Source organism: Rahnella sp. PAMC25617 (assembly GCF_050606005.1).
In the GTDB taxonomy this organism is placed as follows: Bacteria; Pseudomonadota; Gammaproteobacteria; order Enterobacterales; family Enterobacteriaceae; genus Rahnella; species Rahnella variigena.
In genome coordinates this window covers 1-45,365 of the sequence record NZ_JBOCUM010000004.1, presented here as the reverse complement: position 1 = coordinate 45,365, position 45,365 = coordinate 1, and the positions used below count along the sequence as shown (strand labels likewise).

39 protein-coding genes and 1 rRNA gene are annotated in these 45,365 nt (G+C 51.0%); 20 read left to right on the top strand and 20 right to left on the bottom strand.

Going from position 1 to position 45,365, the window contains the following annotated elements:
- The first annotated feature begins 96 nt into the window (after positions 1-96).
- Positions 97-212, top strand: a 5S ribosomal RNA gene (gene rrf, locus ACM615_RS04910).
- Positions 213-294: 82 nt separating this feature from the next.
- Here rrf and mobB read toward each other — a convergent pair.
- Both mobB and mobA read right to left on the bottom strand, forming a co-directional pair.
- Complete coding sequence (gene mobB, locus ACM615_RS04905) at positions 295-825, bottom strand: molybdopterin-guanine dinucleotide biosynthesis protein MobB (RefSeq protein ID WP_132967249.1); 531 nt, start codon at positions 823-825, stop codon at positions 295-297.
- On the bottom strand, positions 822-1,409 hold the full coding sequence (mobA, locus tag ACM615_RS04900; RefSeq protein ID WP_132967247.1) for a molybdenum cofactor guanylyltransferase MobA: 588 nt from the start codon (positions 1,407-1,409) through the stop codon (positions 822-824). The genes mobB and mobA overlap by 4 nt, the downstream gene beginning before the upstream one ends.
- Positions 1,410-1,561: 152 nt before the next feature.
- Between mobA and ACM615_RS04895 the strand changes: the two genes are divergently transcribed.
- The 4 genes from ACM615_RS04895 to polA all read left to right on the top strand — a co-directional run bounded on the left by ACM615_RS04895 (position 1,562) and on the right by polA (position 6,772).
- Positions 1,562-1,831, top strand: coding sequence for a YihD family protein (locus ACM615_RS04895; RefSeq protein WP_112289281.1), 270 nt, complete (start codon positions 1,562-1,564; stop codon positions 1,829-1,831).
- Positions 1,832-1,923: 92 nt separating this feature from the next.
- Positions 1,924-2,910 (top strand): serine/threonine protein kinase, encoded by a 987-nt coding sequence (locus ACM615_RS04890; RefSeq protein ID WP_431011528.1) that lies wholly within the window; start codon positions 1,924-1,926, stop codon positions 2,908-2,910.
- Between the two features lie 46 nt (positions 2,911-2,956).
- Positions 2,957-3,580 (top strand): thiol:disulfide interchange protein DsbA, encoded by a 624-nt coding sequence (gene dsbA / locus ACM615_RS04885; protein WP_112289283.1) that lies wholly within the window; start codon positions 2,957-2,959, stop codon positions 3,578-3,580.
- A gap of 387 nt (positions 3,581-3,967) precedes the next feature.
- Positions 3,968-6,772 carry a DNA polymerase I gene (gene polA / locus ACM615_RS04880; protein WP_159282548.1) on the top strand — a complete coding sequence of 935 codons (2,805 nt, stop codon included), beginning with the start codon at positions 3,968-3,970 and terminating at the stop codon, positions 6,770-6,772.
- 382 nt (positions 6,773-7,154) lie between these two features.
- On the opposite strand, the gene yihA is transcribed toward polA, so the two are convergent.
- Positions 7,155-7,805, bottom strand: a complete 651-nt coding sequence (gene yihA, locus ACM615_RS04875) for a ribosome biogenesis GTP-binding protein YihA/YsxC (RefSeq protein WP_112289285.1) — start codon at positions 7,803-7,805, stop codon at positions 7,155-7,157.
- Positions 7,806-8,384: 579 nt separating this feature from the next.
- On the opposite strand from yihA, the gene yihI reads away from it, so the two are divergent.
- Positions 8,385-8,936 carry a Der GTPase-activating protein YihI gene (gene yihI, locus ACM615_RS04870; RefSeq protein WP_112289286.1) on the top strand — a complete coding sequence of 184 codons (552 nt, stop codon included), beginning with the start codon at positions 8,385-8,387 and terminating at the stop codon, positions 8,934-8,936.
- Between the two features lie 187 nt (positions 8,937-9,123).
- A complete protein-coding gene (hemN, locus tag ACM615_RS04865; RefSeq protein WP_113877654.1) occupies positions 9,124-10,497 on the top strand; it encodes an oxygen-independent coproporphyrinogen III oxidase in 1,374 nt (457 codons plus the stop codon).
- 77 nt (positions 10,498-10,574) lie between these two features.
- On the opposite strand, the gene glnG is transcribed toward hemN, so the two are convergent.
- The 3 genes from glnG to glnA all read right to left on the bottom strand — a co-directional run bounded on the left by glnG (position 10,575) and on the right by glnA (position 14,721).
- Complete coding sequence (gene glnG / locus ACM615_RS04860; protein ID WP_095924078.1) at positions 10,575-11,987, bottom strand: nitrogen regulation protein NR(I); 1,413 nt, start codon at positions 11,985-11,987, stop codon at positions 10,575-10,577.
- 7 nt (positions 11,988-11,994) lie between these two features.
- Positions 11,995-13,044 (bottom strand): nitrogen regulation protein NR(II), encoded by a 1,050-nt coding sequence (gene glnL / locus ACM615_RS04855; protein ID WP_112289289.1) that lies wholly within the window; start codon positions 13,042-13,044, stop codon positions 11,995-11,997.
- A 267-nt stretch (positions 13,045-13,311) separates the two neighbouring features.
- Complete coding sequence (gene glnA / locus ACM615_RS04850) at positions 13,312-14,721, bottom strand: glutamate--ammonia ligase (protein WP_013577652.1); 1,410 nt, start codon at positions 14,719-14,721, stop codon at positions 13,312-13,314.
- Positions 14,722-15,178: 457 nt separating this feature from the next.
- On the opposite strand from glnA, the gene typA reads away from it, so the two are divergent.
- The 5 genes from typA to fabY all read left to right on the top strand — a co-directional run bounded on the left by typA (position 15,179) and on the right by fabY (position 20,056).
- Positions 15,179-17,002 (top strand): ribosome-dependent GTPase TypA, encoded by a 1,824-nt coding sequence (gene typA, locus ACM615_RS04845; RefSeq protein ID WP_112289290.1) that lies wholly within the window; start codon positions 15,179-15,181, stop codon positions 17,000-17,002.
- Positions 17,003-17,165: 163 nt separating this feature from the next.
- Positions 17,166-17,753 carry a glucose-1-phosphatase gene (gene yihX, locus ACM615_RS04840; RefSeq protein WP_113877652.1) on the top strand — a complete coding sequence of 196 codons (588 nt, stop codon included), beginning with the start codon at positions 17,166-17,168 and terminating at the stop codon, positions 17,751-17,753.
- A gap of 11 nt (positions 17,754-17,764) precedes the next feature.
- Positions 17,765-18,634, top strand: a complete 870-nt coding sequence (locus ACM615_RS04835; protein ID WP_112289292.1) for a virulence factor BrkB family protein — start codon at positions 17,765-17,767, stop codon at positions 18,632-18,634.
- Positions 18,635-18,652: 18 nt separating this feature from the next.
- Complete coding sequence (dtd, locus tag ACM615_RS04830; RefSeq protein ID WP_112289293.1) at positions 18,653-19,090, top strand: D-aminoacyl-tRNA deacylase; 438 nt, start codon at positions 18,653-18,655, stop codon at positions 19,088-19,090.
- A 33-nt stretch (positions 19,091-19,123) separates the two neighbouring features.
- Entirely contained in the window at positions 19,124-20,056 is a 933-nt protein-coding gene (gene fabY, locus ACM615_RS04825) for a fatty acid biosynthesis protein FabY (protein ID WP_112289294.1), read from the top strand.
- A gap of 69 nt (positions 20,057-20,125) precedes the next feature.
- Here fabY and ACM615_RS04820 read toward each other — a convergent pair whose 3' ends face one another.
- Both ACM615_RS04820 and ACM615_RS04815 read right to left on the bottom strand, forming a co-directional pair.
- Positions 20,126-21,820, bottom strand: a complete 1,695-nt coding sequence (locus ACM615_RS04820) for an AsmA family protein (RefSeq protein ID WP_431011527.1) — start codon at positions 21,818-21,820, stop codon at positions 20,126-20,128.
- A gap of 154 nt (positions 21,821-21,974) precedes the next feature.
- The gene (locus ACM615_RS04815) at positions 21,975-23,366 is read right to left on the bottom strand and encodes a nucleobase:cation symporter-2 family protein (RefSeq protein ID WP_113877650.1); all 1,392 of its coding nucleotides are present in this window, start codon (positions 23,364-23,366) and stop codon (positions 21,975-21,977) included.
- A 240-nt stretch (positions 23,367-23,606) separates the two neighbouring features.
- Between ACM615_RS04815 and gltS the strand changes: the two genes are divergently transcribed.
- Entirely contained in the window at positions 23,607-24,818 is a 1,212-nt protein-coding gene (gene gltS, locus ACM615_RS04810; protein ID WP_113877649.1) for a sodium/glutamate symporter, read from the top strand.
- A gap of 55 nt (positions 24,819-24,873) precedes the next feature.
- On the opposite strand, the gene ACM615_RS04805 is transcribed toward gltS, so the two are convergent.
- From ACM615_RS04805 to gmk, 6 genes are all read right to left on the bottom strand, one after another.
- Positions 24,874-26,193, bottom strand: coding sequence for a PTS sugar transporter subunit IIC (locus ACM615_RS04805; RefSeq protein ID WP_113877648.1), 1,320 nt, complete (start codon positions 26,191-26,193; stop codon positions 24,874-24,876).
- Positions 26,194-26,423: 230 nt separating this feature from the next.
- Positions 26,424-28,505 (bottom strand): ATP-dependent DNA helicase RecG, encoded by a 2,082-nt coding sequence (gene recG / locus ACM615_RS04800; RefSeq protein ID WP_113877647.1) that lies wholly within the window; start codon positions 28,503-28,505, stop codon positions 26,424-26,426.
- Positions 28,502-29,200 (bottom strand): tRNA (guanosine(18)-2'-O)-methyltransferase TrmH, encoded by a 699-nt coding sequence (gene trmH, locus ACM615_RS04795; protein WP_112289299.1) that lies wholly within the window; start codon positions 29,198-29,200, stop codon positions 28,502-28,504. The genes recG and trmH overlap by 4 nt, the downstream gene beginning before the upstream one ends.
- Before the next feature lie 5 nt (positions 29,201-29,205).
- Positions 29,206-31,314 carry a bifunctional GTP diphosphokinase/guanosine-3',5'-bis pyrophosphate 3'-pyrophosphohydrolase gene (gene spoT / locus ACM615_RS04790; protein ID WP_112289300.1) on the bottom strand — a complete coding sequence of 703 codons (2,109 nt, stop codon included), beginning with the start codon at positions 31,312-31,314 and terminating at the stop codon, positions 29,206-29,208.
- A gap of 19 nt (positions 31,315-31,333) precedes the next feature.
- Positions 31,334-31,609: a DNA-directed RNA polymerase subunit omega gene (gene rpoZ, locus ACM615_RS04785; protein WP_015699238.1), complete on the bottom strand. Its 276-nt coding sequence runs from the start codon at positions 31,607-31,609 to the stop codon at positions 31,334-31,336.
- A 54-nt stretch (positions 31,610-31,663) separates the two neighbouring features.
- The gene (gmk, locus tag ACM615_RS04780; RefSeq protein ID WP_129637801.1) at positions 31,664-32,287 is read right to left on the bottom strand and encodes a guanylate kinase; all 624 of its coding nucleotides are present in this window, start codon (positions 32,285-32,287) and stop codon (positions 31,664-31,666) included.
- Positions 32,288-32,565: 278 nt separating this feature from the next.
- Between gmk and ligB the strand changes: the two genes are divergently transcribed.
- Entirely contained in the window at positions 32,566-34,260 is a 1,695-nt protein-coding gene (gene ligB / locus ACM615_RS04775; RefSeq protein ID WP_431011526.1) for an NAD-dependent DNA ligase LigB, read from the top strand.
- A gap of 15 nt (positions 34,261-34,275) precedes the next feature.
- Here the strand turns inward: ligB and ACM615_RS04770 are convergent, their stop codons facing one another.
- A complete protein-coding gene (locus ACM615_RS04770) occupies positions 34,276-34,893 on the bottom strand; it encodes a trimeric intracellular cation channel family protein (protein ID WP_112289302.1) in 618 nt (205 codons plus the stop codon).
- 342 nt (positions 34,894-35,235) lie between these two features.
- On the opposite strand from ACM615_RS04770, the gene ACM615_RS04765 reads away from it, so the two are divergent.
- The gene (locus ACM615_RS04765) at positions 35,236-35,856 is read left to right on the top strand and encodes a TetR/AcrR family transcriptional regulator (protein ID WP_112289303.1); all 621 of its coding nucleotides are present in this window, start codon (positions 35,236-35,238) and stop codon (positions 35,854-35,856) included.
- Positions 35,857-35,998: 142 nt separating this feature from the next.
- A complete protein-coding gene (fabF, locus tag ACM615_RS04760) occupies positions 35,999-37,273 on the top strand; it encodes a beta-ketoacyl-ACP synthase II (protein WP_112289304.1) in 1,275 nt (424 codons plus the stop codon).
- A gap of 91 nt (positions 37,274-37,364) precedes the next feature.
- On the opposite strand, the gene dinD is transcribed toward fabF, so the two are convergent.
- Complete coding sequence (gene dinD, locus ACM615_RS04755; RefSeq protein ID WP_132967236.1) at positions 37,365-38,189, bottom strand: DNA damage-inducible protein D; 825 nt, start codon at positions 38,187-38,189, stop codon at positions 37,365-37,367.
- 156 nt (positions 38,190-38,345) lie between these two features.
- Entirely contained in the window at positions 38,346-39,209 is an 864-nt protein-coding gene (locus tag ACM615_RS04750) for a YicC/YloC family endoribonuclease (protein ID WP_112289305.1), read from the bottom strand.
- Between the two features lie 126 nt (positions 39,210-39,335).
- Between ACM615_RS04750 and rph the strand changes: the two genes are divergently transcribed.
- From rph to ACM615_RS04730, 4 genes are all read left to right on the top strand, one after another.
- A complete protein-coding gene (gene rph, locus ACM615_RS04745) occupies positions 39,336-40,052 on the top strand; it encodes a ribonuclease PH (protein WP_013577632.1) in 717 nt (238 codons plus the stop codon).
- A gap of 83 nt (positions 40,053-40,135) precedes the next feature.
- Positions 40,136-40,777 carry an orotate phosphoribosyltransferase gene (gene pyrE / locus ACM615_RS04740; RefSeq protein WP_113877644.1) on the top strand — a complete coding sequence of 214 codons (642 nt, stop codon included), beginning with the start codon at positions 40,136-40,138 and terminating at the stop codon, positions 40,775-40,777.
- 32 nt (positions 40,778-40,809) lie between these two features.
- Positions 40,810-43,017 carry a DUF2157 domain-containing protein gene (locus tag ACM615_RS04735; protein ID WP_431011525.1) on the top strand — a complete coding sequence of 736 codons (2,208 nt, stop codon included), beginning with the start codon at positions 40,810-40,812 and terminating at the stop codon, positions 43,015-43,017.
- On the top strand, positions 43,004-43,540 hold the full coding sequence (locus ACM615_RS04730; protein WP_112289308.1) for a GDYXXLXY domain-containing protein: 537 nt from the start codon (positions 43,004-43,006) through the stop codon (positions 43,538-43,540). The genes ACM615_RS04735 and ACM615_RS04730 overlap by 14 nt, the downstream gene beginning before the upstream one ends.
- Before the next feature lie 63 nt (positions 43,541-43,603).
- Here the strand turns inward: ACM615_RS04730 and slmA are convergent, their stop codons facing one another.
- The 3 genes from slmA to ACM615_RS04715 all read right to left on the bottom strand — a co-directional run.
- Entirely contained in the window at positions 43,604-44,200 is a 597-nt protein-coding gene (gene slmA / locus ACM615_RS04725) for a nucleoid occlusion factor SlmA (RefSeq protein ID WP_013577628.1), read from the bottom strand.
- Positions 44,201-44,371: 171 nt separating this feature from the next.
- Entirely contained in the window at positions 44,372-44,830 is a 459-nt protein-coding gene (gene dut / locus ACM615_RS04720; protein ID WP_015699226.1) for a dUTP diphosphatase, read from the bottom strand.
- A partial coding sequence (locus ACM615_RS04715) for a phosphopantothenoylcysteine decarboxylase (protein WP_431011524.1) occupies positions 44,808-45,365 on the bottom strand: 558 nt, incomplete at its 5' end. The genes dut and ACM615_RS04715, both read right to left, overlap by 23 nt.

Below are 45,365 nucleotides of genomic sequence, written 5' to 3'. Positions count from 1 at the left end.
TTCCACTTATTTTCAGCTGACTGTTCCGAGATTGGTTCGTATGGCGTAGTGTGTGAGAAATCATGGCATGATGCGGTATGGATGAAACAGAATTTGCCTGGCGGCAGTAGCGCGGTGGTCCCACCTGACCCCATGCCGAACTCAGAAGTGAAACGCCGTAGCGCCGATGGTAGTGTGGGGTCTCCCCATGCGAGAGTAGGGAACTGCCAGGCATCAAATAAGTGGAAAGCCCTGTACTAACGTACAGGGCTTTTTGCTATGGGGAATTTGGGGAAATAAAAGAGGGCAGAACCTCTAGTTCTGCTGACTTTCCAACCACTGAATAACAAAATCCCCCACTTTATCTACCTCATTTATATTCAGAATGCTGATAGCCTGTGAAACCGGCGCGAACAGATCATTAGTTGCGACTGCAACAACGTGAATATCAATCAGACTCTCCAGTGACTTTCCCGTTTCTTTCCTGTGCAGCACGATTTTATCGATATCTTCATGTTTAAATCCCTCAACCAAAATCATATCAAGATTATTACTGTCGAAACGTGTTGCCAGATACCCAAGACAGAGCTCGTCATGTCTGGGTGTTTCAGTCATCAGCGCCCACCGGCTATTGCTGGCAACCATTGTCTGGTCTGCGCCAGCTTTACGTAGCTCGAAGCTGTCCTTCCCTGGCGTATCTACATCTACATCATGATGGGTATGCTTTATCAGACCGGTCCGGATACCACGCTGACGAAGCCAGGGGATGAGCTGTTTCAGCAGTGTTGTTTTTCCTGTACCGCTATAAGCGACGATCCCAAGTAATGGGATTGGTTGGTTTATCATCTTGAATGATCCTGGTTGCGGGTTTTCCAAAGCGCCACATCTTCAGGCGTATTAAGATTGAAAAACGCAGCAGACTCACTGAACAGCACCGAGTTTGCTCCGATATTATCAAGGAAAATCATGAGCTTCCTGTCGCCGTTTTCAAGATACGACGTCAGTGCCGGGATCAGACTCCGGTTTAACAGGCAAAGCGTTGGATGCTCACGCTCCGGATCACGCACATAAGCTGCTTTCTGCCCTGATAGCCCGGCAAATAATCTTTCACTAAGGTCGATGGGAAAATCTGGCACGTCGCAGGGAACGAAGAGTATCCATTCGGTTTTACTCACTGATAACGCAGCAAGCATACCGGCGAGTGGCCCCGAGAAATCCTGTTTGAGGTCCGGGACGGTCTGGTTATTTCTGCCATAGCGTTCAGAACTCCTATTACAGCTGATCAGAATTTCTCCTACTTGGGGATGTAATCTTTGGGCGATATGTTCAAATAAAGGCTGACCATTAATATCAATCAGCCCTTTCTCTTCGCCCATCCTGCTCGACCGACCGCCTGCTAAAATAACGCCAGTGATGTTACTGCGATCCATAATATCCGCCTTTCAGAACCTCATTATTACCGTCATTGTAACGCCTTAATTTATACCGGGCAGGTTAAACTTTTTTACAGTGAGCTTGTACTTTCCCTGACGAAATAACCCTGTTATTTTTAAGGTCTGAAAACAAGTGGAGAAGGATTATCATGAAAGAACATCGCGTAAACGAGCTGATCGAACTGCTGCATCCGGCATGGAAAGAGGATTGCGATCTGAACCTGATGGAGTTCATCCAGAAGCTGGCCACAGAATGTGGATACCAGGGGACATTAGGCGAACTCAGTGATGACACATTGATTTATCACCTGAAAATGCGTGGTACTGACAGCACGACTGAAATCCCGGGTTTAAAGAAAGACTATGAGGATGACTTTAAAACTGCACTTTTACGTGCCCGTGGCGTGATTAAGGATTGATGTAAACTTATGTGAACTTCATGCGAACCGCCAAAAATAGATGATACTATTTCCCATTGTCATTTTTCTGTGCGGCCAATCCGAATGAAGTTATGAACAATTCAGCTTTTAATTTTCAGGCATTGTCGCCGGATCTTATCCTTGATGCGTTAGAGAGTGTCGGTCTTATTGCTGAGTCCGGCCTCACTGCATTAAACAGTTATGAAAACCGCGTTTACCAGTTTCTTGGTGAAGACAGAAAACGCTATGTGGTGAAGTTTTACCGTCCTGAGCGATGGACCGAAGAACAAATCCACGAAGAGCATCAGTTTTCTCTTGATATGGCTGATGCTGAAATTCCTGCTGTTGCCCCTCTTTCTATCAACGAAAACACACTGCACCACTACCAGGGATATATGTTTACCGTATTTCCCAGCGTGGGTGGGCGTCAGTATGAAATCGATAATCTCGACCAGCTGGAGTGGGTAGGACGTTTTCTTGGGCGCATTCATCAGGTGGGCAATGAAAGCCTGTTTACCGCACGGCCAACTATCGGACTTGATGAGTATCTCGACCGGCCGCGTGAAGTTCTCGCGCAATGTCCGCTGATCCCCAAGAGTTTGCGTGAACCCTTCTTATCCGCAACAGACCAGCTGATTCGCACTACGGGCGATTATTGGCATACTGACTGGCAACCTCTACGCTTACATGGCGATTGCCACCCGGGGAATATTCTCTGGCGTGACGGGCCATTGTTTGTCGATATGGATGATGCCCGTAATGGTCCGGCAATTCAGGATCTCTGGATGCTGTTGCATGGGGATCAAAGTGAGCAAAGGCTCCAGTTAGATATCTTGCTGGAAGCTTACGGAGAGTTTGCTGATTTAGATACGCGCGAACTCTCTTTGATTGAACCGCTGCGGGCTATGCGTATGGTTTATTATCTGGCCTGGGTTGCCCGTCGCTGGGAGGATCCTGCATTTCCTAAGAGTTTCCCCTGGATGCAGGATGAAGATTTCTGGCGTAGTCAGATAGCGGCGTTTACTGAGCAAGTTAAGAAATTACAGGCACCTCCTTTACAGCTGATGCCAATGTATTAAGTCATGATTAATGTTTGAAGTTTAATTAAATGGAGATAGGCTTTATATGAAAAAGATATTCTTGGCACTGGTAGGTATGGTTATGGCCTTCAGTGTGTCTGCCGCGCAGTTTTCTGATGGCGCACAGTACGTTACTTTAGATAAAACCGTTGCTAATGAGCCACAGGTACTCGAGTTCTTCTCATTTTATTGCCCGCACTGCTACCAGTTTGAACAAGTCTGGCATGTCTCTGACAACATCCGCAAGAACCTGCCTAAAGATGTTAAATATGCCAAATATCACGTCGAATTCCTGGGGCCATTGGGTAAACAATTAACTCAAGCTTGGGCTGTTGCGATTGCCCTGGGTGTGGAAGACAAAGTGAGTCCGCTGATGTTTGATGCTGTGCAGAAACAGCAATCCATTCAGAATGCTGATGATATCCGTAAAGTCTTTATTCAGGCGGGTGTGAAAGGCGAGGATTACGATGCTGCACTTAACAGCTTTGTTGTGAAATCTCTGGTTGTTCAACAGGAGAAAGCCGCTGCTGACCTGGGTCTGCAAGGCGTTCCTTCCGTATTTGTGAACGGAAAATATATGGTTAAAAATGACGGACTTGATACCAGCTCAATGGATATGTACGTCAAACAATATTCTGATGTGATCAACTTCTTAGCGACCAAAAAATAAGAATTTCTGATCTCAACGCCAGCTTTCGGGCTGGCGTTATATTTTCGAAGAAATGAGAAAAAGGAAATGTTTGCAGGCGTAAATATAAAAAATATCCCGCAGAAAGTTTCCCGGTAAATATTACTATCCACAATAGCTATTAAGCTTCTATTACATCAATATTCATTAAGCAATCCTATAACCTGATGAATCACGTAGCTAAAATCCTGATGAGTTTTCGGATTAACCATCCGAATTAATTTCCTCTTAAAACTATTCACAAAGTTATCCACAGGATGATCCTTCGAGATCCCCCGCAACTTCGTAATGAATTTCCTTCTCAAGGTTCGTCTTTCCCGCTGGCTATGGCATCCTTAGGGCATGTCTGATCACGAATAAAGAAGAGTTATGGCCCAGATAGCAGAAAATCCATTAATCCTGGTGGACGGTTCGTCCTACCTTTATCGCGCTTATCATGCGTTCCCTCCGCTGACCAACTCTGCGGGTGAACCGACCGGCGCGATGTACGGTGTGCTGAATATGTTGCGCAGTCTTTTGCTGCAATACACACCAAGCCATGTTGCGGTGGTTTTTGACGCGAAAGGCAAAACCTTCCGTGATGAGCTTTTCGAACAATATAAATCCCATCGTCCTCCGATGCCGGATGATCTGCGTTCTCAAATTGAGCCGCTTCATCAAATGGTGAAAGCGATGGGGTTGCCATTACTGGTGGTTTCCGGCGTAGAGGCGGACGACGTGATCGGTACGCTGGCACTTGAAGCCGAACAGGCCGGTCATGCGGTTCTGATCAGCACCGGCGATAAAGATATGGCACAGCTGGTGACGCCGGGTGTCACTTTGATCAACACCATGAACAATGCGATTCTGGGGCCAGATGAAGTTGTCGAGAAATACGGTGTTCCGCCTGAACTGATCATCGATTTCCTCGCTCTGATGGGTGACTCCTCGGACAACATTCCTGGCGTACCGGGCGTTGGTGAGAAAACGGCACAGGCATTGTTACAAGGCATTGGTGGCCTTGATGCGTTATATGCCGATCTGGATAAAGTATCGACACTCAGTTTCCGCGGTTCAAAAACCATGGCGGCAAAACTGGCAGATAACAAAGAAGTTGCCTACCTCTCTTATCAGCTGGCGACCATTAAAACTGACGTTAAGCTGGATCTCACTTGTGCTGAGCTAACGGTTTCTGAACCCGATGCCGATGAACTTCACAAGTTGTTTGGCCGCTATGAATTCAAACGCTGGCTGGCAGATGTTGAATCCGGCACCTGGCTGAGCGCCAAAAAATCGGCAGGTAAAGCGTCGGCAGCAGCGAAGAAAGGTGCTCCGGCAGAAGAAACGACGTCAGTATCCGCTGTTGAACCAAACCAGCTCTCGCAGGAGGGATATGTCACCATTCTGGATCAGGCGACTCTCGATGAGTGGATCGGTTATCTGAACGCATCGAATGTTTTCGCTTTCGATACCGAAACGGATGGTCTGGATACCCTGACTGCCAATCTGATCGGCTTATCTTTCGCTACAGAAGCGGGTAAAGCGGCTTATCTTCCTGTGGCACATGACTATCTGGATGCGCCGGCGCAGCTGGATCGCGATGATGTACTGAAACAACTCAAGCCGTTACTCGAAGATGAAAAGCAGCTGAAAGTCGGGCAGAACCTCAAATTCGACCGCGGTGTTTTACTGCGTTATGACATCGAACTGAAAGGTATCGCCTTCGATACCATGCTTGAATCCTACGTGCTTGATAGCGTATCTGGCCGCCATGACATGGACAGTTTGGCAGACCGCTATCTCGGCCATAAAACCGTGGGCTTTGAAGAGATTGCGGGTAAAGGTAAGAACCAGCTAACCTTCAACCAGATAGCCCTTGAGCAGGCAGCGCCTTATGCGGCAGAAGATGCCGATGTCACATTGCAATTGCATCAGGCACTCTGGCCACGCATTCAGGAAAGCGAATCCCTGACCAAAGTGTTCACGGATATTGAAATGCCGCTGGTGCCTGTTCTTTCTCATATCGAGCGTACCGGGGTTCTGATTGATCAGAACATCCTCGCGGCTCACTCGAAAGAGCTGGCAATTCGACTGAATGAGCTGGAAAACAAAGCGCATGAACTGGCTGAAGAGCCTTTCAACCTCTCTTCGACCAAACAGTTGCAGGCTATTTTGTATGAAAAACAAAAATTGCCGATCCTGAAGAAAACTCCGGGTGGCGCACCATCAACTAATGAAGAAGTTCTGGCTGAACTGGCGCTGGATTATCCGTTGCCGAAAGTGATTCTGGAATATCGTGGTCTGGCAAAACTGAAATCGACTTACACCGATAAACTGCCATTGATGATCAACCCGCAGTCTGGCCGCGTGCATACGTCCTACCATCAGGCGGTGACCGCGACGGGGCGTCTGTCCTCCAGTGATCCTAATCTGCAAAACATTCCGGTGCGTAATGATGAAGGGCGCCGTATCCGTCAGGCGTTTATTGCGCCAAAAGACTATATCATTCTGGCGGCCGACTATTCGCAGATTGAACTGCGCATCATGGCGCATTTATCGAAAGATGAAGGCTTGCTGAAAGCCTTTGCTGAAGGCCAGGATATTCACCGCGCAACCGCCGCAGAAGTTTTCGGCACACCGCTGGAGAAAGTATCTGGTGAACAGCGTCGCAGCGCTAAAGCGATTAACTTTGGTCTGATTTACGGCATGAGCGCCTTTGGCTTATCGCGTCAGCTCAATATTCCACGCAAAGAATCCCAGCGTTATATGGATTTGTACTTCGAGCGTTATCCGGGCGTGCTGGAATATATGGAACGTACCCGCACTCAGGCTTCTGAGCAGGGTTACGTTGAAACGCTCGATGGTCGCCGTCTGTATCTGCCGGACATCAAATCCAGCAACGCGATGCGCCGTAAAGGTGCCGAGCGTGCCGCGATCAACGCCCCGATGCAGGGTACTGCGGCTGACATTATCAAACGCGCCATGATCAGCGTCGATGCCTGGCTGAAACAGTCAGATGCTCCGCGTGCCCGCATTATCATGCAGGTTCACGATGAACTGGTGTTTGAAGTGCATAAAGATGATGTTGCTGCAGCGAGTGAAAAAATTCGCAGCCTGATGGAAGCCAGTATGACATTGGCGGTTCCGTTGAAAGTGGACGTCGGTACTGGTGAGAATTGGGATCAGGCTCACTAAGTGGATAGTAATTAAGCTTTTTTTGTAATTAAGCTACATGATTATGTGCTCAGACCATGAAGGTGATCGCATAATCCACGATTTTTGTGTAAGTAAACTACAAAAAGTTCTTTTTCCCCGTCATGAAATAGGGTAAAGTTTCTCTCGTAGGGTACAGAGGTAAGATGTTCTATCTTTCAGACCTTTTACTTCACGTAATCGGATTTGGCTGAATATTTTAGCCGCCCCAGGCATTTATGTCTGGGGCGTTTTTTATTGGAGTTTTCACAGGGTTACGCCTGTTTTCTGACTACAGTGATAAAATCCCGCCCATAAAAAAGGGCAGCCTGTTGGCTACCCTGATGTGTTCTTTACTTACAGACTTCTTCGTTTAAGCCTAGATTTACTCGCCTTCGTCAAAAAGCTCTTCTTCCAGCACTTCCGGTGGGATTTCGCTGAACCAGGTGTTCAGTTTGTCACTCAGTTTATCGACGCCCATTTTCTTCGGGGAAGAGAAGGCTTCCACCTGAATATCGCCCATGAATTCTTTCACGGCTTCGCGGACCATTTTGATCTGCGCCTGACGCGCGCCGGATGCCAGTTTGTCGGCTTTCGTCAGCAGCAACATCACCGGCGTACCCACATCGACAGCCCACTGAATCATCTGCTGATCGAGATCTTTCAGCGGATGACGGATATCCATCAACACCACCAGACCTTTCAGTGAGTTGCGCATTTGCAGATATTCGCCCAATGCGCGCTGCCATTTACGCTTCATTTCTTCCGGTACTTCCGCGTAGCCATAACCCGGCAAGTCGACCAGACGGATGCCCGGCTTCACTTCGAACAGGTTGATGAGCTGAGTACGGCCAGGCGTTTTACTGGTACGTGCGAGGCTTTTCTGCTGCGTCAGAGTATTCAGTGCGCTGGATTTGCCGGCGTTTGAACGACCAGCAAATGCGACTTCAATGCCTGCGTCAGATGGCAAATGCCGGATATCCGGGGCGCTCATGACGAAATGGGTCATATGATAGTTGTAAGTTTGGCTGGTCAAAGCGTGCGTCTCCGTGAGGCATGAGTATCTGGCTGGCGATTATAACTGCAACAGAGCCGAGATGCGTTCGTGTTTTTAAAATCCGAATGATGAGGCGAAGGGACCACAGAGATGAAGGCGGGGGAAATTGCCTTCATGATGTAAGACATTTGCTATTCATGATGCGGGTTATTTCGCTTGTTTTGTCGCCGAAATTTTTAATATTATGCAATTTCAATAAGATAAAATTTATATCGTTATAAAACCGACAAGACGGCTGGCGGGTATCTTGAGCCTTTGTGCCAGTCGGGTAAAGTATTTCTTACGCGGTGAAGGCGAGAACGGAAACAAGGACGATTATTGCATTCAGGGATCACGGGAAATGCATCGCGATTTAAGGACAAACGGAGCCGGAGGCTCTGAAAGGCAAAGGAAAAACCGGGACGTTGACGCTATACAGGGAAAGTGTTTGAGGAATATCCTTCTTCTGAAGGAAAGAAAAAGGCAGCAAGGTTAACTTGCTGCCTTTTTTCTTTGTCCGCTTTCTGCTAGATTCCGCCGCAAATCTATACTAAATGTACACACCTAAGAGCAGATGCCATGAAACAGCCAGCGAAAGCCCCGCGCGCCAATACCGCGACAGCTAAAACGAAGAAGAAAAGTCGTGTAGAGCTTGATATCGAAGCGCGCGAACGCAAGCGTGACAATAAGCGTCGTGGCCATAAAGCAGGCTCACGCGCAAATCCGGACGCAGCCCAGAATCAAAGCGGCGCAGGCGCTAAAAAAACCGATCCGCGTATCGGCAGTAAAAAAGCGGTGCCATTGATCGTGGAAACCGTCACCAACAATGCAGCGAAAGCGAAGAAAGCCGCTCAGCCGAAGCCAGAGGCAAAACCTAAAATGTCTCCGCAAGAAGAACTGACATTACTGGAAAACGATGAGCGTCTGGATTCATTGCTTGATCTTATCGACGACGGCAAAGCGCTGAGTGCAGAAGATCAGGCTTATGTTGACCAGACTCTGGATCGTATTGATGTTCTGATGGAAATTCTCGGTATCGAACTCGGCGACGATGAAGATGACGAAGAAGAAGAGAAGAACGAAGATATGATGCAGTTGCTTAAACGCGGGAATCCAAAAGAAGGTTTCTAAGCGATGCGCTGGGTCATTCCGGCAATAGCCTTACTCTTTGCATGTTATCTCCTTTGGTTATTCGGTAAACTACGACGGTTATCGAAAACCAAAGCACGTTTGCGCAGAGCGACCTTTGTAAGGCAGGCTAAAAGCCTGCCTGTAAGGGAAACCGGCAGCATCCGACGCCGGAAGGAGTAAGTCACCCATGTCAGAACAGACAACCGTCTGGGATTTAGCGCTGATCCAGAAGTACAACTATTCAGGTCCGCGATACACATCCTATCCAACAGCACTCGAATTCAGCGAAAGCTACGACGATGCGGCTTTTAAACAAGCGGCTGTCCGTTACCCTGAGCGTTCCCTTTCTCTGTATGTGCATATCCCTTTCTGCCATAAGCTCTGCTATTTCTGTGGCTGCAATAAACTGGTAACCCGTCAGCAGCATAAAGCCGAAGAATATCTCAACGTACTTGAGAAAGAGATAAGTCACCGTGCGCCGCTCTTTAAGGGCCGTCAGGTCAGTCAGTTGCATTGGGGCGGTGGTACTCCGACTTACCTCGATAAAGCGCAGATAAGCCGTCTGATGGGCCTTCTGCGGGCACACTTTGATATTCTCCCCGATGCAGAAATGTCACTGGAAGTGGATCCCCGCGAAATCGAGCTGAATGTGCTCGACCATCTGCGCAGCGAAGGCTTTAATCGTCTGAGCATGGGCGTGCAGGATTTCAATAAAGAAGTGCAGCGTCTGGTGAATCGCGAGCAGGATGAAGATTTTATCTTTGCGCTGATTGAACGCGCCAGAGCGCTGGGTTTCAATTCCACCAACATCGACCTGATTTACGGCCTGCCGAAGCAAACGGCGGAAAGTTTTGCGTATACGCTGCAACGCGTGGCAGAACTGAACCCGGATCGCCTGAGCGTGTTCAATTACGCCCACATGCCAAAACTGTTTGCCGCTCAGCGCAAAATCAAAGACGCTGATTTGCCGGGCGCAGAAGAGAAACTGAAAATTCTGCAGGAAACTATTGCCTCGCTGACCGCCTCCGGTTACCGCTTTATCGGCATGGATCACTTTGCGCGTCCTGATGACGAACTGGCGATTGCCCAACGTGAAGGCAAGTTGCACCGTAATTTCCAGGGATATACCACGCAGGGCGACAGCGATTTACTGGGAATGGGCGTGTCAGCCATCAGCATGCTGGGCGATACTTACGCGCAGAACGAGAAAGACCTCAAAACGTATTACGCCAGAGTAGAAGAGCAGGGGAATGCGTTATGGCGCGGTCTGGAAATGACGGATGATGATTGCCTGCGTCGCGATGTCATTAAATCGCTGATCTGCCATTTCGAGCTGAGCTTTGCGGATATCGAAGAGCGATATGGCATCCGCTTTACCGACTATTTTTCCGATGACCTGGCGCTGCTGAAACCGCTGGTTGAAGACGGGCTGGTTGAGGTGAGCGAGACGCATATTCAGGTAACGCCGCGCGGGCGTTTGCTTATCCGCAACATCTGCATGTGCTTTGATATTTATCTGCGCCGTCAGGTACGTCAGCAGCAATTCTCCCGCGTGATCTGATTTCTTTGCTATCAACAAAAACAGCCGCATGAGCGGCTGTTTTGCTTTCTGGCACAAGGCTTTTATTTCAGGCCCGGTTATTCCATACCCAGTTCTTTCAGCTTGCGGGTTAGCGTATTGCGTCCCCAGCCCAGTAAGCGTGCGGCTTCCTGTTTATGTCCCTGCGTGTGACGCAATGCCGTGGTCAGCAAAGTGCGCTCCATTTCAGGCTGCGCTTCTGACAACAGGTTTTGATGACCGGAACGCAGGGCGCGATCGGCCCATTGTGCCAGCAGCGTCGCCCAGCTGTCCGGTAAGCTCTGACCGCCGGTTTCCGGGGCAGACGTTTCAAACAGTTCGCTCGGTAAATCCTGAATCAGGACTTCCTGACCCGCAGCCATCACCGTTAACCAGCGACAGGTGTTTTCCAGCTGGCGCACGTTGCCTTGCCACGGCAGACGCGTCAGCGCGGTTTCCGTTTCCGGATGCAGGTTCTTCGCTTCCACGCCCAGTTCTTTCGCCGCCACTTGCAGGAAATAACGCGCCAGACGCGGAATATCTTCGCGACGTTCGCGCAGCGGTGGCAGATGGACACGGATAACGTTCAGGCGGTGGAATAAATCCTCGCGGAATTTTCCTTCCTGAACCCGTAATTCCAGATTCTGGTGAGTCGCAGCGATAATACGCACATCCACTTTCACCGGCGCATAGCCGCCCACACGATAGAACTGACCATCAGCCAGCACGCGCAGAAGACGGGTTTGCACATCGAGGGGCATATCACCGATTTCATCAAGGAACAGCGTGCCGTTGTCGGCCTGCTCAAAACGTCCCTGACGGATGGTGTTAGCGCCAGTAAACGCCCCTTTCTCATGGCCGAATAGTTCGGATTCGATCAGGTCTTTCGGGATTGCCGCCATGTTCAGTGCGATAAAAGGCGCTTTGGCGCGCGGGCTGTGACGGTGTAAAGCATGAGCCACCAGCTCTTTACCGGTACCGGATTCCCCGTTAATCAGCACGCTGATTGAAGAGCGGGACAAACGGCCGATGATGCGAAAGACGTCCTGCATGGCTGGCGCTTCGCCGATAATATCCGCCGTCGGGCCACTTGCCGGCTGGCTGCGAGCCGGTTGCTGTTGCTCCTGATAATGGCTGATAGCGCGTTCAACCAGCGCCACTGCTTCGTCGATGTCGAAAGGTTTTGGCAGATAATCAAATGCGCCTTGCTGATAGGCGCTGACCGCCGCATCCAGATCGGAGTGCGCTGTCATTATGATGACCGGAAGCATCGGGTGGCGCTGTTTAATCTGCTTTAACAGCGCTAAACCGTCCATCCCCGGCATACGGATATCTGATAACAAAACGTCAGGGGTTTGAGTCGCAATGGCATCAAGCACTTCATTGCCGCTGTCAAACGTGGTGCAGGTCAAACCGGCTCCAGTGAGCGCACGTTCAAGTACCCAGCGGATGGAGCTATCGTCATCGACGATCCAGACTATCCCTCGTTGCATAAGAACCTCACTGGCGAATAGGCAGGAAAACCGAGAATTCGGTATGTCCTGGCCAACTGTTAAATTCAACTTTACCCGAATGCTGGTCAATCAAACTGCGTGCGATAGAGAGGCCCAGTCCGGTGCCCCCTTCGCGGCCACTGACCATGGGGTAAAAAAGAGTGTCCTGCAAATGTGCCGGTACGCCGGGGCCGTCATCTTCAATATCGATGCGTGCCGCCAGACGATAACGCACGCCGTGTAACGTAATCTGGAAAGCAGTCCGCGTACGCAATGTTATTGTGCCGCCTTCCTCCCCCAGCGCCTGCAAGGCATTGCGGGTGATATTCAATAAAATCTGTTCTATCTGATCAGGGTCGTGTGCCAGTTCCGGCAGGCTCGGATCATAGTCCCGTACCAGCTGAACGTTATCGGGTTTTTCCATCGACACCAGCTGACAAACGCGCTCCGCAACCTGATGAATACTTTGTGTCACATGCTGGCTCGGACGTTGCGGACCCAGCAATCTGTCGACCAGATTACGCAGACGGTCGGCCTGCTCAATAATGACTTTGGTGTACTCAAGCAAAGCCGGATCGGGCAGCGCTCTGGATAACAACTGTGCCGCACCACGCAAACCGCCAAGCGGATTTTTAATTTCATGCGCGAGACCGCGGATCAAATCTCGGGCTGCAACCTGTTGAGCATGCTGCAATTGTTCCTGACTCAAACGTCGCTGATTATCCATCGGCGCCAGTTCGACCAGAATAAAACCTTCCGGCAGCATCTGTGCGGTCAGTGACAACACATGCGCGCGGCCATCGACGACTAAAGTCACTTCGCTGTCTGTAAAGCCCTGTCCGGCTGTCAGACTTTCACGCATTAACTCGATGTTCAGCGAAAAATATCCCACCAGCTCTGGCAACGGGGTGCCAAAAAGTTTGCGGGAACTTTGCGCCAGTAATTGCTGAGCCGCCGGGTTGGCGTAATGCACAGCCAAATCGTCGTCCAACAGCAGAACGCTGTTGATTAAAGAATTCAGGATCTGCCCAGCATCGGGCAGCTTGCCAGTTGCCATACCGCAGTCTCCCGCACCTGATGGGTGCAATTTGTCTCGCTACCCGGCCAAAACACGGGTCAGAGGGGTTAAGCAGGAAAGAGTGTGGAGAAAAAAGCCCATCCGGAGATGGGCTGAAAGTTTCCACGGCAACAAATAAAATCGTCTTACTTGATTTTGACGCTGAAGGCTTTCTTACCGCCAGGCCTCCAGTCGGGTATTTCTCTCAGCGCCGGTCAGAGGACGGGCGCTGAGTTCAGCAGCTAATTCGAGAATTAAACGCTGTCTTTAGACGCTGTAGTACAGCTCGAACTCAACCGGATGCGGAGTCATACGCACGCGATCCATTTCTTCTTTACGCAGACCAATGTAAGCATCGATAGCGTCGTCAGTGAACACGCCGCCACGGGTCAGGAACTCGCGGTCTTCGTTCAGTGCGTTCAGCGCTTCTTCCAGTGAACCTGCAACTTTTGGAATTTCTGCTTCTTCTTCCGGTGGCAGGTCATACAGGTTTTTGTCCATCGCATCGCCAGGGTGGATCTTGTTGATGATACCGTCCAGGCCAGCCATCATCAGTGCAGCAAACGCCAGGTATGGGTTAGCCGCTGGATCAGGGAAGCGTGCTTCGATACGCATCGCTTTAGGCGTTGATACGTGTGGAATACGGATGGATGCAGAACGGTTACGCGCAGAGTAAGCCAGCATCACTGGCGCTTCGTAGCCCGGGACCAAACGCTTGTAGGAGTTGGTAGTCGGGTTAGCGTAGGCGTTGATCGCTTTAGCGTGCTTGATGATACCGCCGATGTAGAACAGTGCCATTTCAGACAGGCCGCCGTATTTGTCGCCAGCGAACAGGTTGTTACCGTTCTTGGACAGAGACATGTGGCAGTGCATACCGGAACCGTTATCGCCAAACATTGGTTTTGGCATGAAGGTCGCAGTTTTGCCAAATGCGTGAGCCACGTTGTGAACCACGTATTTGTAGATTTGAATTTCGTCCGCTTTTTTGGTCAGGGTATTGAAGCGGGTTGCCACTTCGTTCTGACCCGCGGTTGCCACTTCGTGGTGGTGAGCTTCAACAACCAGACCCATTTCTTCCATGGTCAGACACATGGTAGAACGCAGATCCTGGGAGGAGTCGACCGGAGGAACCGGGAAGTAACCACCTTTAACTGCAGGACGGTGGCCTTTGTTGCCGCCTTCATATTTGGTGCTGGAGTTCCATGCGCCTTCGATATCATCGATAGCCACGTGAGAACCGGAGATGCTGCTGCCGAAGCGCACATCATCAAACAGGAAGAATTCTGGCTCTGGCCCGAACAGAACGGTGTCCGCGATACCGGAAGAGCGCAGGAAGTCTTCTGCACGTTTTGCGGTAGAACGTGGGTCGCGGTCATAACCTTGCAGCGTAGTTGGCTCAAGGATGTCGCAACGAATGATCAGCGTGGTTTCTTCGTAGAACGGGTCAAGAACAGCAGTGCTCGCATCTGGCATCAAAACCATGTCAGATTCGTTAATGCCTTTCCAGCCACCGATTGAAGAGCCATCAAACATTTTGCCTTCTTCGAAGAAGTCAGCGCTAACCTGGTGTGCAGGAATGGTGACGTGCTGTTCTTTGCCTTTGGTATCTGTGAAACGTAAATCTACGAATTTCACTTCATGCTCATTCAGCATCGTCAAAACGTGTTCAGCGGACATACTAGTTCTCCCGAATTTCTCATTATCGTCGTGGAACGAATAACCATTTTTGGTCTTTAGTTGGAAATAACAGCTTTACTTGAACTGGCGTGTGGACTGAACAGCGCTATTATTTGACTGGTCAGACGCGTCACCCTGTAAAAACTTTTTTTTACCCTAAAAACTATTAGCGAAAAGTGTGCCAACTTTGAGAAAATGCAAACAACGCCATTTTACAGGGCTCTTGCACTCGATAAGTATGCACCATAACGGAATTTCTGCACTATAATGGTGCTATCTCTGAGATGCATGGCACCAAAACGGTGCGTCATAATGGTTCAGTGATCTTTTTGCACCGTGAAAGGGATCACAAAGTAACCATCCACAAGTTGTTTCATCAAGATCCTTGTGATCTTGTTTAGAACCTCGCTTAATACGTGTACAATAGCGCGCTATTTCTAATGCCTGAGGCAAAGCTGTGATCGAAAATTTGCGTAACATCGCCATTATTGCCCACGTTGACCATGGTAAAACCACCCTGGTCGACAAGCTGCTACAACAATCCGGTACTTTCGGAGAGCGTGTAGAAGCCACTGAACGCGTAATGGACTCCAACGATTTGGAGAAAGAGCGTGGGATTACCATCCTCGCAAAAAACACCGCCATTAATTGGAAAGACTACCGCATCAACATCGTGGATACCCCAGGACACGCCGACTTCGGCGGTGAGGTAGAGCGTGTGATGTCAATGGTCGACTCGGTGCTGCTGGTTGTGGATGCAATGGATGGCCCAATGCCGCAAACCCGTTTCGTGACCAAAAAAGCATTCGCTAATGGTCTGAAACCGATCGTGGTAATCAACAAGGTTGACCGCCCTGGCGCGCGTCCTGACTGGGTTGTTGATCAGGTCTTCGACCTGTTCGTAAACCTGGACGCAACCGACGAACAACTCGATTTCCCAATCATCTATGCATCAGCATTGATGGGTATCGCGGGTAACGACCATAACGATATGGCCGAAGACATGACCCCGTTGTACCAGGCGATCGTTGACCACGTATCTCCGCCACAAGTTGAGATGGATGCACCTTTCCAGATGCAAATCTCTCAGCTGGACTACAACAACTATGTTGGCGTCATCGGCATCGGCCGCATCAAACGCGGTACCGTTAAGCCTAACCAGCAAATCACTGTCATCGACAGCGAAGGCAAAACCCGTAACGGTAAAGTCGGTAAAGTTCTGACCCACATGGGTCTTGAGCGTATCGAAGCCACCGTTGCTGAAGCGGGCGACATCATCGCAATCACCGGCCTGGGCGAACTGAACATCTCCGACACAATCTGTGATCCGGCGAATGTTGAAGCTCTGCCAGCGCTGAGCGTTGATGAACCAACAGTAACCATGTACTTCAACGTAAACACCTCTCCGTTCTGTGGTAAAGAAGGTAAGTATGTGACTTCACGTCAGATCCTTGACCGTCTGAACAAAGAACTGGTGCACAACGTTGCATTGCGTGTTGAAGAAACTGAAGATGCTGATGCATTCCGCGTTTCAGGCCGTGGTGAACTTCACCTGTCGGTTCTGATCGAAAACATGCGTCGTGAAGGTTTCGAGCTGGCGGTTTCCCGTCCTAAAGTAATCAACCGTAAAATCGATGGCCGCATGCAAGAGCCATTCGAGAACGTGACACTGGATATCGAAGAGCAACACCAGGGTTCTGTAATGCAGGCCATGGGTGAGCGTAAAGGCGATGTCAAAGACATGATCCCAGACGGCAAAGGTCGTATCCGTCTTGATTACCTGATCCCTGCACGTGGCCTGATCGGCTTCCGTACAGAATTCATGACCATGACTTCTGGTACCGGTCTGCTGTACTCCACGTTCAGCCACTACGATGACGTTCGTCCGGGCGAAATCGGCCAGCGTCAGAACGGCGTGCTGATCTCCAACGGTCAGGGTAAAGCAGTTGCGTTCGCACTGTTCAGCCTGCAAGACCGCGGTAAATTGTTCCTGGGCCACGGCGCAGAAGTGTATGAAGGCCAGATCATCGGTATTCACTCACGTTCTAACGACCTGACCGTGAACTGCCTGACCGGTAAGAAACTGACCAACATGCGTGCGTCCGGTACTGACGAAGCAACGACTCTGGTTCCTGCTATCAAAATGTCTCTGGAGCAAGCTCTGGAATTCATCGATGATGACGAACTGGTCGAAGTGACTCCTCAGTCTGTACGTATTCGTAAACGTCACCTGACCGAGAACGATCGTAAACGTGCAATGCGTGGTCCTAAAGAAGGTTAATCTTCTTTAACGCGTGCCGTTACACAGAAACAGGGTGCCTTTGGGTACCCTGTTTTTTTTTGTCTTTTTTCTAACGCTGAGCTCAACAGCGCAACTCTGTCACTGTTCAGGTGTACGTTTTACCGCTAAAGTTAAAAGTCATCTTTGAAATCAGGAGCGTGCAATGCTGTACATTTTTGATATGGGAAACGTCATTATTGATATTGATTTCAAACGTGTCCTTGGCGTGTGGAGCCATCTCAGCGGAACGCCACTGGCTACGCTGACCGAGCGCTTCAAAATGGGCGAGGTGTTCCAGCAGCACGAGCGGGGTGAAATCAGCGATGAGCAGTTCGCCGCCGATTTGTGTAATGAAATGGGCATTGCGCTCAGTTTTGAGCAGTTCAGTGCGGGCTGGCACGCCGTTTTCGTCGGTTTACGTCCTGAAGTCATCACGTTATTCCAAAAGCTGCGCGAAGAAGGTCATCGCGTTGTCGTGCTGTCGAATACTAACCGCTTACACCTGGATTTCTGGCCGCAGCACTATCCGGAAATCGAAGCCAATACCGATGCGATGTATCTTTCGCAAAATCTGGGTATGCGCAAACCTGAACCGGAAATTTTCCAGCATGTGCTGGAGAAAGAAGGATTCACCGCGGATCAGGCCGTGTTCTTTGATGATGTTGCTGAAAACATCGAGGCTGCCCGTGCGGCAGGCATTGAAGCTGTGTGGGTGGAAGATAACCAGACGGTACCGAAATACTTTTCCTGAAGGATGTAAGGATGCACAAAAGGGCATTGAGCCACTACCCAAAATCATTATGGAAATTCACAGTCCTGCTCTTAAAGCGCTCAGATAAGGATGGCCTGACGCTTCTGGCGGGCCATTTAGCCTATGTTTCTTTGCTTTCTCTGGTTCCGCTGATTGCCGTGGTGTTTTCGCTGTTTGCATTATTTCCGGTCTTTTCGGATATCAGTGCACAGTTGAAAACCTTCATCTTTTCTAACTTCATGCCCGCCACGGGCAATACCATTCAGCGTTATCTCGAACAGTTTGTTGCCAACTCCAGCAAAATGACGGCGGTGGGTACCTGCGGATTAATTGTCACCGCATTACTGCTGATCGCTTCAGTGGACAGCGTGCTGAATAAAATCTGGGACAGCAAAACCAAGCGTCCGATTGTGTTCTCATTTGCGGTGTACTGGATGGTATTAACGCTCGGGCCCATTCTTCTGGTGGCCAGCGTGGCGGTCAGCTCTTATTTACTCTCCCTGAACTGGCTTAACCTCAGCGGCGTGCATTCCCTCATCGACCATGCGCTGCGGATCCTGCCGTTACTGATTTCCTGGGTGACGTTCTGGCTCTTATATCAGGTCGTGCCAACGGTGAGAGTTCCGGCAAAGGATGCGCTGGTTGGCGCCCTGGTTTCCGGTGCCTTATTTGAGCTGAGTAAAAAAATCTTCACCTTGTATATTCAGCTTTTCCCATCGTATCAGTTGATTTACGGTGTACTGGCTGTGATCCCCATTTTATTTCTCTGGGTCTATGTCAGCTGGTGTATCGTGCTTCTTGGCGCAGAAATTACCGTCACGCTTGGCGAGTTCCGTTCTGTGAGAAAATTGCAGTCTGCTCAATACAAAGCAGAAGAATAATCAGTTCGAAGGATTTGTATGATTGCGTTAATTCAGCGGGTATTGAATGCCAGCGTGACTATCGATGGCGACGTTTGCGGCCAGATAGGGCCGGGATTACTGGTTTTGCTGGGTGTTGAACAGGGCGATGACGAACAAAAAGCTAAACGCCTTTGCGAACGGGTGATCGGGTACCGAATTTTCGGTGACGAAAATGACAAAATGAATCTTAACGTACAGCAGGCGGGCGGTAGCCTGCTGGTGGTGTCGCAGTTCACACTGGCGGCTGACACACAAAAAGGCATGCGTCCGGGGTTTTCACGCGGTGCTGAACCACAGGAAGCCGACCGGTTGTATCAGTATTTTTGCGGGCAGTGTCGTGAGAAAGGCATTGTGACCGAAACCGGGCGTTTCGCTGCGGATATGAAAGTGGCACTGGTGAACGACGGGCCGGTGACCTTCTGGCTACAAGTCTGATCGATAAGGCATAACGCCGGAGAGAACGCATCTATGTATCACCTTAGAGTACCGACGACCGAAAAAGAGCTGGCCGCCTATTACCGATTCCGCTGGGAAATGCTGCGCAAACCACTGCGTCAGCCTGAAGGTTCCGAACGTGATGCCTACGATTCCATTGCGCATCATCAGATGGTCGTGGATGAAAGCGGCGAGCCGGTTGCTGTTGGCCGTTTATACATTAATGCCGATAACGAAGCCTCAATCCGCTTCCTGGCCGTTGACCCGAATGTACAGGACAAAGGGTTAGGAACACTGGTGGCGATGACCCTGGAGTCTGTGGCGCGTCAGGAAGGGGTAAAGCGCGTAGTCTGTAGCGCCCGCGAAGACGCAGTGGATTTTTTTGCCAAACTGGGCTTTGTGAATCAGGGGGAAATTACCACCCCGCAAACTACACCGGTTCGTCACTTCCTGATGATTAAACCGATCGAAACGCTGGATGATATTCTTCATCGCCCCGACTGGTGCGGACAACTGCAACAAGCCTGGTACGACCATATCCCGCTGAGTGAGAAAATGGGTGTGCGGATCAGCCAGTATACCGGACAGCGTTTTGTCACCACGATGCCGGAAACCGGCAATCAGAATCCGCACCATACGTTATTTGCGGGAAGTCTGTTCTCGCTGGCAACGCTGACTGGCTGGGGTTTGATCTGGCTGCTGCTGCGTGAACGGCATCTGGGCGGCACCATTGTGCTGGCGGATGCCCATATCCGTTACAGTTCACCGGTGACCGGCAGGCCGCGTGCGGTGGCGGATTTAGGCTCTGTCAGCGGCGACCTTGATCGTCTGGCTCGCGGGCGTAAGGCGCGCGTGCAACTCGAAGTGAATTTATACGGCGATGAGGTAGACGGCGCGGTGTTTGAAGGTACCTATCTGGTGCTTCCTGCTGCACCCGGCGCACCGCTCGAACCCGAAATTAACTGATTTGCTTTAGCCCAAACAAAAGGCACCGCGACTGCGGTGCCTTTTTGCGTTATAGGCAGACAAACTGATTTATGGCGCAACGGCGGCTGGCGCTCCGGAAACCAATCCGTTCACCATTCTCTGGTCAATGGTCTGGCTGCCGTTTATCTGCAATGTGCCGTTCAGCGTCGGTTTGTAATCGACATTTGCCGGCATTTGCCCGTGCAGATTGAGCTGCATATTGACGTTACCTTCCAGCGGCACATGTGGCCATCCCCAGTTTTCCAGCTGATTTGCCGGTACGGAGCGACCGGTCATCTTCAATGAGAAATGACGTTGCGGCTGCTGGTCAACGGTCGCACTGGCTTCCAGTAAACCTTCTTTAGTAAAGGCGCTCAGTTCGGAAATATTCACCTGACTGTCGTTTGCATTCAGGGTTATGGAAGGACGACGCACGTCATTACGATTAAATGTGGCTTCGCTGGCATTCAGATTTAGCGTACCACTCCAGATCCCCCACTGATGATTACGCGCCAGCAACAGATTATTGCCCAGACCATCAAGCGCGGTCAGCTGGAAAGGGAACTGCGGGTTGATATCAATAATCAGGTTTCGGTTGGCAATAAACCGGCTGACAAAGACTTCAGAAAGCGAATCCGGCAACGCATGATTCCAGAGCTGTTTCCAGTTTTCCGGCAACGTATATTCCAGGCCAGCAACGGAAACTTCATCAAGTTGCAGTCGTTTGTTGGCGCGCAACCAGTTCCCCGTGGTACGGAGCAAGCTGCGCTCCCAGCGCGCCGTCGCCTGTTTAATAGCAATGCCCTTCGGCGAAAGGTCGAGACTGATAATGGGATCCTGGATATGCAGATTGCCATCAATCATATCGGTCGCATTCAGGGTGATTTCCCCGTCATCACTTTGCCAGTCGCCTTTTTCCAGGGTCAGATCCTGCACAGACAAATCAACGTCGCTGAATGCCCAGTCTGTTCCCTGCAAGCGGGCGTCGATCAGGTCAAGGCGCTGGATAGTCACTTTGGGCAATGTCTGGTAATCATCAAAAAAAGCAGCAAGTGATTTAGAGGTTTGCAGGCGTACATTGCTCAGGCGCAGGTTTTCAATGTTCCAGCTACCGTCAGCGGCCTGTGTGGCTTTACCTGTCAGCTGACCGCGCGCCAGATCGCCGCCAAAATTACTCAGCGTCAGATTCTTATTATTGATATTGCCCTGAATCAGCACATTTTCGGCCGGAAGACCGTTGACCGTCAGATTCGCGGCACTCAGCTGGAAATCGGCTTTGTCACCCAGTAGCTGAGCCGGTTTTGGCTGCCACGGCGAAATGCCGGCATTAATCTGCTGTCCCTGAATATCTAATCCGGCGATATTCCCGGTCAGCGCCATTTTGCTGAGCTGCAGCGTATTGGCCTGCAACGGTAAATTCATTGAGGAAGGGCTGACGCTGAGGCGACCGTTAGCCAGAACGACGCGATCGAAAAAGCGTGGCTCGGTTATCTGTCGCAAGCTTAAATCCAGATCGACTTCGCCAGCGTTCAGGATTTCCGGCTGATTCTTTTGCCCGAAGACGACATTGTTTAACGTCACACGACCCGGAGACGACCAGTTGTGGTCGATTTTCTCTACGGAGACGCGGTACTCGCTGTTATCGCTGATCCAGCGGCTGACCCCGCCAGCCGCCCAGCGGGTTTGTAATAGGACGTACACCAGCACGATCGCCAGCACCAGAAGTAAGGCGAACGTCAGCAAAATTTTACCGATAAATCTCATCGTCTGGAGCCCTGTAGCGGGAAAGCGGAAAAAAGATTCTTTGTTTATGCCGCAAACAGCGACTTTTCTCAACAGGTTAGCAGAATGGAGACAATAAAAAGCGGCAGGGGTTCCAGACCCGCTGCCGCTGTTGCACGCGGATTACATCCCGTGATTACTTTTCGTGAGGGAAGACCAGATTCAGAACAATCGCAGTAATACCACCAGCAGCAATTCCCGAAGACAGAAGAGTTTTCAGCCAGTCGGGCGCGAATTGCAGGATCAGCGGTTGCTGGGAAACACCCATACCGACGGCCAGTGAAAGCGCCATGATCATAATTGCGCGGCGGTTAAGGCGCTCGCGGGAAACAATACGCACGCCGGAAGCCGCGATCGTACCGAACATCACGATGGTTGCGCCGCCCAGAACCGGTTCAGGAATATGTTGCACAAAACCCGCTACGGCAGGGAACAGCCCAAGGATGATCAGCATCAGAGCGACAACAAAACCGACATAGCGGCTGGCAACACCGGTCAGCTGAATCACGCCGTTGTTCTGCCCGAAGCAGGAGTTCGGAAAGGTGTTAAACACCGCAGACAGCATTGAGTTCAGGCCGTTTGCCAGAACGCCGCCTTTGATGCGCTTCATATAAAGCGGGCCGCTGACCGGCTGCTCCGAAACGTCTGAGGTCGCGGTAATATCACCGATAGTTTCCAGCGACGTGACCATGAAAATCAGCATCAGCGGGATCAGCAGATTCCAGTCGAAGCCCAGACCGTAATACAGCGGCGTCGGTAAGGTTATCCAGTTTGTTTGTGCAGCTGGCGCGACGGAGGGCAACATCCCCATCATCCAGGCCGCCAGATAACCCACGGCCATCGCGATCACCAGAGATGCCACGCGCAGATAAGGATTGCGCTGACGGTTCAGCAGAACAATCACCACCAGCACCACGGCAGCCAGCAACAGATTTTTCGGCGCGCCGAAAGTGTGATCACTCATGGCCGAGTAACCGCCGCCAATAGACGTCAGTCCGACCTGAATCAGTGAAAGCCCGATAATCATCACCACGATGCCGGAAACCAGCGGCGTGATAATGCGGCGCGCGAGATGCAGGAAACGGGAAAGAATGATTTCAGTACAGGAAGCCAGCATCAGGGTGCCAAACAGCGCTGCCATCATGGTCGGGACATCGGCACCGCCATTTTTCAGCGCCATTCCGCCCATGATAAGCGGTGCCACAAAGTTAAAACTGGTGCCCTGAATGGAGAGTAAACCTGAACCGACAGGCCCCCAGGTTTTAATCTGCAAAATGGAAGCGAGGCCAGAGGCGAACAGCGACATGCTGATGATGTGCTGCGTGTCCTGCGCGGGTAAACCCAGCGCCTGGCAAATCAGCAATGCCGGTGTGATCACCGCAACAAACATCGCCAGCAAATGCTGACAGGCGGCAAATAACGTCTGAGGAAGTGGCGGACGATCTTCAAGGCGGTAAATCAGTTCACTTTTTTGCTGGCGTGAGAGGTCAGATTGCTGTGTTTCTTGTTCTGCGGTTTGCGAACTCATGTTGTGGCATTCCAATAAGCGGCAAAGCGGGCATTTTTATTGAAATCACCGATAAAAGCAATCGTTTGCTATCGGCAATTTTGGGTGGAATGTTTGGGTTAAGGGGAGATTTACGATCTGTTTTTCTTGCTTATCGCAGCTTTAATGACTTCTAATTCAGCCTCTGGGGAAATGATACTTAAATGAGATGTTTATAACTCAATAATATTTTTGGATATTTTTTTAAAATGGAGTTTTTCAATGATTCAACTCGACACCTACGGCACGCTCGTTGCCGCCACGTTGGTACTCCTTTTAGGACGAAAATGCGTCCAGTCGGTCAAATTTCTAAAGAAATACACTATTCCTGAGCCCGTTGCCGGCGGGTTGCTGGTCGCTTTGCTGTTGCTGATCGCCAATCAGATGTTCGGATTGGAAATCGGCTTTGATATGTCCCTTAAAGAGCCCCTGATGCTGGCGTTCTTTGCGACAATTGGTTTGAATGCCAATCTTTCCAGCTTGCGTGCAGGCGGCAAATCTTTATTTCTTCTGGTCTTTGTCGTTATCGGCCTGTTGCTGATGCAAAACGCCATCGGTATCGGGATGGCGAAAATGTTGGGGCTTGATCCGCTGATGGGCTTGCTGGCCGGTTCGATTACACTTTCTGGCGGTCACGGAACAGGTGCAGCGTGGAGCAAGCTGTTTATCGAACGTTATGGCTTTGAAAACGCGACGGAAGTTGCTATGGCCTGCGCGACCTTCGGCCTGGTGTTAGGTGGAATCATCGGCGGGCCGGTGGCGCGTTATCTGGTCAGCCATTCTTCAACACCAAACGGCACACCGGAAGATGCCGCCGATCCCAGCGCATTTGAAAAACCGACCATCGGGCGGATGATCACCCCGCTGGTGATGGTGGAAACGATCGCGCTGATCGCGATATGTCTGATGGCTGGAACTTACTTTGACAGCCTGCTTCAGGGGTCTGCCTTCGAAATTCCGACATTTGTCTGTGTTCTGTTCGTGGGCGTGATCCTGAGCAACGTCATGGCGTGGCTCGGTTTTTATCGTGTTTTTGACCGGGCCGTTTCAGTACTGGGTAATGTCAGCCTGTCGTTGTTCCTTGCGATGGCACTGATGAGCCTGAAGCTGTGGGAAATGGCGTCACTGGCTTTGCCGATGATGGCAATCCTCATCGTACAGACCATCGCGATGGCGCTTTACGCGATTTTCGTAACGTATCGCGTAATGGGCAAAAACTATGATGCCGCGGTACTGGCTGCCGGACATTGCGGCTTCGGACTGGGTGCAACGCCGACGGCGATTGCGAATATGCAGGCGATCACCAACCAGTTTGGTCCTTCGCATCTGGCCTTCCTGGTTGTGCCGATGGTTGGGGCATTCTTCATTGATATTGCCAATGCGATCGTCATTAAACTGTATCTGATGCTGCCAATATTCCCGGCTTTCAGTTAAAAAAACAGGCACAGAAGTTTCGCTTCTGTGCCTGCCTTTCCTTCTGATTTATCGCTTACTGTGCTGCTTTTTCCGTAAACACCTCTTCCGCTTCAGCGGCTTTCTCCTGCGCCATTAGCTGTTTTTCATAAACCTTGAAAAACGGATAGTAAATCACCATCGAAAGCGCCATCAGCATGACGACCAGAATCGACACTTTGAAATCCCAGCCCATTGCCCAGGCTGCGCCAATCGGCGCCGGAGATGTCCAGGGAACCAGTGAAATCATATGCGGCAGAAGATCGGTTTTAACCGCAGTATAGGCAATGACGGCATTCACCATCGGTGCCAGAAGGAAGGGGATGAAAAATACCGGGTTCATAACAATTGGCGTGCCGAAGATCACCGGCTCATTAATGTTAAAGCAGCTGGGTACCAGACTGAGTTTGCCCATTGTGCGCAGATGCGCCGACTTGCTGCGACAAAACAGCAACACCAGCCCGATGGTTGCGCCGGAGCCGCCGATAACGATCAGGAAATTCCAGAAAGCCTCGGTCATGATGTGCGTCATCGGTAAACCTGCGGCGAGATCTGTCTGATTCAGGCCAAGGTTGGTTAACCAGAAAGCCTGCAACATGCCGGAAACGATGGCTGAACCGTGAATGCCGGCAAACCACAACAGGTGGCAAATCAGCACGGCGAGAAGTACCGCGGGCAGTGAGTCAGCGGCGGAAATCAGCGGTTCGAACAGCGCCATAATCGCCTGTGGCAACAGCATGTCAAACCCTGACTGCACCAGCAAACTCAAAGGGAAAAGCGTCACCACCACCGCAATAATCGGGATCAGCAAATCGAATGAATGCTTAATGTTTGAAGGAACCTGTTCAGGTAAGCGTATGCCGATATTGTATTTTTTCAGCAGCCGCGTCAGCTCAGTCACATAAATCGCCACCAGAATGGCGGTAAATATGCCCACGCCACCCAGCGCGACGGTCGACATTTTCTCATCAACCTGCGGCGCAGCGACCAGCAGAAAAGACATCAGCGCCAGCATCGCCGTCATAAACGGGTCAAGTTTGTAACTTCTTGCCAGATTGTAGGCAATCGATGCCGCGATGTAGATCGACATAATCCCCATCGTCATATTGAACGGCGTCAAAATTTGTACTTCATATTTTGCCGAAAGCGCCAGCCAGCTCCTGGCGAAACCCCACGAAGATTCAGGCGAGAATGGCGGGTGGACAAAAACCAGTAAAAAAGAGCCGACAATCATAAACGGCATTGCTGAAATAAAACCGTCACGTACCGCCATGACGTGGCGTTGCGAGGAAAGGCGGGCAGCAAAAGGGCTGATCTTTTGTTCTATAAAGTTAAAGAGGGATTGGCTGATACTCATGATGATTTGACCTTATGTTGAGGACATCAGACAGGGTTGCCTTAATTATCATCAGTGTAGTGATGGGGTATGAAACCGGTTACCGACTTTGCCTCACTCTGTGAAGGTCATCAAATAACCAACGAAGAAAGCAGTTCAGCTGCGGTGACATTAAAATTTGCATGAATGTGAAGGCGCAAAAACATCATTTTTAATAATGCTTCGACGATAAGAGAGAGTGGAGAAGGGGATCAGGCGTTGGTGTATCTGACTCTTTCCGGCAGCCAGCGTTCTATCAATGCTTTGGCGTGATCCGGGAACTGCTGTTGCAGATAGCGCGCTATACGCTGCACGTCGGGGATCATTGCCTGGTCGCGTAACAGGTCCGCGACTTTAAACTCTGCACTGCCAGTCTGGCGCGTACCCAGTAATTCGCCCGGTCCGCGGATCTCTAAATCCTGCTGGGCAATGACAAAACCATCGTTACTGTCACGCAGTACCTGCAAACGCTTCTGCGCAGTTTTGCTCAGCGGCGTTTTATAGAGCAGAACACAGTGGGAAGCCACGGCACCGCGCCCGACGCGGCCGCGCAGCTGGTGTAATTGCGCCAGCCCTAAACGCTCCGGGTTTTCGATAATCATCAGGCTGGCATTTGGTACGTCAACGCCGACTTCAATAACGGTCGTCGCCACCAGAAGTTGCACTTCGCCTTGTTTAAACGCCTGCATGACGGCCTGTTTTTCCTGCGCTTTCATGCGCCCATGCACCAGCCCGATATTGAGCGCTGGCAGGGCCTCTTTCAGTCCTTCCCAGGTGGCTTCGGCTGCCTGAGCCTCGAGCATTTCTGATTCTTCGATCAGCGTACACACCCAATAAGCCTGACGGTTTTCCTGCTCGCAGGCACTTTTGACGCGGCTGATAATATCACTGCGGCGGGTATCGGGGATCGCGACGGTTGTCACCGGCGTACGGCCTGGCGGCAGTTCGTCGATCACTGACGTATCAAGATCCGCATAGGCAGTCATGGCCAGAGTTCGCGGGATAGGCGTCGCCGTCATGATCAGCTGATGCGGATGGAACCCTTGTTGCAGGCCTTTCTCCCACAGCGCCAGACGCTGGTGTACACCAAACCGGTGCTGTTCATCAATGATGACCAGAGAAAGTGACGAGAACAAAACCTGCTCCTGGAAGATGGCATGCGTGCCCACCACCATTGAAACCTGACCGCTGGCAATCGCGTCTTGCTGCGCCTGCCGGGCTTTACCTTTTTGTTTTCCTGCCAGCCAGCCGACCTGAATTCCCAGCGGTTCAAACCACTGACGGAAATTATTGGCATGTTGTTCGGCCAGCAATTCTGTCGGCGCCATTAATCCGACCTGTTGCCCCTGAGCGATAGCGCAGAGTGCCGCTAGAGCTGCTACCAGCGTCTTGCCAGAACCCACATCACCCTGAACCAGACGCATCATCGGGTAGCTTTTCGCTAAATCCTGCTCGATTTCAGCCACCACGCGCTGCTGCGCGCCTGTCGGGCTGAAAGGAAGAGAAGCGAGGAACTGTTTTTTCAGGCGATCGTCATGGTGCAATGGCAGTGCTTTATAGCTTTGTGTACCGGCGCGAACGGCCAGCATACTGAGATTATGCGCCACCAGTTCTTCCATAATCAGGCGTCGCTGAGCAGGATGATGACCTTTCTCAAGATCGGCGAGCTGGATATCAGGCGGCGGGCGATGCAGTAAATGCAGCGCCTGAGGAAGCGGGATCAGCGAACGGCTTAATTCTTCCGGCAATAATTCGGCGATAGGTACGGTATCGAGTAATTCTAAAGCCTGATCGGTCAGTTTACGCAGTGTTGCCTGGCGAATACCTTCCGTTGTCGGATAGACCGGCGTCAGCGATTCCTGCAAAACCACTTCACTGTTTTCACCCTGAATGCGGTATTCCGGATGAATGATTTCAGCGCCGATGGTGCCGCGTTTAATTTCGCCATACGCGGTGACACGGCGGCCTGCTGCCAGACTGTTTTTCATCGCGGCGTTAAAATTGAAGAACCGCAACGTCACCATGCCAGTGCCATCGCTTATCTGACAGGTCAGCATTCTGCGGCGGCCAAAACTGATATCACTGCGCAGCACTTCGCCTTCTATAGTTGCGAAAATGCCAGGCTGTAAATCATTGATGGTGTAAAGGCGGGTACGGTCTTCATAACGCAAAGGCAGGTGAAGCAGTAAATCCTGAATAGTTTCAAGGCCGAGTTTAGCGAGTTTATCTGCCTGACTGGCTCCGACGCCGGAAAGCGACGTCAGCGGGATGGCGTCGAGCAGGCGGCCTTTCATCTTTTTTTAACCGTCATTTGCATCGCAGACCACCATTCGTCATCGGCAACAATCTGACCGTGATCGTCAATGAAAGGGCGTGGCAGTTTCTTGCGCTTCGCCACATTCGACAGCACCGGATAGCCACCTTCAAACAGCAGTCGCTGCTGCTCTTTCTCGCTCAGCAGGCTGGTTTCACGGCGATACAGACCGGCATTTTCCCGCTGGCGCTGTGCTTCGTACAGGATAAGTGCTGAGGCGACAGATACGTTCAGAGATTGCACCATCCCGATCATCGGAATGATGATATCGCTGTCCGCGAGAGCTAAAGCTTCTGGAGTGATACCCGTTTTTTCTTGTCCGAGCAAGATACAGGTCGGACGGGTGTAATCAATGGCACGGAAATCGACAGCTTTTTCAGAAAGATTCGTAGCGAGTATTTGCATACCCTTCGCCTTCATTTTGGCGACGGCTTCCTGAATGGTTTTGTGTGTTTTGACCTGAACCCAGCTGTTGCTGCCCGCCGCCGAAGAGACCAGTGTTTTCATTCGGGTAGTAGGCCAGACGGCATGGATTTCATGAACGCCGACGGCATCTGCCGTGCGAATGACGGCAGAAACGTTATGCGGTTTATGCACCTGTTCCATGCAGACCGTCAGGTCTGGCTGTCGGGCCGCAAGCATTTCGCGGATACGCGCATAACGTTCTGGGGTCATAACAATCAGTTTCGGTTGCGGGTAACTTTAATGACGTCCGGCATGATACGAATTTTACGCATGATATTCGCCAGATGAACGCGATCGCGAGTCGTCAGGCGGATAAAGGCGCTGTAGACGCGACCGTCTTTTTCTTCGGTGCTCAGGCTCTGAATGTTCGACTGAGCAGCATTAATTGCTGCTGTCAGGTTCGCCAGTGCGCCCTGATGGTTGAACATATCGACTTTGATTTCGGCGATAAATTCCTGATCCGTTTCCTGATGGTCATCCCAGTCAACGGCCATGAATTTCTCAGGTTCTTTCTGATAGCCACGAATATTACGGCAGGACTCATGGTGGATAACCAGACCTTTGCCCGGGCTGACGTGCGCAATAATCGGGTCACCAGGGATCGGACGACAACATTTTGCGAACGTGATCAGTACGCCGTCTGCGCCTTTAATCGGCAGATTACGCGTGCCTGACGATGCCATTGATGACTGATCGCCCATCAGATTTTTAGCAACAACAACGCTCATCGCGTTGCCGAGACCGATTTCAGCCAGCAGATCATCCATCGCCACGAGCTTCATGCGATCGAGTTCGTTTTTAATGTTTTCTGGCGGAATATCTGACAGTTTTTTACCGGCACCCAGCGCGTGATTCAGCAGACGACGACCCAGCGAAACGGAATCATCACGTTTCAGGTTTTTAAGCATCTGGCGGATTTTGGCGCGAGCGCGTGAACTGACGACAAAGTTCAGCCAGGCAGCGTTCGGGCGGGCACCCGGAGCGGTAATGATTTCGATAGTCTGACCGCTGGTGAGCGGCTGTGAAAGCGGATAAGGCTGGCGGTCAACGCGCGCGCCCACACAGGCATGGCCGATATCGGTATGCACTGCGTAAGCAAAGTCGACCGGCGTCGCGCCCGCAGGCAATTCGACGATACGACCTTCCGGGGTAAAGACATAAATCTCATCCGGGAACAGATCCGATTTCACACTCTCGATAAATTCAAAGGAGTTGCCTGCGCTTTGTTGCAGCTCAAGCAAACTCTGCAACCAGCGTTGAGCGCGGATCTGCGCCGTCGTGCTGGTTTCACTGTTCTCTTTATAAGCCCAGTGAGCCGCAACCCCCATCTCTGCCATCTGATCCATATCTTCAGTACGGATCTGCACTTCAACCGGCACGCCGTGCGGGCCGATAAGTGAGGTATGCAAAGATTGATAGCCGTTGGCTTTTGGGATTGCGATGTAATCTTTGACCCGACCCGGACGTGGTTTGTAGAGGCTGTGAGCCTGCCCTAACACGCGATAGCAGGTATCGAGGTCTTTAACGATCACCCGGAAGGCGTAGATATCCATGATGGAATGGAAACGCTGTTCCTTGAGGTGCATTTTGCAATAGATAGAGTACAGGTGTTTTTCGCGGCCACTGACACGGCACTGAATACCGGCTTCGGTTAAACGGCCTTCTATCTCAGAGAGGATTTTTTGGATCATCTCTTTACGGTTACCACGCGCGGCTTTCACCACTTCTTTGATGACGCGATAACGGTTTGGATAGAGTGCTTCGAAGCCCAGCTCTTCGAGCTCGGTTTTCAGGTGATGAATACCCAAACGGTGTGCCAGCGGGCTGTAAATTTCCAGCGTTTCGCGGGCAATGCGGCGACGTTTATCCGGGCGCAAAGAGCCCAGCGTGCGCATGTTATGGGTACGGTCAGCGAGTTTGATCAGAATGACGCGGATGTCTTGCACCATCGCCATGACCATTTTGCGGAAGTTTTCCGCCTGTGCTTCTTTCTTATCGCGGAACTTCAGCTTGTCTAACTTTGAAACGCCTTCAACCAGCTCAGCAACGCTCTTGCCAAACAGTTGTTCCATATCCTGGTAAGTTGCAGGCGTGTCTTCGATAACGTCGTGTAATAACGCCGCCATCAGAGTCTCATGATCGAGCCTCATTTCAGCCAAAATACAGGCCACGGCCACCGGGTGAGTAATATACGGCTCACCGCTGGAACGTGTTTGCCCCTCGTGCGCATCCCGCGCCACGAGGTAAGCCTGCACGAGGCGCTTAATTTGCTCCTCCGGCAGGTATTTTTGAATCAGTTGATTCAGGCTTTCAAAGATATACAAGTGAGATCCGTTTCGTTAATTAACGACGGCCTTCAGCGATGGCAGTCACTGCCTGAATCTCTGCGGCTTCCTGCTCTTGTTGCTCCTGACGGTCACGAACGTCGAGGATCTGATTAGTGATCAGGCCTTCTTCGATTTCGCGCAGGGCAATAACGGTGAATTTATCGTTTTCTTCAGCGACCAGTGGATCTTTACCACCAGATTGCAGCTGGCGTGCGCGACGAGCAGCCACCAACACCAGGTCAAAACGGTTACCAATTTTCTCAACAGCGTCTTGAACAGTTACGCGTGCCATATATGTGCTACTCCACAGGGTGACGAAAGACTGGGCATAATACTGAAAGTGACTTCAGTCTGCCAATAGTTTGGTGATTAATCCGTCATGACGGAGCCGCTGACGGCTCAGACGCAGACGTTCGGCGCGAATAATGGTTTTTAAATCCGATAACGCCAGATCAAAATCATCATTCACAATTAAATAGTCGTATTCAGCAAAGTGCGTCATTTCCGCAACAGCTTGTGCCATACGTTTTGCGATAACGTCTTCGCTGTCCTGACCGCGGCCACGCAGGCGGCGGTCAAGCTCATCTTTGGATGGCGGCAATACAAAAATACTGCGTGCCTGAGGCATTTTTTTCCGGATTTGCTGAGCGCCTTGCCAGTCGATATCCAGGAAAACATCCACACCAGAAGCTAAAACCTGCTCAATGGTTTCACGCGAAGTGCCGTAGTAATTACCGAAAACTTCTGCGTGTTCTAAAAAGGCATCACGTTCAATCATCTCGAGAAACTCTTCTTTAGAGACAAAGAAGTAATGTTCGCTGTGTTTCTCGCCCGGTCGCATTGAACGGGTGGTATGAGAAATAGAAACCTGTGTGTCGTAGAGCGGTTGTGTTTTAAGTAAAGCCTGAATCAGACTTGATTTACCTGCTCCACTAGGGGCGGAGACAATATATAGCGTGCCTTGAACCATGATGACGTTTCAACTGAATGGGTTGATAGGAAGTATGCGAAGAGTGATCTCTCGCACAGTATACACGCTCGCCGCATTCGGTGCAGTGCCCAGACGTATTTCATCGCAACTTCGCACGAGAAAATAGCCTTTCTTTGTCGATTTACGTGCCGTCTTCCAAAATTTCTTTTCGTTACAGCAACTCACTAAATAACGGTGAATGCATCTCGCAGGAATCAAAATTGCGACTGGCGGAAGATATCTCTGCGGCGTTTACTGGCGCCCACAAGGAGGTGCTTATGCGCCAGCTCATCATTATCAGTCTGTTATTTATCCATTTTTCTTCTCTAAGCGCTGAGTTGTCTGAGCGTGCATGTCCTGCCTGGCCAGCGACACATCTGGAAAAGGAAACCCGTCAGCTCACGGCCCAACTCGCACAATGGGACACCGCTTACCATCAGTCAGGCATCAGTCCGGTTGAGGATTCGGTCTATGACAATTTACGCCAGAAACAGAGTTTTTGGCTGCAATGTGCTGGTCAGGTACTTCCTGCACCAGTGATCCCCCGCGCAGAAGATGCTATTTCCGTTCATCCGGTTTCTCATACCGGGCTGAATAAAATGAAAGACAAGCAAGCTGTTGCATACTGGATGAAGGGGCGTAAAAACCTTTGGGTGCAGCCCAAAGTAGATGGCGTAGCAGTGACGCTGATTTACCGATACGGGCACCTCGCCGCGTTGCTCAGCCGCGGTGATGGTGAAAAAGGACAAAGCTGGACGGCAAAAGCTGCATTGATTGCGGCTATACCCCTTACTATTCCCAACCTGGCACCTCAACTGGTGTTACAGGGCGAGCTCTATCTGAAGATGACCGGTCATCAGCAAAGTGCTGATGGCGGCGTGAATGCGCGATCGAAAGTCGCGGGGGCAATGCTGCGCACTTCGGCCTCTGACATATTGAATCAGCTGGGTATTTTCATCTGGTCGTGGCCGGATGGTCCGCTCAGTATGAGCTCGCATCTCGGGAAACTCAGCCAGTTCGGTTTTCCTGTGGTTTCTCAATACACACTGCCCGTGAAATCTGTTGATGAAGTCGCTAAATGGCGTGATACCTGGTTTCTCCGGCCACTGCCTTTTGCGACCGATGGCGTCGTCATCCGTCAGGAAGAGGAGCCTGCGGGAAAATATTGGAAAAATAAGCCAGCGACCTGGGCTGTGGCGTGGAAATATCCACCGGTAAGACAGCTCACAGAAGTCGCGGGTATCACGACGACTATCGGGCGAAGCGGGAAAGTCACCATCATTCTGAATCTGAAAAGCCTCAGGCTGGACGACAAATGGGTGAATAAGGTGAATGTGGGATCCATAAATCGTTTCAGAAATTGGGATGTGCTCCCGGGAGACCAGGTGGCCATTACACTGGCCGGGCAAGGGATCCCGCGTCTTGACGAAGTTGTGTGGCGCGTGAGTGAGCGCACGGGGCTGCAACTGCCAGACCCACAGCAATACAACGCGCTTTCTTGTTTCACGCCTGAGCCTGGTTGCGCGCAGCAGTTCCTATCCCGGCTGGTCTGGCTCAGCGGACCGGAAGCGCTGGATATGGCCGGATTTGGCGGGGCAACCTGGCAAAAACTGCTCGATGCTCGTCCTGCTGATTCGCTGGTCAGCTGGTTGGATATCACCGAAAAAGAGATGGCTGCGGTTCCGGGCATTGGTGTTAAACAGGCTCAAAAGTTGATGGCCCAGATTTCCCTGACGCGGGAAAAAGATTTTCGCCACTGGCTTTCAGCAATGGGATTTCCAACATTTGCACTGAAATTTGCAGAGCGCCAGCATTCCTGGAACCAGCTGAAAGCAATGACCTCGCTGGAGTGGGAAGCAACAGCAGGAATCGGGAAAACGCGGGCGAACCAGATTTTTGAGTTTATTCATCACCCGCAGGTGATGGCAATCGCCGGGGCGTTAAGGCAGGCGCATTTGCCTGCCTTTCAGTGAGCTATAAAAACCGGGTTAATGGTCCGAATGCGGATAATTGAAGACAGGCAATCCAAGGCGGAACCGTAATGCAATCAGGCGAGCAATAAACCCGACCAGCAGGGTAATGATTACCACCAGATTGTGCGGTAACGAGAAATATTGCAGGCCGATATACACCCAGGCAGAGGCAAATGAAACGCCTGCATATATCTCTTTCTGGAAGACCAGTGGGATCTGATTACACATCATGTCCCTCAGGACGCCACCGAAAACGCCGGTGATGACTGCGCAAACCGAAGCGATGATAGGACCATGTCCCATATCGAGCGCCACTTGTGTTCCGATAATAGAAAACACCACCAGCCCCAGCGCATCCAGTACCAAAAAGAGCCGGCGCAGGTGTTGCATAAGCGGTGCAAGCCAGGTGGTCATGAGTGCGGCGACGGCCACAATGACAATGTATTCCGGATGCTTAACCCACCCCAAAGGATAGTGCCCCAGCAGCATATCGCGGACAGAGCCGCCACCAATTGCCGTCGCTGATGCGATAATAATGACGCCAAAGGAGTCCATTTTACGCCGTCCGGCAGCAAGAGCACCGGTCATAGCCTCTGCGGTGATCCCAATAATATAAAGAACAGTGAGTAACATCGATGTGCGCCAGACGAATCAGTAATGAGAAAGCGATAGCCGCGTAGAGTAATGAGTTTCCCATTGCCTCTCGACTGAGTTTTTCTTTTGCATTGATTTTGAAATTACTAAATCTAATGCGATTACCCCTGAAACTTGCCTGTGTAAAAGGGTGGGTAAGAATGTCGGGTTATTTTAGATTAGAAAAATCGCAATTGCTTGTTACTTTAGCCATCCTTTTACTCTTTGTGTACGCCCGACATTCTTATCAAAGGTGAATTTTCTCTGTTTATAAGTTACGATTATTTAAAATCGTCACTCATTGACGCACTGCATAATAGTTTTATCTGCCCGGAGGCATGTATGAAACCCGATATTCCGGTTGCGTTAACACAGCGTGGACCTGCCGGGCACGAACGGCGTGAGCAAATCATTGATGCTGCTTTCGAGCACTTTCGTCTTTATGGGTTTGCCAAAACGTCGGTTGCCGATCTGGCAAAATCGATTGGCGTTTCAAGTGCTTATATCTATAAGTTTTTTGAGTCTAAACAGGCTATTGGCGAAGCTATTTGTTCGCAACGTGTTGGGCAGATAGATGAAGCACTCCTGTTGATTGCACAAAGCGACCAAAGTGCGACTCTGCGCCTGAGATCTATTTTTAAAACGCTGCTGACACGTAGTCTGGATCTCTTTTTCCAGGATCGGAAATTACATGATCTGGCCGCGACAGCAGCGGCTCAGCAATGGAAATCGACACTAAATCACCGGGCAATGATGTACAGCATTGTTGAGAAAGTGGTCACAGACGGGCGCGAATCTGGTGAGTTTGAGCGTAAAACGCCGCTGGATGAGGTTTGCATGGCGATCACCAGCGTGACCACGCCGTTTTCGCACCCGTTGTTGCTGGAACAAAAAACGCCGGAACAACTGGAAGAGCGCGTTCAGGCGATTACCAGCCTGGTTCTGCGCAGTCTGGCAAAATAGCCATAACGAAATTTTTGGTTACGGGTTTACAAAATCGTAATTCGTCACATACTGTCAGCCTTATTATCAGAAACCCGTTTCTGGCCGGTTCATCAAAGCGCCCGCAGAAACTTAAGTCCTAAACAGACAGAGAGGAATATTTATGTCTCATCGTCGAGTAGTTATAACCGGCATGGGGGCTGTGAGTCCTCTGGGCTGTGATATCGAAACGATCTGGAAGCGCCTGCTGGCCGGTCAGTCCGGTATCCGAGTTTTACCGGAAGAGATTGTTGAAACCCTGTCCGTGAAAATTGGTGGTCAGGTACAAACCAAAGAACAGGACCCTGAGTCAGGATTCGATCCGGACCAGTTCGTGGTGCCCAAAGACCAGAAAAAAATGGACCGTTTCATTCTATTCGCGATGGCTGCTGCTGATATGGCCGTTGCTGATGCGGGCTGGAAAGCAGAAACGCAGGAACAGCAGGAACGTACCGCAACGGTAATCGGTTCCGGTATCGGTGGTTTCCCGGCGATTGCGCATGCTGTACGTACTAACGATAGCCGTGGCGCTAAGCGTTTGTCCCCGTTCACGATCCCTTCATTCCTGGTGAATCTGGCGTCTGGTCAGGTTTCCATTAAGCATCAGTTCAAAGGCCCGATTGGCGCACCGGTAACGGCTTGCGCGGCAGGTGTTCAGGCGATTGGCGATGCTGTACGTTTGATTCGTAATGACGAAGCGGATGTTGCGCTTTGTGGCGGTGCAGAAGCGGCTATCGATACTGTGAGTTTGGGTGGTTTTGCTGCGGCGAAAGCGATGTCCACCGGCCATGAAGATCATCCGGAAAAAGCTTCCCGCCCGTTCGACAGCGCGCGTGATGGTTTCATCATGGGCGAAGGTGCGGGCATGCTGGTGATTGAAGAGCTGGAACACGCGAAAGCCCGTGGTGCGAAAATTCTGGCTGAGATTGTCGGTTACGGCACCAGCGGTGACGCTTACCATATGACTTCGGGTGCGGAAGATGGCAACGGCGCGGGTCGCGCCATGAAAATCGCGCTGCGTCAGGCGGGTATCCAGCCTTCAGATGTCCAGCACCTGAATGCTCATGCCACCTCTACCCCGGTGGGGGATCTGGGTGAAATCAATGCGATTAAAACCCTGTTCGGCACCGACGGTAAGCTGGCGGTGACATCCACCAAATCTGCGACCGGGCATCTTCTGGGCGCGGCTGGTGGTCTGGAAACCATCTTCACCATTCTGGCCGTGCGTGACCAAATTGTTCCTCCGACGCTGAATCTGGAAAACAAAGATGAAGCAGCTGCAGGTCTGAACATTGTCGGTAATACCGCGCAGAAACATGAGATTACCTATGCCCTGTCAAACGGCTTCGGTTTCGGTGGCGTGAACGCCTGCGTACTGCTGAAACGCTGGGAAAACTAATTTCCCTCGCTGTTAAAGCATAAAAAAACGCCTCGGGTTGTGATGACCGGAGGCGTTTTTTTTGTGCCGTGAGGCAATGAACCTGTTGTCGTTATTTTTTATTCAGACGCTTTGCGGCTGATTCAATTTGCCTGATGCTGTGTTCCGGAGCGGGGAGATTTTCCGGCATGGCTCCGCCTAATTCTTCGATAGTTTGGCGAACTTTTCTACCCACATCGAAATGTGTCTGGTTAGCATTTTGCTTTGATTTTACCTCATCGCGCCGCAACTTCTCTTCTGTCTGAGTTGCTCTGAACAAGTTGGCGGCCAGTTCGGTTGATCCCATATAGTCGAGGATCTTTTGGCTCTTTTTGAGTCCTTTTCGCTGATGGATAGCCTTTTGGTCTAATCCGCCATACAGCCCCTGATAGCCATGATTCTGAAACACGGCAAAATCCAGAGTGGTTTCTACGCCGGCCTGTTGAGCGACTTCGACTAATTGTTTGTTATGCTCTTTTAGCTCGTTACGCAGGAACAGACGCTTTTCATCTTCCCTGAGTCGCTTAAAGTTTTCATCATCAGCTAATTCTTGCCGTCTGGTTTGCAGAGCAAAGTAAGTCTGTCCTGCAGCGATGACGGGTTTGCCGGGATCACCATTTTGGACAACCAGATAACATGCGTATCTCGACAGATGAACGTCATCTAATTCACGCAATGCTGTTGAACCAAGAGTAACCATTTTGGTGGCGTTAACGAAATGGTCTGCTATCTCCTGATTACTTGTCTCACAGGCTTGCATAGCTCTGGATAGAACCTTCTGGAAATTCCTCCAGTCTTTATAATTCAATAAAGAGGACAGGTCTCTTGCTGACCAATACTCACTTCCATTTTCGTTGTTCAGACGAAGTTTTTCAAAAGGTTGATGGTGTTCGTTCATGCCAATCTCCATATTGCAAATGATACAGCTGGCCAGAACAAGGGAATGGCTAGCGCGTTTTAAGGCGCCTTCATGATAACTCCTGAGAATAAAAAAAAGCCCGCCAGGATGCGGACTTTCTAATGTTAGTAAGACTTAATAATACGCTTTGACGTTTTACTCGATATTCTGGATCTGCTCGCGCATTTGCTCGATCAATACTTTCAGCTCAATGGCGGAAGTCGTGACATCGGCGTTGATGGATTTAGACGCCAGCGTATTCGACTCGCGGTTAAATTCCTGCATCATGAAATCAAGACGACGGCCAACGGCTTCTTCCTTCTTCATGATTTTGTGCGTTTCTTTGACGTGTGCTTCCAGACGGTCCAGCTCTTCTGCAACATCAACACGCTGCGCCATCAGCACCAGTTCCTGCTCAAGACGGGTGTTTTCCAGCTGTACCTGGGCATCTTCCAGCTTGCTGACCAGACGTTCGCGCTGCCATTGCAAAATGTTTGGCATCTGGGCACGAACCTTGATCACCTCAGCACTGACACCGTCGAGACGTTGCTCGATCATGGTTTTCAGCGCGGCACCTTCGCTTTCACGGGCGCTGATGAAATCGTCGAGCGCAGTTTCCAGAGCCACCAGTAATTCGTTGCTGATAGCATCCAGATCCTGTTCTTCGGCCAGCATGACGCCCGGCCAGCGCAGAACTTCCAGCGGATTGATTTCACCTTCGTCACTTTGCATTTTTACCCATTGCGCGGCTTCAACCAGCTGTTTAGCCAGCTTTTCATTGAGCTGCAATGTGCTCTGTGCGCCCGGATCGAGATCAAAACGCAGATTACATTCGACTTTACCGCGGGTCAGGCGAGAACGAATACGCTCACGGACGACCGGCTCCAGGCTGCGGAATTGCTCGGGCAGACGGATGTAAGTTTCGAGATAACGTTGGTTTACCGAGCGGAGTTCCCACGCTGCGCTGCCCCAGTCACCCTTAATTTCGCGTCGGGCATAAGCGGTCATACTTCTGATCATGTATGCGTACCTGTTAATGTAAAGATGCAGCGATTATAGCCGTGCCGTGCCGGTCATGATAGGCATTACCTCGCGAAGTCCGTATAATGCGCAGCCAAACATGATTCGCGACCCGGAGAACTATCCATGCGTCCAGCAGGCCGAAATGCACAACAAGTGCGCCCCGTAACACTGACCCGCCATTACACTAAACACGCTGAAGGTTCCGTGCTGGTGGAGTTTGGTGATACCAAAGTGCTGTGTACCGCCACGGTGGAGGAAGGTGTTCCGCGTTTTCTGAAAGGTCAGGGACAAGGTTGGATCACCGCTGAGTACGGCATGTTGCCGCGTTCTACCCACACGCGTAATGCGCGTGAAGCTGCAAAAGGCAAGCAAGGCGGCCGTACGCTGGAAATTCAGCGTCTGATTGCCCGTTCCCTGCGTGCTGCTGTCGATCTGAAAAAGTTGGGTGAGTTCACCATTACCCTCGACTGCGACGTGTTGCAGGCTGACGGTGGTACGCGTACTGCGTCTATTTCTGGTGCGTGTGTGGCTCTGGCCGATGCGCTGAATGCGCTGGTGGCTGCGGGTAAACTGAAAGCTAACCCGATGAAAGGCATGGTTGCCGCGGTGTCTGTCGGTATCGTTAAAGGCGAAGCGCTGTGTGACCTTGAGTATGTTGAAGATTCGGCAGCTGAAACCGATATGAACGTCGTGATGATGGAAGATGGGCGCATGATTGAGGTGCAGGGCACCGCAGAGGGCGAGCCATTCAGTCATGAGGAGCTACTCGGTTTACTGGCCCTCGCCCGAGGGGGCATCGACACTATCTTCCAGGCGCAGAAAGCGGCGCTGGCGGAATAATTTTTTAAGGCGACTGAGAAGTCGCCTTTTTTATGGCCTGCGGGCTGACAATTAGAAATAAGACATTATCGAGGAGACCATCAATGAAAGCCTATCAGCGCCAGTTTATTGAGTTCGCACTGAACAAACAGGTTTTGAAATTCGGCGAATTTACCCTGAAGTCAGGACGCATCAGCCCTTACTTCTTCAATGCTGGTTTGTTTAATACCGGCCGTGATCTGGCGTTACTGGGACGTTTTTATGCCGAAGCATTGGTGGATTCTAAAATTGATTTCGATTTAGTGTTTGGCCCGGCTTATAAAGGGATCCCAATCGCGACGACCACGGCGGTTGCGCTGGCTGAGCACCATGAGCGCGATGTGCCATACTGCTTTAACCGCAAAGAGGCCAAAGACCACGGCGAAGGCGGTTTGCTGGTAGGCAGTCCGTTGCAGGGGCGCGTCATGCTGGTGGATGATGTGATCACCGCCGGGACGGCTATCCGTGAATCGATGGAAATCATCAATGCCAATAACGCCACTCTGGCAGGTGTGCTGATTTCTCTGGATCGTCAGGAACGCGGACGCGCAGACATCTCCGCCATTCAGGAAGTTGAACGCGACTATCATTGCAAAGTGATTTCAATTATTACGCTGGCCGACCTGATTGAATATCTGGAAGAAAAAGCGGAAATGGCTGACCATCTGGCTGCTGTGCGGGCTTACCGGCAGGAGTATGGCGTTTAACATCGGGTAAAACTTCATAAGGCAGGGATGTCATGACACAAATTGAAGCGGGCAGCAAAGCATGGATGCCTTCCCGGGCGGCAGAGTTTCTCTGTCGCCAGACGCAGCACCTGGTCAGAAGCCGCATCCTGACGCCAGCGGAATGCCAGCGTATTTATGATTTTTTTGGTGTCCGGCCTGATTATCCGGAATGGCGAAAATTTCTGGTCCTGTTACTCTCGCTGCTGGGTTTGTTGTCGCTGGTCGCGGGTGCCGTCTTTTTTGTCGCCTGGAACTGGGCAAATATGCCGAAGATGGCAAAACTTGCGCTGGCAGAGTTGTTGATCGTTGCGCTTGCCGTCGTAGTCTGGTGGCGCTGGTATGACGGACTTGCACGCAGCGCCTTGCTGGCGGCCGGCCTCAGTTTTGGTGCGCTGTTTGCCCTCTATGGCCAGATTTATCAGACGGGCGCCGACAGCTGGGAGTTGTTCAGAGCCTGGTTGTTTGTTTTCCTGCCTTTAGCCGTCATCGGCCGACAGAACAGTCTGTGGTTCTGCTCCTGGTTACTTGCCAATCTTACGTTTCAGCTCTATTACGCTACGGTGTCAATGTCTTTGCTGGACAGCGCGGCATTTGACGGTCTCGACTATTTCCCTGCAACTGCGCTCTACAGCTATCTGATTGTGCAGATATTGTGTCTGGTCACGCGTGAAGTGCTTGCCCTGCAAAGCATAAAACACAATCCTCAGTCCTGGCTTGCCAGTCGCTGGTTCTCCCGCGTAATGGCTGGTTTTCTGCTGTTGATGCTGACGTCCATCGTGGCGGGAAATATATCCGGCTGGAGCTACGGTAACCATCATCCCTTTATTACCGCGTTATGGCTGGTTGTTTTGCTGGCGGGATACTCCTTCTACCGCTATCGCCATCCTGATCTTTGCATGCTGACGCTGGGGGCGGTCAGTTTAGCTGCCGTTGGATGCGTATTGATCATGCAAATGTTCGACAGTTCTTACGATGTGGGTGGCCTGTTTATGCTGGGCTGTCTGATGGCTTTATGGCTGACGGGATGTGGTGCCCTGATGCTCTCCTGGCGGCGTAAACTCTATGAGCGCCAGCCGGTCGAGGTTTCCTCCACGGAGGTCGCTTTACTGACGGAGCAATTACGTCAGCATAATTTGCTTAATCAGACGCAAATTGAAGAGATTCAGCAATACGATCACTCCTCTCACCTTCCCTGGTATCTGCGGCTGACGCTGGGTGTCGGTGGCTGGGTGGCGGCGATGATTATTTTACTTCTGCTGATACTGGTGCTGTATGTTGTCGGCCTGCTCAATGATCCCAACGCTGCCACGGTGATTATCCCTTCGCTGCTCCTTGCCTTTGTCGCGGGCGGACTTTTGCGCGTACAGGGCGTGAGTAAGCATCATATCGGGCTGGCATGGGCGATAGCGGCAACCTGTGGCCTCTGCTTTGGTTTCTATATTCTCTTTGAGCCTGGTTGGGAAATGTCTTTCCTGGTGGGCTCGCTCTGTTCATTGCCTGTGCTTGCGTTGATGGCGCTGGCCATGTCAGATCGTACTTTCCGCTTTATGGCGATAACCGCGCTGACATTTTTGCTAATCCTTTCCGGCAATTTACTGGCTGGCATGTATTTACCGCCGGCCGCCAGTTTTTGGACAGTGTCAGCGCTGGTCGCTGCCATAGTGATTTTCTGGCTGTGGATTATCAGAGAACAAATTAACCTAAAAGCCACATCATGGGCTGATGCGGTTTCTCCTTTCCTCTGGGGTATTCCTTCCGGCCTGGTATTGCAGTGTTTTTCCGGTATTAATTCCTCGCTTCTCTTCGATTTTTTCTGGCAGCCAGCAGGGTATTTCACTCTTTCGCAGGGTACCGGCACAGGCATTGCCGCAGGTTTAATACTGGGGTGTTTGTATCAGACTGGGGTGAAAAAGATGCCATCAGCCATGCTGTATCTGGCGGCGGCGGTTTTGTGTGGTGCCGCAGCCTTTTATGCGCCGGGGATCGGCCTGGGCCTGTGGTTGTTACTGATGGCCCGTTATCAGGGAAGTCAGGGGATTTTAGCCGCGAGCGGCTGTTTTTTGGCGCTGTATGTCATTGACTGGTATTACTTCCTCGGCGTCAGCTTATTGCATAAATCTCTTCTGATGTTTGTCACAGGCGTGGTGTTGCTGGCGCTGGTATTTGCAGCCAAAAAGCTGATCTCCGCGCGTAAGGAGCAAACTTATGCGAACCGGTAATCTGAGAAAATGGCTGGCAGGATTGGTGATACTGCTGACGCTGACCGCAGTGAATACGGGTATCTGGCAAAAAGAGCAGGTGCTTAAACAGGGCGCGGTGATGATATTGCAGCTTGCGCCGGTTGATCCGCGTTCCCTGATGCAGGGGGATTACATGGCTCTCAATTATTCCATAACGCGATCTTTGCAGGAGGAGTTTTACCAGCAACGTCAGGTTTGTGATTCTGTTCCACAGACCCCGTGTCTGCCTGTCAGTGGCAAAATTATTGTGACCGTTAATGTACAGCGGCAGGTGACTCAGGCGCGGTTTGATAGCGGTGAGCCTTTGAAGCCTGATGAACTGCGGGTTAACTATCACATGAAGTCCGGAATGCTGACTGTGGGGACTGATGCTTACTTTTTCCAGGAAAGTCACGGTGAGCGTTTCGCCAGCGCGCGTTATGGTGCATTTCGGGTAGGGGAAGACGGGTCGGCCTTACTGACTGCGATGCTGGATAAAAATGGAAAAATGATTCAGCCGTAACGGAAAAACAAAAGGGCCTTTCGGCCCTTTTTGATATCTGACGTTTGTCGCTGCGTCGTGTTTTTATTGCAACTGAGCGGAGATAAGCGGCCAGCGGGTATCGAAGTCTTGCGTCGGTTTGTACTTGAATTCAGAGCGTACAAAGCGTGACAGCATCCCTTCGCAAAATGCCAGTAACTGGCTGGCGAGCAGGGTTTCATCACTGATAAACCCGCTGCCTTCACGCATTTTCTTTTCCCGCAAAACCTGACGCAATTGCGCTTCGATTCGCTCGAACAGCTGGTTGATGCGACCTTGCAGGCGGTCCTGTTCAAACATCAGGGCATGACCTGTCATGATGCGGGTTAGCCCCGGATTACGTTCGGCAAAACCTAAAATCAGCAGCAAAATCAGACGGATTCTGTTTAGCGTATCTTTTTCATCCTGCAGGATGAGATTGATACGAGTGATCAGACTGTCTTCGATAAACTCGATTAAACTGTCAAACATCCGCGTTTTACTGGGAAAATGACGGTAAAGAGCTGCTTCTGAAACACCTACACTGGCGGCAAGCTTTGCGGTTGTGATCCGCTGGCTGCCATCGCTGGACTGAAGCATTTGCGCTAACGCCTGCAAAATCTCTTCGCGCCTGTTCCTTTTTGTCGTTTCTTTCTCTGCCATGTCTGAATAGACCCTTGCTAAAAAACGGCTAAAACCATGGAGAAACCGCACAACTGCCGCATGAATCGCTGTGATCCTGCGGCTTATTTCGTTCCCTTCGCGTTGTTACGGTCTGATAGTGATAAGGATCTGTTCAATATCGCGTCAAAATCTGCGGTGCTGAACAGGTTCTTATTGGCGACCTGAGTGGCCAAAGCCCCCTTCGCCGCGTTCACTGGCGTCAAAATCTTCCACCAGATTGAATTCTGCCTGAACCACAGGGACAAATACCATCTGAGCAATGCGCTCGCCCGGTTCAATAATAAATGTGGTCTGACCGCGGTTCCATACCGATACCATCAGCTGGCCCTGATAATCAGAGTCGATAAGACCGACCAGATTGCCCAGCACGACGCCGTGTTTATGGCCCAGACCGGAGCGCGGCAAAATCACCGCCGCCAGATTAGCATCACCAATATGGATAGCCAGACCAGTTGGCAGCAGCGTAGTTTCACCCGGTTTCAGTTCTACAGACGCGTCCAGACAGGCGCGTAAATCCAGACCCGCAGACCCTGGTGTTGCGTAAGCCGGTAAAGGGAAAGTCGAACCGATGCGCGGGTCGAGAATTTTAATGTCGATTTTTTTCATCATAACGGCTGACAATCTCTTCTAATAAACGTTGACCAAGCAGGGACTTATCGCTGAGCGGTAAAATTTTATCCCCGTCCTGCCAAAAAAGATGCAGGGCATTGGAATCACTGTTGAAACCCTGCCCGGCAAGTGAAACATCGTTAGCGCAGATCAGATCCAGATTCTTGCGGATCCTTTTTTGCCGCGCGTATTCTTCCACATTCTGGGTTTCAGCGGCAAACCCCACAACGTATGGCCGGTTCTCTGTCATGGCGGCAACGCCCGCGACAATGTCGGGGTTTTTCACCATTTTCACAGTGATTTCATCGCCTTGCTTTTTGATTTTCTCATCAGCAATAATTTCTGCGCGGTAATCAGCCACGGCAGCGCAGGAAATAAAAATATGCTGAGAACCCGCAGAAAGCTGCACCGCTTTTTGCATTTCCAGCGCACTTTCCACATCAATCCGGCGGACGTTAGGCGGTGTCGGCTGGGTGACTGGTCCGGCGATTAGCGTAACCTGCGCACCGCGTTCAGCGGCGGCTTTGGCAATCGA

Excerpts from the sequence above, each read along its gene's own strand:
- recG (WP_113877647.1), bottom strand. The coding sequence starts at position 28,505 with ATGAAAGGCCGCCTGCTCGACGCCATCCCGCTGACGTCGCTTTCCGGC.
- ACM615_RS04730 (WP_112289308.1), top strand. The coding sequence starts at position 43,004 with ATGCGAACCGGTAATCTGAGAAAATGGCTGGCAGGATTGGTGATACTG.
- gmk (WP_129637801.1), bottom strand. The coding sequence starts at position 32,287 with ATGGTTCAAGGCACGCTATATATTGTCTCCGCCCCTAGTGGAGCAGGT.
- ACM615_RS04835 (WP_112289292.1), top strand. The coding sequence starts at position 17,765 with ATGCACAAAAGGGCATTGAGCCACTACCCAAAATCATTATGGAAATTC.
- fabF (WP_112289304.1), top strand. The coding sequence starts at position 35,999 with ATGTCTCATCGTCGAGTAGTTATAACCGGCATGGGGGCTGTGAGTCCT.
- hemN (WP_113877654.1), top strand. The coding sequence starts at position 9,124 with ATGTCAGAACAGACAACCGTCTGGGATTTAGCGCTGATCCAGAAGTAC.
- dinD (WP_132967236.1), bottom strand. The coding sequence starts at position 38,189 with ATGAACGAACACCATCAACCTTTTGAAAAACTTCGTCTGAACAACGAA.
- rph (WP_013577632.1), top strand. The coding sequence starts at position 39,336 with ATGCGTCCAGCAGGCCGAAATGCACAACAAGTGCGCCCCGTAACACTG.
- pyrE (WP_113877644.1), top strand. The coding sequence starts at position 40,136 with ATGAAAGCCTATCAGCGCCAGTTTATTGAGTTCGCACTGAACAAACAG.
- ACM615_RS04750 (WP_112289305.1), bottom strand. The coding sequence starts at position 39,209 with ATGATCAGAAGTATGACCGCTTATGCCCGACGCGAAATTAAGGGTGAC.
- mobB (WP_132967249.1), bottom strand. The coding sequence starts at position 825 with ATGATAAACCAACCAATCCCATTACTTGGGATCGTCGCTTATAGCGGT.
- ACM615_RS04770 (WP_112289302.1), bottom strand. The coding sequence starts at position 34,893 with ATGTTACTCACTGTTCTTTATATTATTGGGATCACCGCAGAGGCTATG.
- gltS (WP_113877649.1), top strand. The coding sequence starts at position 23,607 with ATGATTCAACTCGACACCTACGGCACGCTCGTTGCCGCCACGTTGGTA.
- glnL (WP_112289289.1), bottom strand. The coding sequence starts at position 13,044 with ATGGCAACTGGCAAGCTGCCCGATGCTGGGCAGATCCTGAATTCTTTA.
- ACM615_RS04820 (WP_431011527.1), bottom strand. The coding sequence starts at position 21,820 with ATGAGATTTATCGGTAAAATTTTGCTGACGTTCGCCTTACTTCTGGTG.
- slmA (WP_013577628.1), bottom strand. The coding sequence starts at position 44,200 with ATGGCAGAGAAAGAAACGACAAAAAGGAACAGGCGCGAAGAGATTTTG.
- ACM615_RS04735 (WP_431011525.1), top strand. The coding sequence starts at position 40,810 with ATGACACAAATTGAAGCGGGCAGCAAAGCATGGATGCCTTCCCGGGCG.
- ligB (WP_431011526.1), top strand. The coding sequence starts at position 32,566 with ATGCGCCAGCTCATCATTATCAGTCTGTTATTTATCCATTTTTCTTCT.
- fabY (WP_112289294.1), top strand. The coding sequence starts at position 19,124 with ATGTATCACCTTAGAGTACCGACGACCGAAAAAGAGCTGGCCGCCTAT.
- ACM615_RS04765 (WP_112289303.1), top strand. The coding sequence starts at position 35,236 with ATGAAACCCGATATTCCGGTTGCGTTAACACAGCGTGGACCTGCCGGG.
- dsbA (WP_112289283.1), top strand. The coding sequence starts at position 2,957 with ATGAAAAAGATATTCTTGGCACTGGTAGGTATGGTTATGGCCTTCAGT.
- glnA (WP_013577652.1), bottom strand. The coding sequence starts at position 14,721 with ATGTCCGCTGAACACGTTTTGACGATGCTGAATGAGCATGAAGTGAAA.
- glnG (WP_095924078.1), bottom strand. The coding sequence starts at position 11,987 with ATGCAACGAGGGATAGTCTGGATCGTCGATGACGATAGCTCCATCCGC.
- mobA (WP_132967247.1), bottom strand. The coding sequence starts at position 1,409 with ATGGATCGCAGTAACATCACTGGCGTTATTTTAGCAGGCGGTCGGTCG.
- rpoZ (WP_015699238.1), bottom strand. The coding sequence starts at position 31,609 with ATGGCACGCGTAACTGTTCAAGACGCTGTTGAGAAAATTGGTAACCGT.
- ACM615_RS04890 (WP_431011528.1), top strand. The coding sequence starts at position 1,924 with ATGAACAATTCAGCTTTTAATTTTCAGGCATTGTCGCCGGATCTTATC.
- polA (WP_159282548.1), top strand. The coding sequence starts at position 3,968 with ATGGCCCAGATAGCAGAAAATCCATTAATCCTGGTGGACGGTTCGTCC.
- yihX (WP_113877652.1), top strand. The coding sequence starts at position 17,166 with ATGCTGTACATTTTTGATATGGGAAACGTCATTATTGATATTGATTTC.
- ACM615_RS04895 (WP_112289281.1), top strand. The coding sequence starts at position 1,562 with ATGAAAGAACATCGCGTAAACGAGCTGATCGAACTGCTGCATCCGGCA.
- dtd (WP_112289293.1), top strand. The coding sequence starts at position 18,653 with ATGATTGCGTTAATTCAGCGGGTATTGAATGCCAGCGTGACTATCGAT.
- trmH (WP_112289299.1), bottom strand. The coding sequence starts at position 29,200 with ATGACCCCAGAACGTTATGCGCGTATCCGCGAAATGCTTGCGGCCCGA.
- yihI (WP_112289286.1), top strand. The coding sequence starts at position 8,385 with ATGAAACAGCCAGCGAAAGCCCCGCGCGCCAATACCGCGACAGCTAAA.
- ACM615_RS04805 (WP_113877648.1), bottom strand. The coding sequence starts at position 26,193 with ATGAGTATCAGCCAATCCCTCTTTAACTTTATAGAACAAAAGATCAGC.
- ACM615_RS04815 (WP_113877650.1), bottom strand. The coding sequence starts at position 23,366 with ATGAGTTCGCAAACCGCAGAACAAGAAACACAGCAATCTGACCTCTCA.
- dut (WP_015699226.1), bottom strand. The coding sequence starts at position 44,830 with ATGATGAAAAAAATCGACATTAAAATTCTCGACCCGCGCATCGGTTCG.